The sequence below is a fragment of the Streptomyces sp. NPDC040405 genome (assembly GCF_055595765.1).
Genome location: NZ_JBVIVI010000003.1, coordinates 650,837 through 707,110 on the forward strand (window position 1 = coordinate 650,837; position 56,274 = coordinate 707,110).

At 72.4% G+C, this 56,274-nt stretch carries 51 protein-coding genes; 17 read left to right on the forward strand and 34 right to left on the reverse strand.

Annotation, left to right across the window (positions count from 1 at the left end; all coding sequences use genetic code 11):
* Positions 1–125 precede the first annotated feature (125 nt).
* Positions 126–791 (reverse strand): TetR/AcrR family transcriptional regulator, encoded by a 666-nt coding sequence (locus ACZ59A_RS16435; protein WP_470959008.1) that lies wholly within the window; start codon positions 789–791, stop codon positions 126–128.
* Between the two features lie 95 nt (positions 792–886).
* Between ACZ59A_RS16435 and ACZ59A_RS16440 the strand changes: the two genes are divergently transcribed.
* Positions 887–1,993, forward strand: coding sequence for a DUF3533 domain-containing protein (locus ACZ59A_RS16440; protein ID WP_470959010.1), 1,107 nt, complete (start codon positions 887–889; stop codon positions 1,991–1,993).
* Here ACZ59A_RS16440 and ACZ59A_RS16445 read toward each other — a convergent pair.
* Both ACZ59A_RS16445 and ACZ59A_RS16450 read right to left on the reverse strand, forming a co-directional pair.
* A complete protein-coding gene (locus tag ACZ59A_RS16445; RefSeq protein ID WP_470959012.1) occupies positions 1,953–3,542 on the reverse strand; it encodes a CATRA conflict system CASPASE/TPR repeat-associated protein in 1,590 nt (529 codons plus the stop codon). The genes ACZ59A_RS16440 and ACZ59A_RS16445 overlap by 41 nt on opposite strands.
* A complete protein-coding gene (locus ACZ59A_RS16450; RefSeq protein WP_470959014.1) occupies positions 3,493–3,855 on the reverse strand; it encodes a CATRA system-associated protein in 363 nt (120 codons plus the stop codon). Before ACZ59A_RS16450 ends, ACZ59A_RS16445 begins: the two co-directional genes overlap by 50 nt.
* Positions 3,856–4,022: 167 nt before the next feature.
* On the opposite strand from ACZ59A_RS16450, the gene ACZ59A_RS16455 reads away from it, so the two are divergent.
* Entirely contained in the window at positions 4,023–7,541 is a 3,519-nt protein-coding gene (locus tag ACZ59A_RS16455; RefSeq protein ID WP_470959015.1) for a CHAT domain-containing protein, read from the forward strand.
* 28 nt (positions 7,542–7,569) lie between these two features.
* Here the strand turns inward: ACZ59A_RS16455 and ACZ59A_RS16460 are convergent, their stop codons facing one another.
* On the reverse strand, positions 7,570–8,346 hold the full coding sequence (locus ACZ59A_RS16460) for a class I SAM-dependent methyltransferase (protein ID WP_470959018.1): 777 nt from the start codon (positions 8,344–8,346) through the stop codon (positions 7,570–7,572).
* Positions 8,347–8,671: 325 nt separating this feature from the next.
* Between ACZ59A_RS16460 and ACZ59A_RS16465 the strand changes: the two genes are divergently transcribed.
* The 6 genes from ACZ59A_RS16465 (at position 8,672) to ACZ59A_RS16490 (ending at position 15,476) form a co-directional block, all read left to right on the forward strand.
* The gene (locus ACZ59A_RS16465; protein ID WP_470959688.1) at positions 8,672–9,835 is read left to right on the forward strand and encodes a sensor histidine kinase; all 1,164 of its coding nucleotides are present in this window, start codon (positions 8,672–8,674) and stop codon (positions 9,833–9,835) included.
* 65 nt (positions 9,836–9,900) lie between these two features.
* Positions 9,901–10,563, forward strand: coding sequence for a response regulator (locus ACZ59A_RS16470; RefSeq protein WP_470959021.1), 663 nt, complete (start codon positions 9,901–9,903; stop codon positions 10,561–10,563).
* A 433-nt stretch (positions 10,564–10,996) separates the two neighbouring features.
* Positions 10,997–12,217: an ABC transporter substrate-binding protein gene (locus ACZ59A_RS16475; protein WP_470959023.1), complete on the forward strand. Its 1,221-nt coding sequence runs from the start codon at positions 10,997–10,999 to the stop codon at positions 12,215–12,217.
* Positions 12,218–12,263: 46 nt separating this feature from the next.
* Positions 12,264–13,307, forward strand: a complete 1,044-nt coding sequence (locus tag ACZ59A_RS16480) for a carbohydrate ABC transporter permease (protein ID WP_470959026.1) — start codon at positions 12,264–12,266, stop codon at positions 13,305–13,307.
* Positions 13,300–14,154 carry a carbohydrate ABC transporter permease gene (locus ACZ59A_RS16485; protein WP_468045397.1) on the forward strand — a complete coding sequence of 285 codons (855 nt, stop codon included), beginning with the start codon at positions 13,300–13,302 and terminating at the stop codon, positions 14,152–14,154. The genes ACZ59A_RS16480 and ACZ59A_RS16485 overlap by 8 nt, the downstream gene beginning before the upstream one ends.
* Positions 14,155–14,189: 35 nt before the next feature.
* The gene (locus ACZ59A_RS16490) at positions 14,190–15,476 is read left to right on the forward strand and encodes an alpha-L-fucosidase (RefSeq protein ID WP_470959029.1); all 1,287 of its coding nucleotides are present in this window, start codon (positions 14,190–14,192) and stop codon (positions 15,474–15,476) included.
* A gap of 49 nt (positions 15,477–15,525) precedes the next feature.
* Here the strand turns inward: ACZ59A_RS16490 and ACZ59A_RS16495 are convergent, their stop codons facing one another.
* The 3 genes from ACZ59A_RS16495 to ACZ59A_RS16505 form a co-directional block, all read right to left on the reverse strand.
* Entirely contained in the window at positions 15,526–16,437 is a 912-nt protein-coding gene (locus ACZ59A_RS16495) for an endonuclease/exonuclease/phosphatase family protein (RefSeq protein ID WP_470959032.1), read from the reverse strand.
* Between the two features lie 113 nt (positions 16,438–16,550).
* Positions 16,551–17,948, reverse strand: coding sequence for a M1 family metallopeptidase (locus ACZ59A_RS16500; RefSeq protein WP_470959035.1), 1,398 nt, complete (start codon positions 17,946–17,948; stop codon positions 16,551–16,553).
* A complete protein-coding gene (locus tag ACZ59A_RS16505) occupies positions 17,945–21,895 on the reverse strand; it encodes a Pls/PosA family non-ribosomal peptide synthetase (RefSeq protein ID WP_470959038.1) in 3,951 nt (1,316 codons plus the stop codon). The genes ACZ59A_RS16500 and ACZ59A_RS16505 overlap by 4 nt, the downstream gene beginning before the upstream one ends.
* Before the next feature lie 612 nt (positions 21,896–22,507).
* Here ACZ59A_RS16505 and ACZ59A_RS16510 point away from each other — a divergent pair.
* Positions 22,508–23,944: an amino acid permease gene (locus tag ACZ59A_RS16510; protein ID WP_468045407.1), complete on the forward strand. Its 1,437-nt coding sequence runs from the start codon at positions 22,508–22,510 to the stop codon at positions 23,942–23,944.
* Positions 23,941–25,020 carry a succinyl-diaminopimelate desuccinylase gene (dapE, locus tag ACZ59A_RS16515; protein WP_470959040.1) on the forward strand — a complete coding sequence of 360 codons (1,080 nt, stop codon included), beginning with the start codon at positions 23,941–23,943 and terminating at the stop codon, positions 25,018–25,020. The genes ACZ59A_RS16510 and dapE overlap by 4 nt, the downstream gene beginning before the upstream one ends.
* Here the strand turns inward: dapE and ACZ59A_RS16520 are convergent.
* Positions 25,017–26,582, reverse strand: coding sequence for a PucR family transcriptional regulator (locus ACZ59A_RS16520; protein ID WP_470959043.1), 1,566 nt, complete (start codon positions 26,580–26,582; stop codon positions 25,017–25,019). The two genes, dapE and ACZ59A_RS16520, sit on opposite strands and share 4 nt — an antisense overlap.
* Before the next feature lie 109 nt (positions 26,583–26,691).
* Here ACZ59A_RS16520 and ACZ59A_RS16525 point away from each other — a divergent pair, with 109 nt between their 5' ends.
* From ACZ59A_RS16525 to ACZ59A_RS16535, 3 genes are read left to right on the forward strand one after another with little or no spacing between them, the layout of a single operon-like run.
* Complete coding sequence (locus tag ACZ59A_RS16525; RefSeq protein ID WP_470959045.1) at positions 26,692–27,543, forward strand: chorismate synthase; 852 nt, start codon at positions 26,692–26,694, stop codon at positions 27,541–27,543.
* Positions 27,540–28,649 carry an o-succinylbenzoate synthase gene (menC, locus tag ACZ59A_RS16530; RefSeq protein WP_470959048.1) on the forward strand — a complete coding sequence of 370 codons (1,110 nt, stop codon included), beginning with the start codon at positions 27,540–27,542 and terminating at the stop codon, positions 28,647–28,649. The genes ACZ59A_RS16525 and menC overlap by 4 nt, the downstream gene beginning before the upstream one ends.
* 25 nt (positions 28,650–28,674) lie before the next feature.
* Positions 28,675–29,511, forward strand: coding sequence for a class I SAM-dependent methyltransferase (locus ACZ59A_RS16535; protein WP_470959051.1), 837 nt, complete (start codon positions 28,675–28,677; stop codon positions 29,509–29,511).
* A 15-nt stretch (positions 29,512–29,526) separates the two neighbouring features.
* On the opposite strand, the gene glpK is transcribed toward ACZ59A_RS16535, so the two are convergent.
* A complete protein-coding gene (gene glpK / locus ACZ59A_RS16540; protein ID WP_470959053.1) occupies positions 29,527–31,026 on the reverse strand; it encodes a glycerol kinase GlpK in 1,500 nt (499 codons plus the stop codon).
* A gap of 58 nt (positions 31,027–31,084) precedes the next feature.
* Positions 31,085–31,852, reverse strand: coding sequence for an IclR family transcriptional regulator (locus tag ACZ59A_RS16545; protein WP_470959055.1), 768 nt, complete (start codon positions 31,850–31,852; stop codon positions 31,085–31,087).
* A gap of 153 nt (positions 31,853–32,005) precedes the next feature.
* Between ACZ59A_RS16545 and ACZ59A_RS16550 the strand changes: the two genes are divergently transcribed.
* Entirely contained in the window at positions 32,006–32,440 is a 435-nt protein-coding gene (locus ACZ59A_RS16550; protein WP_470959058.1) for an ATP-binding protein, read from the forward strand.
* Positions 32,441–32,463: 23 nt separating this feature from the next.
* Here the strand turns inward: ACZ59A_RS16550 and ACZ59A_RS16555 are convergent, their stop codons facing one another.
* The 5 genes from ACZ59A_RS16555 to ACZ59A_RS16575 all read right to left on the reverse strand — a co-directional run bounded on the left by ACZ59A_RS16555 (position 32,464) and on the right by ACZ59A_RS16575 (position 37,730).
* Entirely contained in the window at positions 32,464–33,585 is a 1,122-nt protein-coding gene (locus ACZ59A_RS16555; protein ID WP_470959061.1) for a PP2C family protein-serine/threonine phosphatase, read from the reverse strand.
* On the reverse strand, positions 33,582–33,869 hold the full coding sequence (locus tag ACZ59A_RS16560; RefSeq protein ID WP_470959063.1) for a ferredoxin: 288 nt from the start codon (positions 33,867–33,869) through the stop codon (positions 33,582–33,584). The genes ACZ59A_RS16555 and ACZ59A_RS16560 overlap by 4 nt, the downstream gene beginning before the upstream one ends.
* Positions 33,866–35,095, reverse strand: coding sequence for a cytochrome P450 (locus tag ACZ59A_RS16565; RefSeq protein WP_470959066.1), 1,230 nt, complete (start codon positions 35,093–35,095; stop codon positions 33,866–33,868). The genes ACZ59A_RS16560 and ACZ59A_RS16565 overlap by 4 nt, the downstream gene beginning before the upstream one ends.
* 111 nt (positions 35,096–35,206) lie before the next feature.
* Complete coding sequence (locus ACZ59A_RS16570) at positions 35,207–36,328, reverse strand: PP2C family protein-serine/threonine phosphatase (RefSeq protein ID WP_470959068.1); 1,122 nt, start codon at positions 36,326–36,328, stop codon at positions 35,207–35,209.
* 64 nt (positions 36,329–36,392) lie between these two features.
* Positions 36,393–37,730 carry a gluconate:H+ symporter gene (locus ACZ59A_RS16575; RefSeq protein WP_470959071.1) on the reverse strand — a complete coding sequence of 446 codons (1,338 nt, stop codon included), beginning with the start codon at positions 37,728–37,730 and terminating at the stop codon, positions 36,393–36,395.
* 201 nt (positions 37,731–37,931) lie between these two features.
* On the opposite strand from ACZ59A_RS16575, the gene ACZ59A_RS16580 reads away from it, so the two are divergent.
* Positions 37,932–39,056 (forward strand): DUF5954 family protein, encoded by a 1,125-nt coding sequence (locus tag ACZ59A_RS16580; protein WP_470959074.1) that lies wholly within the window; start codon positions 37,932–37,934, stop codon positions 39,054–39,056.
* A 12-nt stretch (positions 39,057–39,068) separates the two neighbouring features.
* Here the strand turns inward: ACZ59A_RS16580 and ACZ59A_RS16585 are convergent, their stop codons facing one another.
* The 6 genes from ACZ59A_RS16585 to ACZ59A_RS16610 form a co-directional block, all read right to left on the reverse strand.
* Complete coding sequence (locus ACZ59A_RS16585) at positions 39,069–39,605, reverse strand: hypothetical protein (RefSeq protein ID WP_470959077.1); 537 nt, start codon at positions 39,603–39,605, stop codon at positions 39,069–39,071.
* A 112-nt stretch (positions 39,606–39,717) separates the two neighbouring features.
* The gene (locus ACZ59A_RS16590; RefSeq protein WP_358617178.1) at positions 39,718–40,092 is read right to left on the reverse strand and encodes a hypothetical protein; all 375 of its coding nucleotides are present in this window, start codon (positions 40,090–40,092) and stop codon (positions 39,718–39,720) included.
* A gap of 92 nt (positions 40,093–40,184) precedes the next feature.
* Positions 40,185–40,580 carry a roadblock/LC7 domain-containing protein gene (locus ACZ59A_RS16595; protein ID WP_468045917.1) on the reverse strand — a complete coding sequence of 132 codons (396 nt, stop codon included), beginning with the start codon at positions 40,578–40,580 and terminating at the stop codon, positions 40,185–40,187.
* Between the two features lie 130 nt (positions 40,581–40,710).
* Positions 40,711–41,481 carry a transcriptional regulator gene (locus ACZ59A_RS16600; protein ID WP_470959080.1) on the reverse strand — a complete coding sequence of 257 codons (771 nt, stop codon included), beginning with the start codon at positions 41,479–41,481 and terminating at the stop codon, positions 40,711–40,713.
* Positions 41,481–41,915, reverse strand: a complete 435-nt coding sequence (locus ACZ59A_RS16605; protein WP_470959083.1) for a hypothetical protein — start codon at positions 41,913–41,915, stop codon at positions 41,481–41,483. Before ACZ59A_RS16605 ends, ACZ59A_RS16600 begins: the two co-directional genes overlap by 1 nt.
* Positions 41,916–42,439: 524 nt before the next feature.
* The gene (locus tag ACZ59A_RS16610; RefSeq protein ID WP_470959086.1) at positions 42,440–43,510 is read right to left on the reverse strand and encodes an Lrp/AsnC family transcriptional regulator; all 1,071 of its coding nucleotides are present in this window, start codon (positions 43,508–43,510) and stop codon (positions 42,440–42,442) included.
* A 124-nt stretch (positions 43,511–43,634) separates the two neighbouring features.
* Between ACZ59A_RS16610 and ACZ59A_RS16615 the strand changes: the two genes are divergently transcribed.
* Positions 43,635–44,924: a metal-dependent hydrolase family protein gene (locus ACZ59A_RS16615; protein WP_470959089.1), complete on the forward strand. Its 1,290-nt coding sequence runs from the start codon at positions 43,635–43,637 to the stop codon at positions 44,922–44,924.
* A gap of 5 nt (positions 44,925–44,929) precedes the next feature.
* Entirely contained in the window at positions 44,930–46,504 is a 1,575-nt protein-coding gene (locus ACZ59A_RS16620) for an AbgT family transporter (protein WP_470959092.1), read from the forward strand.
* A gap of 57 nt (positions 46,505–46,561) precedes the next feature.
* Here the strand turns inward: ACZ59A_RS16620 and ACZ59A_RS16625 are convergent, their stop codons facing one another.
* The 13 genes from ACZ59A_RS16625 to ACZ59A_RS16685 all read right to left on the reverse strand — a co-directional run bounded on the left by ACZ59A_RS16625 (position 46,562) and on the right by ACZ59A_RS16685 (position 56,120).
* Positions 46,562–47,398, reverse strand: coding sequence for an undecaprenyl-diphosphate phosphatase (locus ACZ59A_RS16625; RefSeq protein WP_470959095.1), 837 nt, complete (start codon positions 47,396–47,398; stop codon positions 46,562–46,564).
* Positions 47,399–47,519: 121 nt separating this feature from the next.
* Entirely contained in the window at positions 47,520–48,572 is a 1,053-nt protein-coding gene (locus tag ACZ59A_RS16630; RefSeq protein WP_470959098.1) for an AEC family transporter, read from the reverse strand.
* A gap of 36 nt (positions 48,573–48,608) precedes the next feature.
* Positions 48,609–50,369 (reverse strand): NAD-dependent malic enzyme, encoded by a 1,761-nt coding sequence (locus tag ACZ59A_RS16635; protein ID WP_470959101.1) that lies wholly within the window; start codon positions 50,367–50,369, stop codon positions 48,609–48,611.
* Between the two features lie 83 nt (positions 50,370–50,452).
* Positions 50,453–51,457: a bile acid:sodium symporter family protein gene (locus ACZ59A_RS16640; protein WP_470959689.1), complete on the reverse strand. Its 1,005-nt coding sequence runs from the start codon at positions 51,455–51,457 to the stop codon at positions 50,453–50,455.
* Between the two features lie 96 nt (positions 51,458–51,553).
* Positions 51,554–51,916 (reverse strand): hypothetical protein, encoded by a 363-nt coding sequence (locus ACZ59A_RS16645; RefSeq protein WP_470959103.1) that lies wholly within the window; start codon positions 51,914–51,916, stop codon positions 51,554–51,556.
* A 17-nt stretch (positions 51,917–51,933) separates the two neighbouring features.
* Complete coding sequence (locus ACZ59A_RS16650; RefSeq protein WP_470959106.1) at positions 51,934–52,797, reverse strand: isocitrate lyase/PEP mutase family protein; 864 nt, start codon at positions 52,795–52,797, stop codon at positions 51,934–51,936.
* Positions 52,798–52,999: 202 nt separating this feature from the next.
* Positions 53,000–53,404 carry a gas vesicle protein K gene (locus ACZ59A_RS16655; RefSeq protein ID WP_470959691.1) on the reverse strand — a complete coding sequence of 135 codons (405 nt, stop codon included), beginning with the start codon at positions 53,402–53,404 and terminating at the stop codon, positions 53,000–53,002.
* Entirely contained in the window at positions 53,331–53,540 is a 210-nt protein-coding gene (locus tag ACZ59A_RS16660) for a gas vesicle protein (protein ID WP_470959109.1), read from the reverse strand. The genes ACZ59A_RS16655 and ACZ59A_RS16660 overlap by 74 nt, the downstream gene beginning before the upstream one ends.
* Positions 53,537–54,370 (reverse strand): GvpL/GvpF family gas vesicle protein, encoded by an 834-nt coding sequence (locus ACZ59A_RS16665; RefSeq protein WP_470959111.1) that lies wholly within the window; start codon positions 54,368–54,370, stop codon positions 53,537–53,539. The genes ACZ59A_RS16660 and ACZ59A_RS16665 overlap by 4 nt, the downstream gene beginning before the upstream one ends.
* Positions 54,367–54,753 carry a gas vesicle protein gene (locus ACZ59A_RS16670; RefSeq protein WP_470959114.1) on the reverse strand — a complete coding sequence of 129 codons (387 nt, stop codon included), beginning with the start codon at positions 54,751–54,753 and terminating at the stop codon, positions 54,367–54,369. The genes ACZ59A_RS16665 and ACZ59A_RS16670 overlap by 4 nt, the downstream gene beginning before the upstream one ends.
* A 2-nt stretch (positions 54,754–54,755) precedes the next feature.
* Positions 54,756–55,010: a gas vesicle protein GvpG gene (locus ACZ59A_RS16675; RefSeq protein ID WP_470959116.1), complete on the reverse strand. Its 255-nt coding sequence runs from the start codon at positions 55,008–55,010 to the stop codon at positions 54,756–54,758.
* Positions 55,011–55,023: 13 nt separating this feature from the next.
* A complete protein-coding gene (locus ACZ59A_RS16680) occupies positions 55,024–55,740 on the reverse strand; it encodes a GvpL/GvpF family gas vesicle protein (RefSeq protein ID WP_470959119.1) in 717 nt (238 codons plus the stop codon).
* Positions 55,740–56,120, reverse strand: a complete 381-nt coding sequence (locus ACZ59A_RS16685; protein WP_470959121.1) for a gas vesicle structural protein GvpA — start codon at positions 56,118–56,120, stop codon at positions 55,740–55,742. Before ACZ59A_RS16685 ends, ACZ59A_RS16680 begins: the two co-directional genes overlap by 1 nt.
* Between the last annotated feature and the right edge of the window lie 154 nt (positions 56,121–56,274).

Consider the following 56,274-nt stretch of genomic DNA (forward strand, 5'->3'; position numbering starts at 1 on the left):
TGCCCCTCACCCGCGCGCGCTGCCGTCGCGGGCGGGCGGTCTCCACACCACCCGGGGGTGCTCCGGGGGGCGGGGGAGAGGGGGGGGGGGGGGGGGCGCGCCCCCCACCCGCCACCTTCGTACGCTCAGCGCCGGGGGATGAGGAGCGCGGTGAGCATGTCGCGCAGCCACGTCCGCAGGGCGTCGAGGTCCGGGTCGAGCAGCAGCCGCCCGGCCGCCGCGTCGTGGATCGTCAGGACCGCCGCCGTCAGGGACTCGGGGTCGCGCAGCCCGGGCGGCATGGTGTCGGGGTCGACGTAGGCGGTCACGATCGGCTGGAGCGTTTCGCGCAACGCCTCGCGGTGCCGGATCAGGGCGGCCGCGGTCTCCGGGTTGCGCGCCGCGTACAGATGGAAGTCGGTGCGCACCAGGACCCAGGTGCGGTCGATGAGCAGCGCGCCCACCACCCGGTCCAGCAGGGCGGGCAGCCCCTCGTCGGGGGTGGCGCCGTCCAGCGCGTCCTGCACCTGGGCCGTCACGAGCGCGGCCTGCCGCTCGTAGAGGGCGAAGAACAGCTCGTCGAGGCTGTCGAAGTTGGAGTAGAAGGCGCCGCGCGTGTACCCGGCGGCCTCGCAGATCTCCTCGATTCCCACGCGGCCGAAGCCGCGCTCCGCGAAGACCGTGAGCGCCGCGGCCAGCAGACGTTCCCGGGTCTCGGCCCGCCGCCGGGTGACACGCGTGGGGGTGCCGTCCGCGCGCCGTCCGCTGCGCAGCGCCCGGCGGTCGAGCGCGCTGTTACTGGCTTCCGTCATGGGCCCCATCCTAGTTCGATACACTCGTGCATCCGATACAGTGATGTATCGAAGTGAGGCATCGAACCCGTCGGTGATTGAGGAAGTGCGGATCAGTGAGCCAGGTGGATACGGACCACGAGGAGGCCCCGGTGCGGCGCGCGGAGCCGGACGCGGACCAGCCGAAGGAGAAGGAAGGGGGCGCGGCGCCCCGGGGATTTCCGGCCCGGCTGCGCGGCGCGGTCCCGCCGCGCATCGCGGCGATGCTCGTCGGCGCGCTGCTGCTGCAACTGGGATTCGTCCTGTCGTACGTGGGAGCCTTCCACCACCCCCAGCCGCACCGCATCCCGATCGCGGTCGCGGCGCCGCAGCGGATGGCGCCGGACGCGGCCGAGAAGCTCAACGGGATACCCGGCCAGCCGCTGAAGGCCACCGCCACCGATGAGGCCACCGCCCGCGAGCGGCTGCGCACGGGGGAGATCAGCGGTGCGCTGATCGTGAAGCCCGAGTCCCGCACCGACACCCTCCTGGTCGCCGGTGCCGGTGGCGCCTCCACGGCGAGCGCGCTGGAGACGGTGATCGAGAAGGCCGAGAAGAGCCAGCACCGCACCGCGGACGTCGTCGACGCGTTCCCCGCGCAGGCGGGTGATGCCCGGGGCTTGAGCAGCTTCTACCTGGTGGTGGGCTGGACGGTGGGCGGCTATCTGTTCGCCGCGCTGCTGGGCGTGTCCCTCGGCGCCCGCCCCGCCACCGCGCGTGGCGCCGGGCGGCGACTGCTGGCGGCCGTCCCGTACGCGGTGCTGTCCGGTCTGGGCGGCGCGGCGATCGTGGGCCCGCTGCTCGGCGCGCTGAACGGACACTTCCTCGCCCTGTCGGCGATCGGAGCCCTGGTCGTCTTCGGCGCGGCCGCCATGACGATCGCCTTCCAGGTGCTCTTCGGCGTCCTGGGGATCGGCGTCACGGTGCTGCTGTTCGTGGTCCTCGGCAACCCCAGCGCCGGCGGCGCCTACGGCCCCGAGCTGCTGCCCCCGTTCTGGCGGGCGCTCAGCCCCGCCCTCCCCAACGGCGCCGCCACCCATGCCGTACGCCACGTCATGTACTTCTCCGGCCACGGCATCGCCGCCAACCTGGCGGTGCTGACCGCCTACGCCCTCGGCGGCGCGCTGGTCGGCGTCCTCGGCGTCAGCCTGATCCGCCGACGGCGCGCAGTCGCCGCCGCATGACCAGCCATCCGCAGCCGAACGCCGGAAGCGCCACCGCCCAGGTCAGCGCGGTCGGCGCGGCGCTGCCGGTGGCCGCGTGCACGGCCACCGTGCTGGCCAGCCAGCCGGCCGTGGCACCCACCAGCCCGGCGAGCAGCGAGCCGAGCCGGGCCGGTGCCCGGCTCTCCGGCGGGGTGGCCAGCCACAGCACCAGCGTGGCCAGCAGCAGGGCGAGCGCACCGAGCAGGGCGATGAGGGCGGGCACGGCGGGAGGCGGCAGGAACGGGACCTCGTACGCGAAGCTCTGGATCGCGGCGAGCACCATGAGGACCGCGCCGAGGAACGCGCTCTGCAGCAGGTTGACCCTGCTCTGCCGCTGCTGCGCGATCACCTCCTGGCGTTGCGTCAGCTCCCGGCGGCGCTGGAGGGCGTGTTCCGCCTCGACCGTCAGGGCCGTCAGCGCGTCCCGTGCGCGCTCCCGGTCCGCCTCCAGATAGACCAGGCCGTCGGACAGCCGCTGGACGAACCACGCGGCCAGCGCGAGGTCTTCGGCGAACGGGCCGTGGCCGCCCTCGGGGACGCCCGCGGCGTCCCGCTGGGCGCGCATGTTGGACTCGGCGATCCGCACGGTGGTGCGCATCTCCCGGACCCTGGTGATCCACTGGGTGAGGCCCTTGGAGCCCGCGGTGAGCGCCAGCAGCCTGGTGCGCCACCGCGCGAGTTCCTCGCCACGGTCCGGGCTCTCGTCGTCCAGGGATGCGCCATCCAGCGCCGCGAGCGCACCGTCCACCACCGGCCCCGCGGGGGAGTCGAGATCGCTGTCGTGCGCCGCGTGCACCCGCATCTCGTACCGCACCTTGGCCGCGTCCGCCAGATAGCGGGCGAACGGTGGCGGCGCGCCACCGCCCTGGCTCCACAGCCAGTGCTCGGTGTCCCGGGGCGCGCCGTCAGCGTCGTCCGCCACCGCGGCGAAGCGCCGCGACGGCCCGGTGGCGGAATCGCCGGTGGCCTCCCACAGGGTGACCGCGGGGCGGGCCACAGCGACGCCCGGCCCGAGCGGCAGGGGCAGTTCGGCCCGTATCGCCTCCGTCAGCTCCCGTGTGCTCACCGGCCCCGCGTCGGCGACCTCGCGGTAGGCGACGAACAGCCGTGCCTCGCCGACCACCCACTCCTGCTCCCGGCCCGTCCCGGCGACCCGCGTCCACTGCCGGTCCCAGGCGTCCCACGACCCCTGCTCACCGGAAGCGGGCGACAGCGCCACCGACAGACACAGCAGATCGTGGTGGCGCCGCAGGACCGCCTGCGCCAGCCCCGCACGGTCGCGCCGCGCCGCCACCGCCCCGGCCGCCGACAACTCGCCCGGCTCCTCGGGGAGCGTGTCGGGCAGCCCCGTCGCGGCGACGGAGTACGTCATGCCGAGATGCGGCCCGCACGCCGCCCACACCTCCCGCAGTCGCCGGTACGACGCGCTCCCGCGCGGTCCGGTCGTGGCCACGAAGAGGTGGACGACGAGCGACTGATCAGTGAGGGTCACCACCGGCCGGTGTGCCCTCCGCGCGATCGTCGTCATCGGCCCCGCTCCGCAGGGCGTGCACCAAGCGGTTGAGCCGGTCCAGGACATCGGGGGGCGCGGGCTCGCGCCCGTCGCCCTCCTCGCCCGCGCGCATCCGCACCCGCGACGGCCCCACCAGCTCCAACCGCCCCGCCATCGCGCACAGGGCCCGCGCGTCCCCGGCCCGCACGGCCGTCTCCATCGCCCCCAGCGCGCGCTCCACATGCGCCCAGTCCGCGCGCGGCAGTACGAACCCGGCGACCGCCGCGAGAGCCGCCACGGCGTCCTCGTGCACCTCCGCCGTGCCCCCGCCCCTCTCCGACACTCCCATGGCCCCAATCTACCGGCAGTGGGGCGAAAGGGGATGACGGTGAGTATTTTCCCTGCGCCCGGCAGCCGGGAGGCCGATCGTGCAACTGATCGATCCGCGGTCGTAGGTTGCGACCGCTCAACGCCCAGGCCACGGTGGGCGCATGCCGGGTCGGCCATCATCGAAGTGTGAGAGCCGAACTGCTGACGGCGCTGTGGGCCCGGCTGGACCGATTCGCCGCCACCGCGGACCCGCGGGACGTCTTGGACGCCGACGCCCCGCGCGAGGCCGCCGAACTGATCGCCGCGAGCGACGACTTCGAGCGCGATCTCGAAGTGCGGCGCGCCGTTGGCTGGTTGCACTGGCACCGATACGGCCTGCTGGGCGACGAGTCGGAGTTGCGGCTGGCGGAAACGGTGCTGCGCCCGGTGTACGAGGCGGACCCGCAGGGTGTGCCGGAGGCGCTGCGCTCCGCGTTCGCGCCGGATCCCGACGACTGGGTCGCGCTCAGCGAGACCGTACACCGCCACTTCCTGGCGAATCTGGAACCGGAGCGGATCGCACAGATGCTGAGCGACCGGCGCCGCGAGGTTTCCCGGACGCCTCCCCACCACCCCAGCGCCGCGGGCAAGGTGGTCCAGCTGTGCACGCTGTTGTGCGCCGCGTTCCACACCGCCGAGGATCCGCGTCCGCTGTGGGAATCGGTGGAGGTGGCCCGGCGCGCGGTGGACGCGCTGCCGCGCGGCCACGGCCGGTGGGCGGCCGTACAGTCCCAGCTCGGCGATGTGTTCCGCGACTGGTATCTGCGGACCGGGGAGCTGAGCGCCCTCCACGAGGCGATCGACAGGGGACGCCGGGCGGCCGCCGCCGACCCGCGCTCGCCCTTGACGCTGAGCAACCTCTCCATCGCGCTGCTGGACGCCTTCCGGCGCACCGGCGACCTCTTGTTCCTCGAAGAGGCCATCGCCACCGGACGTGGCGCGGTGGAGGTGACAGCGCAGGCCGATCCCCAGTTGGTGATGTATCTGTCCAACCTCGGTGCCTCGTTGCACGAATGGGCCAGCCGGACCGGGGATGAGGCGGCAGGGGCCGAAGCCTTGCGAACGGCCCGCCGGGCGGTCGCCCTGACCGGGGAGGACCACCCCGCTCATCCGCTGTATCTGTCGAATCTGACGTCCTCGCTCATGAAGTCGTTCGACCGCACCAAGGACAAGACCGTCCTCGAAGAGGCTGTCGCGACGGGTCGTCGCGCGGTGGGCGCCACCCGGGACGAGGACCCCAGGCGGCCCCACCGCCTCGGGATCCTCGGCGGCGTACTCCAGAGGTGGTTCGAGACCACGGACGAACTGACGGCGCTCGACGAGGCCGTGCGGGTCTTCCGTGAGGCCGTCCACCGGACACCCGAGGGGCATCCGGGCAGGGTGCACTATCTGCACATGCTCAGCTACGCGCTTCTGCTGAGCTACGACCGTTACGGCACCCGGGAGCTTCTGCACGAGGTCATCGCCGTGGGACGCCGGTCCATGACCGAGACCCCGGCCGATCACCCGGACCGGAGCCAACGGGTCGTGCACCAGGTTCAGGGACTGCGCGCCTGGTACGAGCACACGGGCGACCTGGAAACGCTGGACGAGGCGATCGCCCTCTGCCGCCACGGCCTGGGCCCCGTCGGTGAGCGGGACCCCGATCTGCTGCCCGGACTCGTCGCGGCGCTGCGCCTGAAGTACGAGCGGACGCGGGAGCGGAGCCTCCTCGAGGAGGCCGTCGCCCTCGGCAGGGAGGGCATGGCCATTGACCCGCACAAGCTGGGGCTCCTCGTCCCTCTCGCCGCCGCGCTGGCCGTGTTCGCCGAGCACGAGGACGACGACCCGGTGATCCTGGACGAGGCCATCGATGTCGCGCGCAGAGTCGCGGACCGCGACCCCGGGTTGCTGTCGAACCTCATCGCCCCGCTCCTGGTGCGCTACGAGCGCACCGACGACCGGGCGTCGGCCGAGGAGGCGGTGGAGGTGGCGCGGCGTGCGCTGGCGCTCACCTCACCGGAGCCCGCGCGGGCCAAGAAGCTGTTCATGATGGGGCATGCCCTGACCGCCCTGCACCGGGCATCCGAAGACCCCGGGACGCTCACCGAAGCCGTCGCCGCCTATCTGGCGGCGGCCACCGTGCCGAGCGCGGCCGCGACGGTACGCGTGGACGCGGGCTTCAACGCCGGGCGACTGGCGATGTCGGCGGGGCGTCATGACCAGGCGCTGAAGGGATACGCCACGGCGGTCGAGCTGCTGCCCCTGCTCGTCACCCAGTTCCTGGGGCGCCGTGACGCCGAGCACTGGCTCAGCCGCTACAGCGGGCTGGCCGCGAGTGCCGCCGCCTGCGCCCTGGAAGCAGGCGACCCGGAGCGTGCGGTGACCCTGCTGGAACAGGGGAGGGGCGTGCTGCTCGACCGTGCCCTCTCCGCCCGTACCGCGCTGACCGTCCTCCGGGAACGGGCCCCCGGGCTCGCCGACCGCTTTCAGTGGCTCAGCGCCGCGCTCGAAACCGAGGGCCAGGAGCCGAGCGAGCAGCGGCATGAGCACGCCCGCGAGCTGGAGGCGGTGATCGAGGAGATCCGGGCGCTGCCCGACCTCGACTCGTTCCTGCTGCCCTCGACGCTTGCGCAGCTCATGGCCGCCGTACGGGACGGTCCGGTCGTCCTCGTCAACGTCAGCCGGTGGCGGTGCGACGCGCTCGCACTCACCGAGGCGGGGGTGCGGCACATCCCGCTGCCGGACCTCATCTTCCAGGACGTCGTCGCGTGGGTGAACGCCTTCGTGGGCGCACTGTACGAGGGCCGGAGCGTCGCGAATGACATCCTCGAAGCGATCCTGGGCCGACTGTGGGACACGATCGCCGAACCGGTGCTGACCGCACTGGAATTCACCCGGTCACCCGGCCCCGACGACACCTGGCCACGGCTGTGGTGGGCGCCGGTCGGCCCGCTCGGCTACCTCCCGTTGCACGCCGCGGGCCACCACGACACCGAGGGCCGGTCCGTCCTCGACCGGGTCATCTCCTCGTACACCCCTACGATCCGCGCCCTCACCCACGTCCGAGGCCGCCGTCCCACCGGAGAGCGAAGCTCCGGACGCCACCGCCGGCTCGTCGTCTCGATGCCCCGCACCCCCGGCGCCGCCGACCTGCCCGGCGCCCGCGACGAGGCCGGTCTGCTCTCGGACGCCACCCTCCTGACCGGGTCCGAAGCCACCCGTGACCGGGTCGACGCCGCACTCCGGGAAGCCACCTGGGCCCATTTCGCCTGCCACGCCCAGAGCCGCTTCGACGACCCCTCCACCAGCCTCCTGCTCCTCCATGACCACCAGGACAACCCGTTCGACGTCCGCCACCTCTCCACGCTCCGTCTGCCCCACGCCGAACTCGCCTACCTCTCCGCCTGCAGCACCTCCCAGCCCGGACCCCAGCTGGTCGACGAGGCCGTGCACATCTCGGCCGCCTTCCAGCTCGCCGGATTCCCGCATGTCATCGGCACCCTCTGGACGATCAATGACCTGGCGGCCCCGAAGGCGGCCCGGACGATCTACGCCGATCTGCTGCGCCGCCCTCCGGAGGACCGCGACATCGCCGGGGTGGTCCACCGGGCCGCCCACCGCATGCGGCGGACGTATCCCCGGCTCCCCCTGATGTGGGCCGCCCACCTCCACGTCGGCCTGTGAACGTGTCTGCAGGTGACGGCCCGCGGGCTCAGTCGCCGTGGGTGACGCGGATCTTGGACTGGCCGTGCGGGAGCTCCTCCCAGTCCTCCATGAAGCGGGCCGCCAGACCGTGTTTCCGGGCGAGGTCTATGAGGGTTTCGGTGCGGTAGTAGAAGTCCTCCCTCAGCACCTGGTGTTCCTTGCCCTCGGTACGGTCGAAGGTGAAGTCGAACCAGCCGCCCGGCGCCAGGATCCGGCCCACGTTGGCCAGGCACTCGTCGATGACCGGCAGCGGGGAGTGGGAGAAGACGCTGTGGGCGTGAACGACGTCGAAGTGCGCCTCGGGCAGGAAGCGCAGGGTGAGGTCGCGGACCGGGGTGAGAGTGGGAAGCCGGTCCTGGAGCTCGGTGTGGACCAGGGTGTCCTGCGCGGCGACCAGGATGTCGGGGGAGATGTCGACGCCGTGGTAGTGGCCGGGTTCGAGGTGCCGGATGAAGCGCCATCCCGCGCGCAGGTTGCCGCAGCCGATCTCCAGCATGCGGTGCTCGGGGCGCAGCCCGTGCTTCAGCAGATAGTCGAACTGCATCGCGCCCAGCGCCAGCCACCGCTCCCGGGAGCGGCCGCCGACCGCCGCGTCCGGATCGGCACGGGTGTCGGAGCGCATCACGGCGCGGTAGTACGAGACGTGGTCCGGGTAGCGGTAGCGCAGCCAGGTGTCCCGGGTGACCCGCACCAGATGGCGCGGTACGCGCTCGGGGTGACGGAGCGCGTAGGAGACGCGGTGGCCGAGACTGGAGCGGTTGACGGTGACGTTCTTGGCAGGCATGAAAGGTCCTTTCCCTGGGATGCGGGGTGCGTGTCGCAGGCCCTGGAATGAAGCCTCCATGCGGGTGACGGCCGTCGCCGTCGGCGGACCGGCCACCGGCCGGAGACGGTTCGGGCGATGGCGGGGTCAACCGATCGGATGATGCGGAGCGCGGCGGCCCGTAATAGGACTGGCTGGGGACGGACACGGGGAAGGGCCGGGCGAGGCGGAGATGAGGGGTGCGGCGGCGATGGGGCGCGGTCCGGTGGGAGGGGCTTCCGTGGGGGAGGCTCCCGCAGGGGAGGGCGAGTGGGCCGATCCGGACGCCCGGTGGCTCCGGCTGGTCATGGACGGGGCGTTCCTCCTGCTGCTCGGCTCCTCACTCATCCGCTTCCTGACCCGTGATCGCGGCTCTACGCCCACCGGGTTCGCCGTCGCCCTGTTCGCCGCCTTCGGGCTGCTGTATGTGCTCGGGCGGCTGCTGGCCCCCGCGCCACGCCCCGGCGCACGGCCGAGCACCCGGCATCTGGCCTGGCTGGGGGCGGTGTCGGTGGTCTGGGCCGGGCTGCTCGTCCTCACCCCGAGCGCCACTTGGTGCGCCATGCCGCTGCTGTTCACCGGACTGCAGACGCTGCCCGCGCGCACCGCGGTGCCGCTGGCGGCCGTGCTCACCGTGCTGGTCGTCGCCACCGAGCTGCGGCTGTCCCACGAAGGGTTCAACCCGAATGTGGTGATCGCCCCGCTGGCCATCAGCGCGGTCGCCACCGCCGTGCTGGTCCATCTCCAGCGCCAGGCGGCCCGGCAGCGCGTCCTGATCGACGACCTGGTCCGCACCCGCCGCGACCTGGCCGCCACCGAGCGGCGGGCGGGCATCCTCGCGGAACGGCAGCGGCTGGCCGGGGAGATCCACGACACCCTCGCCCAGGGCCTGTCCAGCCAGCGGATGCTGCTCCAGGCCGCCGACCGCACCTGGGAGACGGACCCCGACGCGGCCCGCCGCCATACGCGGGACGCGGCCGGGATCGCCTCCCGCAGCCTCGCCGAGGCCCGCCGGTTCGTCCACGACCTGGCCCCCGCCGACCTCGCCGACCACACGCTCGCCGAGGCGCTGCGCGCGCTCGCCGACCGGGAGAGCGGCGAGGGGCTGACCGTCGGCTTCCGGCTGGACGGCGTGCCGGGCCCGGGTCCGGTGCCGGAGCGGGTCGAGGCCGCGCTGCTGCGCATCGCCCAGGGCGCCCTGGCCAACGTACGGGAACACGCCTGGGCGACCCGTGCCGCACTGACCCTGACCTGGCTGGACGACCAGATCTCGCTGGACGTCGCCGACAACGGCCGCGGCTTCGACCCCGAGCGGCCCAGGACCCCGGACAGCGCCCGGGAGCGCGGGCACGGGCTGCCCGCCATGCGGGTGCGGGCACGCCAGCTGGGCGGCACGCTCACCATCGAATCCACTCGGGGAGAGGGCACCGTCGTCTCGGCGGCCGTCCCCCTCGCCACCCCCGCCCCCTGACATCCGCACGGCCACCTGTCCACGCCACTCGCCCGCGCCACTCGCTCTCGGAGGACCGCCGCACCATGACCGCGACCGACGCCACCCCGCCCATCCGGCTGCTGCTGTGCGACGACCACGCCGTGGTGCGCGCCGGGCTGCTCGCGCTGCTGTCCAGCACCGCGGGCATCGAGGTGGTCGGCGAGGCGGGCAGTGGCGAGGAGGCGCTTGCCATGGCGGCGCGCGTACGGCCCGATGTGGTGCTCATGGATCTGCAGCTCGGGGACGGCATGGACGGTGTGGAGGCCACCCGCCGACTGGCCTCCGGCGCCGGGGCGGCGCCGGAGGAACCGGCCCCGCGGGTGCTGGTGCTCACCATGTTCGACACCGACGCGGACATCGCCCGGGCCATCGAGGCGGGCGCCACCGGCTATCTGCTCAAGGCCGAGCGGCCCGAGGAGCTGTTCGCGGCGATACGGAACGCGGCGGCCGGGCGCACCGCGCTGTCGGCGCCGGTCGCCGACCGGCTGATGGCGCAGCTGCGTACGCCCCGCCCCACCCTCTCCGAGCGTGAGCGGGACATCCTCCAGCAGCTCGCCCGGGGGCTGGGAAACCGGGAGATCGCCCGCGCCCTGTTCATCAGCGAGGCCACGGTGAAGACCCACCTGGGCCGGATCTACGGAAAGCTGGGCGTGGACACCCGGGCGGGCGCGGTCGCCGTCGCCACCGAACGGCGGCTGCTGGGCTGAGCCCCCCGACACATCGGATGTTCCCCACCGGCGCCCGGTGGTCCCCGCAGGGCGCGGCCCGGAGCGCTGAGGCGCCGGGCCCCTGCCCGCCCAGGACACTCGTGAGGGACCCGCGGAGACATCCAAACTATGCCTTCTCGCCCGGGGTCGATTGCCCTGAAAATAGGGCCGTACGACGCCTTGACACTCCAATACATCGGATGTTCTGATGCCGATGCGTCCTGGTAAATGGGACCGGCCGAAGGAGTCACAGTGGGTCGGATCAACGCCTTACCCGGTATCTGACTTTCCTCATCCCGCCACGCCACCATGGCCGCCTCGGTCGGCGGCTTCTCCCTCTCTCCTGCATTCGCACGCCCATTCCGTGCTGCCGGAGTACGTCCATGTGAGCACGCACAATGAAGTGGACACTGCTATGAAAAGACGACTCCTCGTGAGTGCCACCGCGGCGGCCGCCGCACTCGGTCTCACCTTGTCGGGATGCTCCTCCGGCGGCGGCACGTCGGGACAGTCGAAGGACAAGCTCACCTGGTCGATGTGGATCGCCGGTTCGGCGGACAAGGCGGCCTGGCAGAAGGTCGCGGACTCGGTCAAGAAGGCCGGTGGCGCGAAGGTCACCATCCAGGGTGCTCCGTTCGAGGACTACTTCACCAAGCTCCGCACCCAGCTGAGCACGGGCAGCGCACCGTGCATCGTCAGCATGCAGAGCCTCCGCGCGGCGAACTACACGGACGTCCTCCTGCCGCTCGACTCCCTCGCGAAGAAGCAGGGCGTCGACCTGAAGCAGTTCGACACCACCGCGCTCGACGCCCTGAAGGTCGACGGGAAGATCTACGCTCTGCCCTATGACACCGGCCCCATGCTGCTGTTCTACAACAAGGACCTGTTCAAGCAGGTGGGTGCGAAGGCACCCGTGCCGGGCTGGACGGTGAAGGACTTCGAGACCGCCGCGGCGAAGTTCAAGGCCGCGGGGAAGACGATGTACGGCTCGGCGATCGGGGACATGAACCTCGAGTCGATGATCCTCGGCTACAACGGGGGCCGCGTCATCAAGGACGACGGCACGCTCGACGCGTCGGACCCGAAGTTCGCCAAGGGGCTGGACTGGCTCGGATCGCTGGAGAAGAAGGGCTGGGCCACCCAGGCGAGTTCGGACACCTCGGTCGCGGGCAACGACTTCGTGGCCAAGAAGGTCGCCATGTACCCCGACGGCCCCTGGTCGCTGCTCGACCGCAAGGGGAAGGCCAACTTCAACATCGGGATCACGACCATCCCCGTCGGCACGGAAGGCACCACCCCGTCCAGCTACTCGGCGGGCTCCGGCTTCGGCATCTCCAAGCAGTGCAAGTACCCCGACCAGGCTTTCCAGGCGGTCAAGACGATGACGAGCCAGAAGGTGCTGACGGCGCTCGCCCAGCAGGGTCGTGCCTTCCCCGGCCGTACGGCGGCGCAGCAGGCGTGGTACGACAACGCCAACATCGGTGGCGTCGAGACCGTCCTCAAGGCGGCGCAGAAGGCGTCGACCCCGCTGCCCGGGAACAAGCAGAGCGACCAGCTCCAGCAGCTGTTCTTCCAGTACGGGATCCAGGCCGTCAACGGCCAGCAGTCGGGTCAGCAGACGATGAAGTCCATCGCGGGGCAGCTCCAGAAGTGAGGCGGCCCGAGGGCACAGGGGCGACCGGGGCAAGAGAGGTCAGGAAATGACGGAATCGGTGTCCCAGCCGGTGCTCGCGTCGACGTCCGCCGTTCCTCCCGGGGCGGCGGCGTCGGTGCCGGCGGCTGGCACGGGCGCGGCCGCCGTGGCGGGCGTGCCACGGGAGGGGCCGAAACACAGGAAGGCGGGACGGGAGTCCGGGGAGCGGCCGGGGCGGCGGGAGATCGGGCGCCGCTCGTGGTGGGGCGCGGTGTTCGCCACTCCCCACTCGTTCGGGCTGGCGCTCTTCACGGTCGTCCCGATCGTCGCGTCCCTCGTCGTGAGCTTCATGAACTGGCCGATGCTCGGCGAGCACTCGTGGATCGGTCTCGGCAACTATCGTCAGCTGTTCGACGACCCGGTCTTCTGGACCGTGGCACGGAACACCGTCGAGTACGTGGCCCTCTACGTGCCGCTGAATCTCGTGGTCTCGCTCGGGCTCGCGGCCTGGCTGACGCCGCGCATCCGGCACCGGCACGTCTTCCGGGTGCTGTTCTTCATTCCGACGATCACGCCGCTCGTGGCGAACGTCGTCGTATGGCGGATGCTCTACCAGCCCGGCGGCTTGATCGATTCGAGCTTGCAGTCGACGGTCGGGGCGCAGGCGCCCAATTTCCTCGCGGACAGCACCTGGGCCATGTTCGCGGTGGTCGCGATGAGCGTCTGGGCGGGTTTCGGCTACAACATGCTGATCTTCTCCTCCGCCCTCGACGCGGTGCCCGAAAACCTGCTCGAGGCGGCGCAGATAGACGGCGCGAGTGCGTGGCAGGTTTTCTGGCGCATCAAATTCCCGGCCATTTCCCCGTCGATCTTCTTCGCGACGATGATGACGCTCATCACCTCGTTCCAGGTGTTCACCCAGCCGTTCCTGCTGACGAAAGGCGGACCGGGGACGGCGACCGAGACGCTCGTGCAGTACATCTACAACACCGGCTTCCAGACCCAGCAGCTCGGGCTCGCCTCGGCGGGCGCCTGGGTGCTCTTCGTGATCATTCTCGGCATCACGGCGGTCCAGTTCCTCGGCCAGAAGCGTTGGGTGCACTATGAGTAGCGATACGCAGGCGGCGAAGGCCGGTTCACGGACCCGGCAGGCCATCGGCTACCTGATTCTGTGCCTGATCGCGCTGGCGTTCATGGCGCCGCTCATCTACATGGTCGCCACCAGCCTCAAGCCCGAGGCCGACACCTTCACCACGCCGCCGACCCTCTGGGGCTCGGAGATCCGCTGGCAGAATTACGCGGACGTGTTCAGCTATCTGCCGTTCCAGCGGTTCATCCTGAACGGTGTGTTCGTCGCCGCCGTCGGCACCGCCATCAACGTCGCGGTCGCCGCGTTCAGCGGTTACGCCTTCTCCCGCCTTCGCTGGCGCGGCAGGAACGTCGTCTTCATCCTGTTCCTGGCGACGCTGATGATCCCGCAGGACGTTCTCATCATCCCGATGTACGTGATGATGCAGAACTTCGGATGGGTGGACACCTTCCAGGCGCTCATCATCCCGTGGGCGTTCACCGCGCTGGGCGCGTTCCTGCTCCGGCAGTTCTTCCTGACCGTGCCGCAGGAGCTGGACGACGCCGCCCGCGCCGACGGCGCGGGGACACTGCGGACCTTTATCGCCGTGATGCTGCCACTGGCCCGCCCGACCCTCGCCGTGCTGGCCGTCTTCACCTTCATCAGCTACTGGAACTCCTTCCTGTGGCCCCTGGTCGTCGTCAACGACGTGAACGCCCGCGCGACCATCCCCCTCGGTCTCCAGGCGTTCTTCGGCCAGCAGGGGACCCAGTGGAGCCTCGTCATGGCGGCGTCGGTGATCTCGATGCTGCCGACCGTGCTCCTCCTCGTCCTGCTCCAGAAGCACCTCGTCCGGGGCATCGTCACCAGCGGCCTCGGCGGCCGCTGAACCTTCACAGCCTCATCCGAAAGGAATCCGCCTTCATGGCCATCCCCGCCTGGTTCACCGAGGACCGCTTCGGCATGTTCGTCCACTGGGGCCTCTACGCTCTGCCGGCCCGCCACGAGTGGGTGAAGAACCGCGAGCGGATCACGGACGAGGACTACGACCGCTACTTCCGCCACTTCGAACCGGACCTGTACGACCCCCGCGCCTGGGCCCGGGCCGCCAAGCGGGCCGGAATGAAGTACGTGGTGCTCACCACCAAGCACCACGACGGCTTCTGCCTGTGGGACTCGAAGCTGACGGACTACACGTCGATGAACACCCCGATCGGCAAGGACCTCGTCGCCGAGTTCGTCGAGGCCGTGCGCGCCGAGGGGCTTCGCGTCGGCTTCTACCACTCGCTCATCGACTGGCACCACCCCGACTTCGTCATCGACGGCCTCCACCCGCGCCGCGACGACCCGCCGGAGGAGATCGCGCGGCTCAACGAGGGCCGCGACATCGCCCGGTACCGCGCCTATCTGCACGGGCAGGTGGAGGAGCTGCTGACCCACTACGGCCGCATCGACTACCTGTTCTACGACTTCTCGTACAAGCGGGGCAGGCACAGCGAGGTGTTCAACGCCAAGGGTGCCGACGAGTGGGGCTCGGAGGAGCTGCTCAAGCTCACCCGCCGCCTCCAGCCCGAGATCATCGTGAACGACCGGCTCGAAATCCCCGGTGACCTCGTCACGCCGGAGCAGTACCAGCCCGACAGGGCCATGGAGGTCGACGGCGAGCCGGTGGTCTGGGAGGCGTGCCAGACCCTCAACGGCAGCTGGGGCTACGACCGCGACAACCTCAACGTCAAGAGCGTCGAACTCCTGCTCCGGATGCTCATCGACGGCGTCTCGAAGAACGGCAACATGCTGCTGAACGTCGGGCCCACCGGGCGCGGCGATCTGGACCCGACCGCCGTCGCCACGCTGGAGGGCATCGGCGAGTGGATGTCCCACCACGAGCGGTCGATCCGCGGCGCGGGCCCGTCCTCGTACGAGGCACCCGTCGACACCCGCTACACACAGCGCGGCAACCGCCTCTACCTCCACCTCTTCGCCTGGCCCTTCACCCATGTGCACCTCCCGGACCTGGGCGGCAAGGTCGAGTACGCGCAGTTCCTGCACGACGCGTCCGAGATCCACTACCGCGAGATCGACCCGTCGGCCACGGCCCAGAACACCACGATCGGCGGCCAGCCCCCGGGCACCCTGACCCTCTCGCTGCCGGTGGTCCGGCCCGATGTCGCGGTGCCGGTCGTGGAACTCTTCCTGCGGGAGGACGGCTGACGGACGTGAAGCGCCCCCGCCGCCCGGCGAGGCGGCGGGGGCGCGTACCTCACAGCTCCAGCACGGCGTGCACCGGCAGATGGTCGCTGGGGAACTGGCCGCCGCTGGAGAAGGTGTCGATCGCGGCGTAGCGGCTCCGTACGCCCGGCGAGGTGAGGATCCAGTCGATCCGGTCGCCGTCGGGGACCAGCGGTTTGTAGCCGTGGAAGGTCGCGTACAGCTTGCTGCGCCGGTCGGCGGCGTCCCACGCGTCGGTCAGGGAGCCGCCCTTCAGCAGCGTGTCGTAGACCGGGTTGCCGTGGGCGGCCACGTTGAAGTCCCCGGTGATGATGCGGGGGAGGGCCGGGTCCAGCCCGGCGAGCCTCGCGTTGATCAGTCCGGCGGAGCGCTCCCGGGCGTACTGGCTGATGTGGTCGAGATGGGTGTTGAGGGCGTAGAACTGCCGGTCGGTGGTCCGGTCGTGGAAGCGCACCCAGGTGACCATGCGCACCACGGCGCCGCCCCAGGTGTTGGAGCCGACCACATACGGGGTGTCGGACAGCCAGAAGTGGTCGTACTCCAGCGGCTCCAGCCGTCTGGTGTCGTAGAAGACGGCCATGAACTCGTCGCGGCTGCCGCCCGCCCGCCCCGTGCCGAGCCAGTCGTAGCGCGGCCCGAGATCGGCGGCGATGTCGCGCAGCTGCCCGTACAGCCCCTCCTGGGTGCCCAGCAGATGGGGCTCGGCGCGCTGCAGCAGCTCCCGCATGACGGGGCGCCGCTGCGCCCAGGAGTTGGGCGCGGTGTCGCTGGCGTAGCGCAGGTTGAAGGTCATGGTGTGCAGCCGCGAGCCGCCCACGGGGAAGGCCGGGCCGTCCCCGGCGGTATCGGCCCGGGCCTCCGGCTGGGTGGCGAGCGGCAGGGCGAGGGCCGCGGCGGCCGCGGCGCGCATTCCGTGGCGACGGCTGAACCGAGGTGCGGGCATGGCTCCTCCAGGGGTCCGGCGATGACCCCAGTATCAGGCCGTCCGGTGGGAATGAAGTGGCCTGCGGAAGCCGCGAGTTGGAACGTACGGAGTCCGGATACGAAACGGGCGGCTCACACCGGGGCGCGGCCGCCGGGGAGTTCCGGCAGCCGGGGGGTGTAGAGCCAGGCGGTGAACAGCGCGTCCAGGGGCTGCGCCGTGTGCCGCCGCGCCAGGGCCGTGAACTCCATGGTGGTGACGGTGGCATGGCGGTGGGTGGCCGTCCACTCCCGCAGCACCGCGAAGAAGGCGTCGTCGCCGACGACCGTACGCAGCGCGTGCAGCGTCAGCGCGCCCCGCTGGTAGACCCGGTCGTCGAACATCCGCGGCATGCCCGGGTCCGCGACCAGCAGATCCTGCGGCAGCTCCGCCATCCAGGCGTGCGCGCGGGCGGCGTGGACGGCGGCCGGGAGGCCGCCGGAGAACTCCGACCACAGCCACTCGGCGTACTTGGCGAAGCCCTCGTTCAGCCAGATGTGGCGCCAGTCGGCGACGCTCAGGCTGTTGCCGAACCACTGATGGGCCAGCTCATGGGCGACCAGCCGCTCACAGCCGCGCTCCCCGTCGACATGGTTGGCGCCGAAGACGGAGAGCGTCTGCGCCTCGACCGGCACCTCCAGCTCGTCGTCCGTCACCACCACCGCGTACTCGTCGAACGGATACGGGCCGAAGAGGTCCTCGAAGGCGGCCACCATCCGGGGCTGGCGGGCGAAGTCGTGGTCGAAGCGGTCCCGCAGCCGCGGCGGCACGGCCGCCCGCTGGGGCACCGGGCTCACCGCCGCGTCGGTCAGCTCGACCAGGTCGTACAGGCCGATCTGGACCGTGGCGAGATACGTGGCCATCGGCGCGGGATGGTCGTACACCCAGGTCGTGGTGGAGGCACCGACCGTGCACGAGTCCAGCGTTCCGGCCGCGACCACCGCGTACGGCGACGGCGCGGTCACCGCGACCCGGTACGACGCCTTGTCCGCCGGGTGGTCGTTGCACGGGAACCAGGACGGCGCGCCGATCGGCTGGCCCGCCACCAGCGCCCCGTCCTCCAGCTGTTCCCAGCCCAGGTCGCCCCAGTGCCGGGTCTTCACCGGCCGGGGCACGCCGACATACCGCACCTCGACCGTGAACGGCGTCCCGGCGGGCAGCGGGCGCGCCGGGCGGATGCGCAGCTTGTCCGCCCGGTGGGTGTAGCGGGCCGCGCGGACACCGTCGACCAGCACCCCGTCGACCCGGAACGCACCGAGGTCCAGGCTGAACCCGGACAGCGGCTCGCCCGCCGCGCCCGGCTCGGCGACCGCCGAGATCCGGGCCCGGCCCGAGATCCGGCCGGTGCTCGGACGGCAGGTCAGCTCCAGGTCGTAATGGGTCACCCGGTAGCCGCCGTTGCCGTGCCCGGGCAGATACGAGTCCCCGGACCGGTCCGCCCCCGCCACGCCGCCGGGCGCGGCCTGCGCCCGGCCGCCCTTGCCCTTGCTCACTTCGCCGTACCCTCCGTCTTCCGCATCTCCGGTGCCTTCTCCTGCTGCCACGCCGCGATCGGGTTGCCCAGCCACCGGGTGCCCGCGGGCAGCGCCTCGCCGCGCATCACCAGCGACGCCGGACCCACCGTGGCACACTCGCCGACCGTGGCGCCCGGCAGCACGATGCCGTGCGGGCCCAGGGTGGAGCCCTGCTCCAGCACCACCTCGTCCATGCGCATGATCCGGTCGTGGAAGAGATGCGTCTGCACCACACATCCCCGGTTCACGCTCGCCCCGGCGCCGATCCGGACCAGATCGGCCTCCGGCAGCCAGTACGTCTCGCACCAGGCCCCGCGCCCGATGCGCGCGCCGAGCCCCCGCAGCCACCAGTTCATCAGCGGCGTACCGGACAGTGCCCCGGCCAGCCACGGTACGGCCAGCACCTCCACAAAGGTGTCCGCCAGCTCGGTGCGCCACACGAACGAGCTCCACAGCGGGCGTTCGGTCGCCTTGAACCGGCCCACCAGCAGCCACTTGGCCAGCACCGCCACGGCGCACGCGACCAGACCGCCCGCCAGCAGCAGCACCCCGCCGCCCGCCACGGCGGCCGGGAACCCCCACCGTCCGGCGACCGCGCCGAAGGCGGCCAGCACCAGCACCGCGAGCGCCGCGCCGCCCATGACGGGCACGATCCGGCAGAGTTCGACGGCGCCGCGCGCCCACTTCAGCCGCCGCGCCGGGCGGTACGTACGGCTCTGGTCGCCCTCCTCGGCCGCCCGCGGCAGCCTCATCGGCGGCATCCCGAGCCACGAGCTGCCCGCCTTGGCGCCCTTGGGCGCGGCGGACAGCACGCCCACCAGACCGCGCTTGGGGACTGAGCTGCCGCCCGCGGCCATACCGGAGTTGCCGAGGAACGCCATCTTGCCGACCCGCGACTCGGCGATCCGCAGCCGGCCGCCGCCCAGTTCGTACGAGGCGACCATGGTGTCGTCGGCGAGGAACGCGCCGTCGCCGACGGTGGTCATCGACGGCAGAGCCAGCACGGTGGACGCCTCGACCCCGCGGCCGACCTTCATCCCGAGCGTCCGCAGCCACACCGGGGTGAACAGGCTGGCGTACAGCGGGAACAGGTGCACCCGCGCCATGTCCATCAGCCGCTCGGTGACCCACGCCTGCCAGGCGATCCGCCCATGGACCGGGTGATCGCCCGCGCGCAGCCCGATGCCGAGCGTCCGCACCCCGGCCAGGATGAGCAGCGCGTAGCAGACCATCCCGGCCACGGTCGCCAGCGGCACGGCGGCCAGCGCGTGGAGCAGCGCCGTGCCCCCGTCGCGGGTGCCCCGTACGAACAGCGCGAGAACGGCGAGCGCGGGCAGCAGCGCCAGCGCGGGCAGCAGGGTCAGCCCCAGCGAGGTGACCCCGTACACCAGCGCCCAGCGGCGGGTGCGCGGCGGCCGGTCCTCGGGCCGGTGCTGCGCCGCCTTGCCGGACTTGGCGGCCGGTACGCCCGCCCAGCGGCGCCCCGCGGGCACCGCGCCGGTCACCCCGGACCCCGGGGCGATCTCGGCGCGCTTGCCGATCCGGGCGCCGGGGAAGAGGGTGCTGCGCGCGCCGACCGTGGCGCCCGCACCGATCCGGATCCGGCCGATCCGCAGCCGGTCGCCGTCCAGCCAGTGGCCGGACAGATCGACCTCGGGCTCGACCGCGCTGCCCCTGCCGAGCTTGAGCATCCCGGTCACCGGCGGCAGCGCGTGCAGATCGACGTCCGAGCCGATCCGCACGCCCAGCGCCCTGGCGTAGTGGGTGAGCCAGCTGCCGGACAGGCCGGTGGCACCGCTCAGTTCGGCCAGCCGCTCGGCCGTCCACAGCCGCAGATGGACACCGCCGCCGCGCGGGTACGTGCCCGGCTTCAGGCCCCGCAGCAGCAGCCGTGCCCCGCCCGCGGCGATCGCGACCCGGCCGGGCGGCGATACGAAGAGCAGCCAGCCGGCCGCGATCCACCACCAGGAGACGCTGGGCGCCCAGGGGGCGGAACCGAGGAGGTGCAGCACATTGAGGACGGCGGCCCCGGCCACGCCCCAGCGCAGCCCGGCGACCGTCAGCAGCGGCAGCATCAGCAGCGTCTGCGCGACCCCGGTGCGCCGGGGCACCGGCCGTACGGTGCGCGCGGCCGTCGCCTCGCCGCTCATCGCGTCCAGCGTCCGGGCGAGCGCGCCCAGCCGCGGGTTCTGGTAGATGTCGCTGACCGACCCGCTGGGGTAGCGGTCGCGGATCCGCGAGACGAGCTGGGCGGCGGCGAGGCTGCCGCCGCCCGCCGCGAAGAAGTCGGCATCCGGCCCGCTCGCCGGGGTGCCCAGCACCTCGCCCCACAGCTCGGCGAGCCAGCTCTCGGTCCCGGTCAGCTCGTCCGCCGGACCGGCCGTGCCGACCCCCGGCAGCGGCCAGGGCAGCGCGGCCCGGTCCACCTTGCCGGAGGTACGGGTGGGCAGCGTGCCGACCACCGCGAGCAGCGGCACCAGCGCCGCGGGCAGCACCTCCCGCAGCCGGTGCAGCGCGTCCGCCTGGTCGAAGCCGCCCTCCGCTGCGTTCTCCTCGGGCACGACGTACCCCACCAGCAGCTGGTGGCCCGCCTTGGTCGTCCGTACCGCGGCCGCGGCGCCCGCCACGCCCGGCAGCGCCTGCAGCGCGGAGTCCACCTCGCCCAGCTCGATGCGGCGGCCGCCCAGCTTGACCTGTTCGTCGGCCCGGCCGACGAACAGCAGCCCCTCCTCCTCGGCGCGCACCAGGTCGCCGCTGCGGTACGCCCGCGACCAGCCGAGCGACGGCAGCGGGGCGTACTTCTCGGCGTCCTTCGCCGGGTCGAGATAGCGGGCCAGACCGACCCCGCCGATCACCAGCTCGCCGACCTCGCCCATGGGTACGACCTCGCCCCGGGAGTCCACGACGGCCAGCTCCCAGCCGTCCAGCGGCAGCCCGATGCGCACCGGGCCCTCGCCGGTCAGCTGCGCGGCGCACGCCACGACGGTGGCCTCGGTCGGGCCGTAGGTGTTCCACACCTCACGGTCCTCGACGGCCATCCGCTCGGCCAGCTCCGGCGGGCACGCCTCGCCGCCGAAGATCAGCAGCCGTACGTCGTCCAGCGCCTCCACCGGCCACAGCGCCGCCAGCGTGGGCACCGTGGAGACCACGGTGATCTCCTGCTCCACCAGCCACGGCCCGAGGTCCACACCGGTGCGCACCAGCGACCGGGGCGCGGGCACCAGACAGGCGCCGCTGCGCCACGCGAGCCACATCTCCTCACAGGACGCGTCGAAGGCCACCGAGAGCCCGGCCAGCACCCGGTCGCCCGGGCCCATCGGCTCGTCGGCCAGGAACAGCCCGGCCTCGGCGTCCACGAACGCGGCCGCGCTGCGGTGGCTGACGGCGACGCCCTTGGGCTTCCCCGTCGATCCGGAGGTGAAGATGATCCACGCGTCGTCGTCGGGCCCCGGGCGGCCGGGGGCGCCGTGCGGCTCGGCTCGTACGGTCATCTCCAGCCCGGCGCCGAGTATCACGCTCACCGCGGCCTCGGAGAAGACCAGCTCGGCCCGCTCGTCCGGGTCCTCCGCGTCCACCGGCACATAGGCCGCTCCTGCGGCCAGCACGGCGAGGATCCCGACGTAGAGGTCGGCGGTCCCGGAGGGGACGCGGATGCCGACCCGGTCGCCGACGCCGATGCCCGCCCCGGTCAGGCGCCGCCGCATCCGCTCCACCTCGGCGAGCAGCGCCCGGTAGTTCAGGGCGTGGCTGCCGTCGTCGACGGCGGGGGCGTTCGGATGGCGGCGGGCCGTCTCGCCGAGCACGTCCATGAGGGTGCGCTCGGGGTGGCTGCCGCGCCCCGGGAACAGGGCGCGCGGCGCCGCCGGCTCCGCGGTGGGTGCGGGCAGCGGGTCGATCAGCGTCTGGGACTCGTCTACTACAGTCATCCGGCCTCTCCGGCATCGGTGGACCGAGAGTTCGGCGACACCGTCCGCATCACCGGACCAACGGCCTCTGCCACTCCGGCTCCACACTGAGCCGGGTCCCGAACACCCGCTCGCGGCCCATTGCCGCCGCGAGGGCGAGCACTCGGGGCGGCCTTCAGCGGCCGCCCCGAATTCGCGGCCACCGATGGCCGGAAGGGCTTGTTCCGCCCCCCAACCGAACCGGCGCCGCACACGCCGAACAGGCAGTTTACCCAGTGTTAACAGGAGCCGCTCGCGTTACGGGACGCCCGCGGCAGCGGGCGATGGCCAGGTGGCCCGGCGGCCCGCCATCCGCGCACACTCCCGTCACTCGCACATCGTGCCTGGTGGGAGCCGGTTTCCCGGGTGGCATTCGCGGCTCGAAGGACACGTCCGGAGCGGCTGATCATCCTGTGTCCGGACTCACAGCGGCCCCGGACAGGGGGGGGACCACATCCGGTCACGGAGTACCACCCGGCGGTGCTTGGCCGATCGTTCAAACCGGACCCGGGCATCTTGGCCGATGCGCGCATCCCCGCGCCCACCCCGCGGGCGCATCATCAGGGGCCATGCGGCAGCGGAAGGAGCGGGTCGGTGCAGGGTGAGAACAAGCTGACAAGGCGCCGGAGCGTGGCGGGCCTGGTCGCCGATGCGAGCGGTGGTCCGCTGCGGCGCACCATGGGGCTGAGCCAGCTCACGCTGCTCAGCGTGGGCGCCACCCTCGGCACCGGGATCTTCGTGGTGCTGGGCGAGGCGGTGCCCGAGGCCGGTCCGGCGGTGGTGGTCTCCTTCGTGCTCGCCGGGGTCACCGCGCTGTTCTCGGCGCTCTCGTACGCCGAGCTGGCGGGCATGATCCCGGGCGCCGGGTCCTCGTACAGCTACGCGTACGCCACCCTCGGCGAGCTGGTGGCCTGGGTCTGCGGCTGGTGCCTGATCCTGGAGTACGGGGTGTCGGTGGCCGCGGTCGCGGTCGGCTGGGGCCAGTACGTCAACGAACTGCTCCAGCTCACCGTCGGCTGGACGCTGCCCGACTCCCTCGCCGCCCCGCCGGGCGCGGGCGGGGTGCTGAACGTGCCCGCCGCCGTGATCGTCATCCTCGCCATGGTGGTCCTGCTGCGCGGGGCGCGGCAGAGCGCGGTCGCCAACGCCGTCATGGTGACGGTGAAGGTCGTCGTGCTGCTGATGTTCTGCGCGGTCGCCTTCACCGCCTTCCACGCCGGGAACTTCCGCCCGCTCTTCCCGCTCGGCACCGCCGGGATGACCGCGGGCGCCGCCTCCCTGTTCTTCTCGTACATCGGCTTCGACGCCGCGTCCACGGCCGGGGAGGAGGCGAAGAACCCGCAGCGTGATCTGCCGCGCGCCATCATCCTCTCGCTCGCCCTGGTCACCGCCCTGTACTGCGCGGTCGCGCTGGCGGCGGTCGGGGCGATGCCCTGGCAGCGGTTCGCGGGCACCGAGGCCACGCTGAGCCAGGTGCTGGTGCGCTCGGTCGGCGGCGGCAACCTGTGGCCCGTCCTGCTGTCCATCGGCGCGGTGATCGCCACCACGAGCGTCGTGCTCACCGTGCAGTACGGCCAGATCCGCATCCTCTTCGCCATGTCCCGTGACGGGCTCATGCCCCCGCTCTTCTCCAGGGTCCACGCGCGGACCGGGGTGCCGCGCGCGGGCACCGTCATCGTCACCGCCTTCGTCACGGTCCTCGCCGCGCTCATTCCGCTCGGCGCCCTCGCCGACGCCACCAGCATCGGCACCCTCTTCGCGTTCGGCCTGGTCAACCTGGCCGTGCTGATCCTGCGGCGGCGCAGCCCGGACGCACCCCGCGGCTTCCGGGTGCCCTTCGCGCCGGTGACCCCGCTGCTCGGCGTGGCCTGCTGCGTCTACGTGATGTACGGGCTCGGCGCCGACACCTGGATCGCGTTCGGCGCCTGGATGGCGGCGGGGCTCGCGGTGTACGGGCTCTACGGCATCCGCCACTCCGCGCTGGGCCGCGCCGCCACCCCCGAGAAGACCGTCGAGGAGACCACCTCATGAGCACCCCCGCGACCGCCCTCGACCCCGCGGCCACCGATGTCGTCGCGCTCACCCGCGCCCTGGTCGACATCCCGTCCGAGAGCGGCGAGGAGGCGGCGCTCGCCGACGCCGTCGAGACCGCGCTGCGCGCCCTGCCGCATCTGACGGTCGAGCGGCTCGGCGACTCCGTGGTGGCCCGCACCGGTCTTGGCCGCGACCGGCGGGTGATCGTCGCGGGCCATCTGGACACCGTCCCGGCCGCCGGAAACCTGCCCGCCCGCCTCGACCCGGAACGGCTCCACGGGCTCGGCGCCTGCGACATGAAGGGCGGTGTCGCGGTCGCCCTGCGGCTCGCGGCCACGCTCACCGCCCCGGTCCACGACGTGACATACGTCTTCTACGCCTGCGAAGAGGTCTCCGGCGACCGCAACGGCCTCGCCCACATCGCCGCCGCCCGGCCCGAACTGCTCCACGCCGACCTCGCGATCCTCATGGAACCCTCCGACGCCGGGGTCGAGGCGGGCTGCCAGGGCATGCTGATGGCCGACATCACCGTCCGCGGCGCCCGCGCGCACACCGCCCGCGCCTGGCAGGGCGTCAACGCCGCCCACCGCGCCGCCGCCGTGCTGAAGCGGCTGGACGACCACACCGCCGAACGCGTCGTCATCGACGGCCTGGAGTACCGCGAGGGGCTGAGCGCCGTCGCCGTGCGCGCGGGGGTGGCCGAGAACGTGGTCCCCGACAGCTGCGTGATCACGGTCAATCTGCGCTTCGCGCCCAGCCGCGGCCCCGAGCGCGCTGAAGCGTACGTACGGGACCTCTTCCCCGAGTACGAGGTGGAGATCACCGAGGTCACCCCCGGCGCCCTCCCCGGACTCGACCGGCCCGCCGCCGCCTCGTTCGTCGCCGCGGTGGGCGCGGAGCCCCGCCCCAAACTGGGCTGGACCGACGTCGCCCGCTTCACCGCGCTCGGCACCCCGGCCCTCAACTACGGCCCGGGCGACCCGTCCCTGGCGCACACTCCGGGGGAGTACGTGCCCCTCGCCCAGCTGCGCGCGTGCGAGACGCGGCTCGCGGACTGGCTCCGGCGCGCCTAGGGGCGCGCCAGCGTACGCAGCTGAAGCCACAGCACCAGCCGCTCGTCCGGGTCGTCCAGATCGACGCCGAGCTGGGAGCGCACCTGACGGAGCCGGTAGCGGCAGGTGTTGGGGTGCACCGCGAGCAGCTTCGCCGCCCGGCCCATGTCGCAGCCCGCGTCCAGCCAGCACACCAGGGTGCGGGCGTAGTCCGTGCCGTGGTCGGCGTCGTACGCGAGCACCTCCCGCCACGCGCCCGCCGACAGCTCCCGCCGCTCGCCGAGGAGCCCGGTGAGCCGGAACAGGACGGCCCGGGCCCGCACCTCGTGCACGGCCGCGACCGCCTCGTCCGGCCGCAGCACCCGCAGCACCAGATCGGCGTCCTCCCGCGAACCGGGTATCTCCGCCGGGTCCGGCACCACCTCGCCGAGACCGGCCCGCACCGGCACCCGCAGCGCCTGCCCGGCGCGCCGCACGATGTCCTCCGCGAGCCGCCGCTGCCGCTCCCCGGCGGCCCCGCCGCGCTCCCCGGCCACCGGCAGCAGCGCGTACACCACCCCGTCGACCAGGACGCACGCCTGCCGCCCGTAGCGGGCCTCGCACTGCAGCCGTACGAGGTCCAGCAGCCGCAACGCGGCCTGCTCGCCGTCCGGCGCGGACGCCGCCGCGTCCAGGGCGAACGCGGCCACCCGCAGCGGGACGCCCGGGGTGAGGCCCAGGCGCTGGGCGGCGGTGGCGGGGTCGGTGGTGCCGTCCAGCAGCCGGCGCAGCAGATCGCCGGTCAGATGACGCGACAGCTCGGCCGACGCCCGCGCCCGCAGCAGCAGGAGGGCGGCCGCGGAGGCGCCCTGGGCGAGCTGTGTCTCCGCGTCGGGGGCGAGCGTCCCGTCGTCCACGACCCACAGGGAGCCCAGGGTTTCGCCGCCCGCCCGGACGGCGACGGCCAGCCGCGGCAGTTCGCCCGCGCCGAGGGCGGCGAGCCGGACCGGGCCCCGGGCGGCGAACAGCGTCCGGTACTGCTCGGTGTTCTCGGGGCTGTCCGGCACCTGACGGCCGAGGATGCCCTGCCGCCTGGCCTCGTCGACCGGCTGCCCGGGCACGGTGGAGTACGCGAGGACGCTCTGCCGCGGATCCTCGATGACGGTGGCGCCGCCCACCGCCGCCGCCACCGCGCCCGCCAGCGAGAACAGATCCCCGAGCGCGGCCCCGTCGCCCGCCGGGGACGGCCGCGCCCCGAGGCTTTGCGCGAGCAGCAGATGGACGTGGTGCCAGGCGGCGTCCTCGTCCACGGAGAGCAGGGCCGTACCGCACTCCTCCGCCTCGGCCACCGGCCCGGCCGCGCCGCGCACCACGACCCCGGCCATACCGGCGGCGGCCGCCTCCCGCACCAGCGGCCCGGCGGCCTCCGCCCGCACCCCGACGGCCAGCAGCAGGGCGCCGTGCGCCCGGGCGGGCAGCGGCGCGTGGGCGTCGTACAGCAGCACCTCGGTGACGGGCGCGGTGAGACCGGCCGGGGGAGTCAGCGGGCGCAGGGTGGGTTCGCCGAGAACGGCGAGGATGTCCCCGAGGGTGCGGGCGTCCATGGGTGCAGTGCCCCGATCATCGTGATTGGCCGATCGTCACAGGACCCTAGGACGTCTTTGTGCGGCTGGACAAGGGGCGCCTCGGGTGCGGCCGGGGAGACTCGTTGCCATGACACCAGCAGTGACGAGGGACGCCGGTGCGCTCGCGTCCGCCGCCGCCCACATCGCCGGGGTCGGCGTCCGCACCGTGGACGATGTGGCCGGTATCGGGGCGGTGGCCGACTTTCTCGCCGACGTATGGCAGCTGCCGCACACCAATCCGCCCTACCCCAGCGAGGTGCTGCACAGCCTCGTCCACGCGGGCGGCGCGGTGCACGCCGCGTACGGCACCGGCGAGCGGCTGGTGGGGGCGGCGGTCGCGGTGTTCGGGCCGCCCGCCGACCGATGCGCGTACTCGTTCGTGGCGGCGGCCACCGCCTCCGACCGCGGGGTCGGCTACGCGGTCAAACAGGTCCAGCGGGTCTGGGCGCTGGAGCGCGGCGCCCGCACCATGCGCTGGACCTTCGACCCGCTGGTGCGCCGCAACGCCCGGTTCAACCTGGTCAAGCTGGGCGCCGTCGGGGCCGAGTACCTGGTCGACCTGTACGGGCCGATGAACGACGGGGTGAACGACGGCGACGAGAGCGACCGGCTCACCGCCGCCTGGGACCTCGCCGACCTCGACGCCGGAACGACGCGCAGCCCTGATCCGGCCGAGGTGGCCCGGGAGCGTGCCACGGTGGTGCGCCCGGCCCCGGACGACGGCCCGCTCGCCGTACGGGACGACCGGCGGCTGTGGTGCCGGATCCCCGAGGACATCGTCGCGCTGCGCGCCGCCGACCCCGCCCAGGCGCTGCGCTGGCGGCACGCCGTGCGGGAGGTGTTCACCGACGCGTACGCCGAGGGGCTGCGCGCCACGTCGATGTCCCGCGACGGCTGGTATCTGCTCACCCCCGACACCGCAGAGGAGCCGCGGCCATGAGGCTCGAACGCGTCGAACTGCTCCATGTCGCCCTTCCGCTCGTCACCCCCTTCCGCACCTCCTTCGGGACGATGACAGCCAAGGACACCTTCCTGCTGCATGCCGTCACGGACGAGGCCGAGGGCTGGTCCGAGTTCGCCGCCGACCCGGAGCCGCTGTACTGCTCCGAATTCGTCGCCGGTGCCGAGACCGTGATCCGCGACTTCCTGCTGCCCCGCGTCGCCGCCCTCCCGGAGCCGACGACGGCGGCCGTCGCCCCCGCGATGGCCGCCGTCAAGGGGCACGAACTCGCCAAGGCCACCGTGGAGACGGCCCTGCTGGACGCCGAACTCCGCGCCTACGGCATGCCGATCGCCACCTTCCTCGGCTCGGTCCGCGACCGGGTGCCCGCGGGCGTCTCCGTCGGCATCAAGAACTCCCTCCCCGAGCTGATCGACGACGTCGAGCAGTATCTGGACGAGGGGTACGTCCGCATCAAGCTCAAGATCGAGCCGGGCTGGGACGTGGAGCCGGTGCGCGCGGTGCGCGAGCGATTCGGCGACGCGCTGCCCCTGCAGGTCGACGCCAACACCGCGTACACCCTCGCCGACGCCCCCCACCTGCGGAAACTGGATGCCTTCGACCTGCTGCTCATCGAGGAGCCGCTGGCGGAGAACAACCTGCACGCCCACGCCCAGCTGCAGCGGCGGCTCACCACCCCGGTCTGTCTGGACGAGTCCATCCACACCGCGGCCGATGCCGCCTCCGCGATCGCCATGGACGCCTGCCGGGTCATCAACGTCAAACCGGCCCGGGTCGGCGGCTATACGGAGGCCCGCCGCATCCATGACCTCGCCACCGCCCACGGCGTCCCGGTGTGGTGCGGCGGCATGCTGGAGACCGGTATCGGCCGGGCCCCCAATCTGGCCCTCGCCGCCCTCCCCGGATTCACCCTGCCCGGTGACACCTCGGCCTCCAAGCGGTACTTCGCCGAGGACCTCACCGAGCCGTTCGTCCTGGCGGACGGCCATCTGCCGGTGCCCACCACGCCCGGCATCGGCATCGCCCCGCTGCCGGACACCCTCGCCCGCTTCACTACGGCCACCCGGGTGCTGTACCGCGGGTGAACAGAGCTCTGCCATGATCGACGGCATGGACGGCACACAGGGCGGGGCGGACCGGGACCAAGGCCGGGAAGAGGGCTATCTGCTGGACAACCGGCAGACCGAGGCGGGCGTCCGGTTCGGCGCCCTGGCCGAGCTGTTCGACCCGAGCACCTTCCGCCACGTCGACCGGCTCGGCATCGGCCCGGGCATGCGCTGCTGGGAGGTCGGCGCGGGCGGCCCCTCCGTCCCCGAGGGGCTGGCGGAACGCGTCGGGCGCACCGGACAGGTGATCGCCACCGACATCGACGTGTCCTGGACCCGCACCACGGCCACCGGTCCCGACCGGGTGATCGAGGTGCTGCGCCATGACGTGGCCGTGGACGCGCCGCCGCCCGGCCCGTTCGACCTGGTGCACGCCCGCCTCGTCCTGGTCCACGTCCCCGACCGGGCCGAGGCCCTGCGCCGGATGATCCAGGCGCTGCGGCCCGGCGGATGGCTGCTGCTGGAGGACGCCGATCCGGGGCTCCAGCCGCTGCTGTGCCCGGACGAGTCCGGCCCCGAACAGCGCCTCGCCAACCGGCTGCGGTCCGGTTTCCGCGAGCTGATGGCGGCGCGCGGCGCGGACCTGGGTTACGGGCGCACCCTGCCCCGGCTGCTGCGCGAGGCGGGGCTCACGGACGTGTGCGCCGACGCCTACTTCCCCGTGGCCTCACCGGCCTGCAATGTGCTGGAGGCCGCCACCGTGCGGCAGATCCGCGCCCGGCTGGTGGCCGCGGGCCTGGCCACCGACGAGGAGATCGACCGGCACCTCGGACACGTCGCCACCGGGCGCCTCGACCTGGCCACCGCCCCGATGATCTCCGCCTGGGCGCGCCGCCCCTGAGCACCCGGGGAGCCCCTACCTCAGCCAGCCGAACGACAGCTCCACCGCCCGCTGCCAGTTCGCGTACTCCGCCTGCCGCCGCTGCGGATCCATCGTGGGCAGCCACTGCCCGGCCCGGTGCCAGTTGCGGCGCAGCCCCTCCAGGTCCGGCCAGTAGCCGACGGCGAGCCCCGCGGCGTACGCGGCGCCGAGCGAGACGGTCTCCGACACCATGGGCCGTACCACCGGTACGTCGAGCACATCGGCCAGGAACTGCATCAGCAGATTGTTGGCCGTCATGCCGCCGTCGACCTTCAGCGCCTTCAGCGGCTCGGGCGAGTCGGCGTTCATGGCGTCGACGACCTCGCGGGTCTGCCAGCCGGTGGCCTCCAGCACCGCGCGGGCGAGATGGCCCTTGGTGATGTACGAGGTGAGGCCGACGATCACGCCGCGCGCGTCGCTGCGCCAGTGCGGGGCGAACAGACCCGAGAAGGCGGGCACGATGTAGCAGCCGCCGTTGTCCTCGACGCTGCGGGCCAGGGTCTCGATCTCCGGTGCGCTGTGGATCAGGCCCAGCCGGTCGCGGAACCACTGCACCAGCGAGCCGGTGACGGCGATCGGCCCCTCCAGGGCGTAGACGGGCGGCTCGTCGCCGACCTTGTAGCCCACGGTGGTGAGCAGCCCGTGCCGGGAGCGGACGAGGCTGGTGCCGGTGTTCAGCAGCAGGAAGCTGCCGGTGCCGTACGTGCACTTGGCCTCGCCGGGTGCGAAGCACGTCTGCCCGAACAGCGCCGCCTGCTGGTCGCCGAGCGCGGCGCCGATCCGCACGCCCGGCAGCACCTCCCGCGCCACTCCGTAGCCCTCGGCCGAGGGGCGGATGTCGGGCAGCATCGCCCGCGGCACGCCGAAGTACGACAGCAGCTCGTCGTCCCAGGCCAGGGTTCGGATGTTCATCAGCATGGTGCGGCTGGCGTTGGTGGCGTCGGTGATGTGCAGCCCCCCGGCAGGACCGCCGGTGAGATTCCAGATCAGCCAGCTCTCCATCGTGCCGAAGCACACCTCGCCGCGCTCCGCGCGCTCCCGCAGCCCCCGGACATGGTCGAAGAGCCAGCGGATGCGGGGCGCGGAGAAGTAGGTGGCGGGGGAGAGGCCGCAGCGGTCGAGGAAGAAGTCGTCCCCGGTGTCGCGCCGCAGCTCCTGGACGAGCGCGTCGGTGCGGGTGTCCTGCCAGATGATCGCGTTGCCCACGGGATCGCCCGTACGGCGGTCCCACACCACCGTGGTCTCGCGCTGATTGGCGATGCCGATGGCCGCGATCTGCTCGGGGCCCGCACCCGCGTCGCGCAGCGCCCGGGGCACCACGCGCCGCAGATTGGACCAGATCTCGGCCGGGTCGTGCTCCACCCAGCCGGGCTTGGCGTAGTGCTGCCGGTGTTCCCGCTGGGCGACGGACGCCAGCCGCCCCTGGTGGTCGAAGAGGATGCACCGGGTGGACATGGTGCCCTGGTCGATGGACATCACATAGCGTTCAACCATGGCGTTGCCTGCCTTCGGGCGGATACGCGCGGGGCATCGGGTGAGCGGGACATGGGGGTCACCAGCGGGACGCGCCGAGGTCGCGGGAGATGGCCCGTGCGGCGTCCCGGGTCAGGCCGACCAGCGACGGCTGGGGCACGCCCTTGCTGTCGCAGACGCGCTCCACGGTGCCGGACACCCCGACCGCGCCCACGACCAGGCCGCCCTGGCCGCGTATCGGTGCCGCGATGTCCGCCTCGCCCATGACGGTTTCCTGGACCGCGGACGCCCATCCGGCCTCCCGGATCGCGCCCAGCGCCTGGTTCAGCGCCTGCGGGGAGACCAGCGTGTGCCGCGTGTAGGTCTCCGGCTCCGCCTCCAGCAGCGGTTCCACCGGCGTCGCCCCGAACGCCAGCAGGACCTTGCCCAGGGCGCTGGCGTGCAGCGGCAGCAGCGAGCCCACGTCGAGGGTCTGGAAGGTGTCGTCGGGCCGGAAGACATGGTGGACGATGAGCACCTTGCCCTCCAGCGGCACCCCGATGCGGACCGCCTCCCCGCTGCGGGCGGCGAGGGCGTCGGCCCAGTTGAGGGAGCGGGACCGCAGCTCGTTGATGTCGAGGTAGCTGGTCCCCAGGTGCAGCAGCGCCGCGCCGAGCTGGTACTTGCCGGTGGCCCGGTCCTGTTCGACGAAGTCGACGCTCTGCAGGGTGCGCAGAATGCCGTGCGTGGTGCCCTTCGCGAGACCCAGTGAGGCGGCCACCTCGCCGAGTCCGAGCCGACCGGAACCCTGGGCGAGCAGCCGCAGGATCGCCGCCGCCCGCTCGATGGACTGCACCGGGCCGGCCATGACGTGATCGTAGCTCTTCGGGCATGCGTTCACCCCCGCACGGGAACGTTCGGTAATGCCGACCAGGATTCGTTGACCCCGCCGGTCGTCGTCCATAGCGTCCGTATCAGGACATGAGGAACACGACCGGCGGACCATCTGGAAGGAGGAGATATGACGGATCAGCTGACCGTCCCGTGGACCGGCGGAGCGTACGTCGATCATCACTTTCCGGTGCCGCATCTCCACGAAGCCGTGGCCACCGTGCGGCGGCGGGCGCATGCGCTGCTCGCCGACTGGGGGCTGGCCGCGGACAGCCTGGAGGACGCGCTGCTGGTGGTCTCGGAACTGATCACCAACGCGGTTCTGCACGCCCTGCCCCCGGCCGTCCTGCGGCTGCGCTGGAGCGAGGCCAAGGGGTGCGGCACCCTGCACATCGCGGTCACCGACGGCGGACCGGCGCCTCGGCACCCGGACTCCCCGGAGGAGGCCGAGCCCGATGAACACGGGCGCGGGCTCGGCATCGTGACCGCGCTCTCGGCCCGCCACGGCACCCACCCGGGCCATGGGGGAATCGTCACCCGGTGGGCGGAGATGCCCATCGGCTGACCGGTGCGCGGCGAGGGCCCGGTTCACTGGCGCTCGTGCGGGGAGATGGCGAGAACGGCGACGTCGTCGTGGAGCGCACGGGCGTGGGCCGGGAGATCCATGTTGAGGAACTCGATGACGTCGAGGGGCTCCGGGGGCGGCGCCCCGGCGAACCGGTCGCGCAGCCGGTCGAGGAGGGGATAGAAGGCCCCCGAAGCGTCGCGGGCCTCGATCAGCCCGTCCGTGCACAGCAGCAGCACATCGCCGCGCAGAAAGCGGTGGTACACCGGCACCGGGCTCTCCTCGGCCAGCGCGCCCAGACCCAGCGGCAGGGACGGCGGCCCGCTCAGCGTCATCACCTCGCCCCGGGAGATCAGGACGGGCTCGATGTGCCCGTGGTTGATCACCGTCAGCCGGTGCGCGAGCGGGTCGTACTCGATCAGCGCGGCGGTGACGAACAGCTCGTCGTCCGGAATCTCCATGGCCTCCCGCGCGATCCGGCTCTCCAGCCGGGCACAGACCTGCCCCAGATCCCCCGGTTCGTAGACGGCCTGGCGGAAGCCGCCGAGCACATCGGCGACGGTACGGACCGCCTGCAGCCCCTTCCCCCGGACATCGCCGATGATGGCCCGCTCCCCGGTCCGGGTGGCGCGGATGTCGAAGAGATCACCGCCGATCATGGTCCCGGCCTCGGCGGGGCGGTAGAGCCCGGCCGTCAGCACATGGCCGACCTCGTGCGGCAGCGGCCGCAGCAGGGTGCGCATCAGGGCCTCGGTCACCGAGGTCGCCCGCACCAGCTGCTTCTCCTGGCGCTTGCGGTGGGCGGCCAGCGCGGTGCCGAGGGCGCCGACCAGGGCGGTGGAGAGGTACGAGGCGACGTAGTGGCGGTCCCAGAGATAGCCGACGCTGCGGCCCGCGCAGCACGGAGTCCCGGCCAGCACCCCCTCGAAGACCACGGTGAACAGCGTGACCCCGGCGACCCCGGCCGGGCCGAGCGTGAACGCGGCCACCACCGGCAGGGCGATGAGCAGGAAGCTCACCGGCCACTCCACGGGTGTCACGGGCTCGATCGCGAGGATCGCCGCCACATAGAGGACCGGCAGCCAGCGCAGCCAGGCCGGGGGAGCGGGCACGCCCGGCAGCGTGTCCCGGATCTGCGCCGTCACGCTCCTGGATGCCTGGGAGCGCACGGTGCGCCAGCCTCGTCCGGCCCAGCCTCGTCGGACCCCGCCAGGTCCTCCGGTACGTCGTCCACGACGCGGATGACGCTGTTCGGGCAGAGCCGCGCGGCCAGCCGGGCCTTCCCGCGCAGTGCGGCCGCGGGGCGGTCTTCAAGGACGACGACCATGCCGTCGTCCTCGGACTGGTCGAACAGCTCCGGCGCGTACAGGGCGCACTGACCGGCCCCCCGGCACCGGTCGCGGTCCACCTCGACGCGCATCGCGCTCATCCTTCCCAGGTGACGGGGAGCCGGTGGACCCCGTAGACGAGCATGTCGTCGCGCAGCGGCACCTCCTCGGGCGGCACCGCCAGCCGCAGGGTGGGAAACCGCCTGAGCAGCGCCGGGTAGCCGGTCCGCATCTCCATCCGGGCCAGATGCTGGCCCAGGCACTGATGGACGCCGTGGCCGAAGGCGATGTGCTCGGTGGCATCGCGGGTGAGGTCCAGGTCGTCGGGGGCCGGGAACCGGGCGGGGTCCCGGTTGGCGGCGGCGATCGAGGCGACCACGGTCTCCCCGGCCCGCACCCGCACCCCGGCGATCTCCACGTCCTCCCGGGCGACCCGGACCGTGCCGAACTGGACGATGGTCAGATAGCGCAGCAGCTCCTCGACCGCGGCATCGGCGGCTTCCGGCCGCTCGCGCATCAGCCGGGCCTGCCCGGGGTGGCGCAGCAGGGCGAAGGTGCCCAGGGCCAGCATGTTCGCCGTCGTTTCATGGCCCGCGATGAGCAGCAGCAGCCCCACCCCGGTCAGCTCCGCGTCGGAGAACTCCGCCGCCGGGGCCGCCCCGTCCGCGTCCCGGACCAGCTGCGACAGCAGCGCCCCGTCCGGCCGCCGCCGCTTGGCCGCCACCAGGTCCCGCATGTAGTCCCACAACGCGTCCCGGGCCGCGAAGATCTTCTCCTCGTCCTCGTCGATCCGGAACAGGGTGGCCGACCACGCCTGGAAGGCGGTCCGGTCGGCGTACGGCACCCCCAGCAGCTCGCAGATCACCAGAGACGGGATGGGCTGGGCGAACGCCCGCACCAGATCGGCGGGCGGCCCGGTGCGCTCCATCGCGTCCAGATGGTCCGTGACGATCCCCTCGATGCGCGGCAGCAGCCCCCGCATCCGCCGCACCGTGAAGGACCGGGAGAGCAGCCGCCGGTACCTGGTGTGCTCGGGAGGGTCCATGTTGATGAACGAGCCCACCCGGCGCGGATCGTTCTCCCGGACCGGAAACGCCCGGACCGGCGAGGAGGCCCGCATGCGGTCCGAGCTGAAACGGTCGTCCGCGAGCAGCTCGCGGACGTCCTCGTAGCCGGTGAGCAGCCAGCCCTCCTTTCCGTCCGGAAAGGCCAGCCGGGCGGCCTTCCGCCGGTCGCGGAGCGCTCCGTACGCACCGGGCGGGTCGAACGGGCAGCCGCGATGTCTGGGCAAGGAGACCGGGGACGGCCCGGATGAGGTGACGGACACGGATGTGCTCCCTTCCACCAGCCCTTCACATTCGAGCGTAATGGGTACAAAGCGGGCCTACTCGGCGTGGCCCCGGCGCGGGGCGCGCCCGGCGCGGGCGTGGCGTCGCGGTCAGGGCCCGGCGGCGAGGGGGCAGCGGGCGACGACGACGAGGGCCGCGTCGTCGTTGACCTGCCCGCCCGCGTGCTGGAGCAGGCTGTCGCGGAGATGGCCCGCCAGGGACTCCGGGCTGTCGCCGCGCCAGGCCGCGATGCGGTCGGCCAGCGGGAAGAAGGCGCCGTGCGCGTCGCGCGCCTCGATGACCCCGTCGGTGTACAGGACCAGGAGATCGTCGTCCTCGAAGCCGAACGTCTCGACCGTGCACTCGTCCCACGGCACCAGGTCCAGCCCCAGCGGCAGCTCGGGTTCGCCCAGCTCCAGCGCCCGTACCGTGTCCCGGCGCACCAGCAGGGCCGGTGGATGGCCGCAGTTCACCATTCCGGCGACCGGGCGGTCGTCGTACACGTCCACCATCAGCGCGGTGACGAACGACTCCTGGGCCGCACCCTCGTCCACCGCGCCGTGCCGCCAGTTCCAGCGCACCGCGTTGCCCAGATGGGCGGCGATGCCCGGCAGCGTGAGATTGCGGTACGCGGACCCGCGGAACGCGCCGATCAGCACCGCCGCGTCCCCGATGGCGGCCAGCCCCTTGCCGCGCACGTCGCCGATGAGCAGCCGGGTCGCGCCCTCGGTACGGACCGCCGCGTACAGATCGCCGCCGATCTGGGCCTCCTTCTCGGCGGACAGATAGACGGCGGCGATCCGCAGCTGCCCGACCCGGTCGGGAAGCGGCCGCAAGAGCACCTCCTGCGCCGCCACGGCCACCGACCGCACCTGCGACAGCCGTCGCTCCCGCCGGTCGGTCACATACCGGAACCCGGTCACCAGCACGGAGATCACCACCAGGGTCCCGATATGGGCCTCGTAGTCGTCGGCCATCAGGCCCTCGTGCAACTGCCCGATCGCCAGCTGCGCCGCGACGGCCAGCGCCCCGATCGTCCCCGTGGCCAGGGGCCCCGCGAACGAGGCGGTGATGGCGGGCGCCACCGCCAGGAACGGCCCGAGATGGATGGCCTGCGGCGCCTGGATGTCGATCAGAGTGATCGCCAGGATGACGGCGAGCGGAAGGAGGAGCAGCGCCGGGCTCGACCGCGATGACCTGCTGGGCGGAGCGGGGGCGTGCCGAAGGCGCATATCTCCTGCTTACACCCGTTGCCCCCGTGGTGCCCGGCCTCCGCCCCGCCCGCCCGCGGGGCCGTCACAGGCCGAGGGCGTCCAGGCTCGCTTCGACCGCCAGGACACCGCCGAGGCCGAGCACCGCGAGCACCGTGGTGTATGTGGTGCGCGCCTTGATGGCATCGATGACGGAGAGGTTGAAGTACTCCTTGAACATCCAGAAGCCCGGGTCGTTGACGTGCGAGAAGGCGATGGATCCGCAGGACACCGCGAGCACCATGAGTTCGGGGTGGACCCCGCTGCCGTCGAGCAGCGGCTGCACCACCCCGGCGGCCGTGACGACGGCGACCGTGGCCGAGCCGAGCGCCACCCGCAGGATGACCGCGATGAGCCACGCCAGGAAGATCGGGGACACCGGCCAGTCGTCCGTGAGGTTCTTGATGTAGTCGGATATCCCGCCCTCCACGAGGACGCCCTTGAAGGCGCCGCCCGCCCCGATCACCAGCAGGATCATCGCCATCGCCTGGGCCGCCGCGTTGCACGACTTGCTGACCTCCGCGAGCCCCCGTCCGATCCGCGGGCCGAACGCCCACAGGGCCAGCAGCAGGGTGAGCAGCAGCGCGATCGGCGCCGAGCCGAGGAAGGTGATGAGCGGCAGGGCCGGGTCGGAGTCGGGCACGGCCATGTCGTACACCGCCGCCCCGGCGATCAGGACCACCGGGAAGAGCGCCACCGACAGCGACCAGCCCATGCCGGGCATCTCCTCGTCGCTGAACGTGCGCTCGGTGACCAGGCCCTGGGGGATCTCGGGGTTCATCCGCCGGATGAACGGAAGCCGCGGCCACACCAGGGCGATCAGCGCGCCGAACGGCACGGCGAAGAAGAGGCCGTAGAACAGGGTCAGCCCGACCGACGCGTCGAACGACGCGGCCACCGCGGTGGGTCCCGGATGCGGCGGCAGGAAGCTGTGCATGGTCGACAGGGCGATGGACATGGGCAGCCCGACCCACAGCAGGTTCGCCCGGGTGACGCGGACGATGGTGAACGCGATGGGCACGATGATGACGAAGGCGACCTCGTAGAACATCGTCACGCCGATCAGCATCGCGGTCACCACCATGGCCACCTGCACCCAGCGCAGCCCGAAGGTGTCGACCAGCTTGCCCGCGATCCGCTGCGCGGCGCCGCAGTCGCCCATGACCCGGCCGACCATGGCGCCGAGACCGATGACGATCATCGTGTCGCCGATCTGGTCCCCGATGCCTCCCGCGAGGACATCCGGGATCTTCTCCAGCGACACCCCCTGCACCAGCGCGACGCCGACCGCCACCAGGAGCAGCGCGATGAAGCCGTTGAGCTTCAGCTTGGTCATGAGGAACAGCAGGGCCAGGACGCTGATCCCGACGATGACAAGAGGCATGTGACCCCGCTCCACGTGAGTGATTCCACGTATATGTACCTGGTCTACGTATGGAGATGGAGGCTAGGTCGGCGCCGGACGGCGGGTCAATAAGCGTGCGTGACCTTGTTGTTGAGGGTGCCGCAAGGGCTCATCCCACGGACGGATGGTCTTTCAGACGATCTGTCGCGCAAGGGGCTTGTATGTGCTCATGCTGGCCCCATGACGGAAGCGGGCGAGAACGTCCCCGCCTATCGGACGGTCCGGGTGGCCGCGCCGGAGGCGCCGGTGGCGGCGGTGGCGGATGTGGAGGCATGGCGGTCGCGGGAGGTGTATCCGGAGATCCTCTCGGCCGGCGGACCGGTGTTCGGGGTGGTGCGGGAGTGTGAACAGGGCGGCTGGGAGCTGGTCTCGCCGTTCTCGGGGCTGGCGCCGCAGGACGCCCGCGAGGGCATGGGCTGTCAGTTCCGCAAGATGGCGCAGGAGGCGGAGGCCGCGGGTGACCGGGCGGCCCAGGAGGAGTGCGCGGCGGCCGCGGAGCGGATGGACTGGGAGGTCATCGACGAGATGACGGTCCAGGGCAGCCGGTTCCGGGTGGTCCGGGCCGAGCGCTTCCTCCGCTCCGGCCCGGAGGGTCCCGAGCCGCCGCGGATCACCGACCTGGATCCGGCGCCGCCGGGGGAGGCGCACCGGGCGCCGGACCCCACCTCGGGGTTCGTGATCGACCCGGTGACCGCCACCGGTGTGTCCGACGGGATCCTGAAGCTCGAACTGCTGTCGATGCTGCCCAAGCGGGGCAGCGTCCCGCAGGAGGTGCGCGACGACTGCCTGCGCGCGGCCGACACCCACCCGGGCGGCGTGCTGCTGCCGCCGACGTTCATGACGGTCGAGAAGGCCGCCGGGGAGTGGCGCTCCGACTGTACGGGGACGTCCACCACACCCCAGGGCGCCCGGGACACCCTGGCGCTGGAGATGCGTGTCCTCATCCCGTGGAAGCTCGGCCTCGAACCCGCCGAGCGTGCACCGTACATGGCCGCGGCGGACCGGCTGGACGCCGAGCGGGGCGATGAACTGCGGGTGCTGGAGCGGCTGTTCAGGATCGTGCGCGTCGAGCGTCTGGTGCGGATCGGGCCGGACGGCCCCGAGGGGCCCCGGCCCTCCGACTGGGATCCGCAGCCGCCGGTGAAGCTGCACGACCAGCGGCTCCGCGAACGGGGCCTGCTCATCGACGACGACGGGGACGACGACGAGGACGGCGAGATCCAACTCGACGCGCACACCCGGAAGCTGGCCGATCTGTTCAACGAGGAGGAGGCCCGGCGCAAGGCGCGCCAGGAGGGGCGCTGAGCACCGCCGTGCTCAGGTGACGACGGCCTCGGTCACCGCGGAGACGGCGCCGACGGCCACCCCGTAACCGGGAATGGCGAGCAGCGGCCAGGGGACGGGCGCGGGCGCGAGCACCCGCCAGTGGAAGGCGTAATCCCGGTACTCGGACATGCCGTCCGTCCCCGGCAGCACCATGAAGCGCGGCTGGACCGTGCAGAACAGCCACCAGTCCAGGACCAGGAGATCGGCAAGGACGAGGCCGAGGAAGGCCACGCCGCCGAGCACGAACGCGGGCCAGAAGCCGAGGGCGCCGTCGGCCCGGCGGTGCAGGTCCGTCACACCCACGACCGGGACGGCGACGAACAGCAGCGCGTTCAGCAGCCCCATCACCGAGGCGGTGCGCTTCCCGCGGGGGCTCTGCGGGCCGTGGCGCTCCCGGATCGCGGGCGGATAGCCGTCGAGCAGCGCGTCCCGTGCCACCAGCAGTCCGCCGACGATCACCGCCGAGAACAGTGCCGCCAGGGCGAGCGCGTACCCGAGGCTCACCGCCATCAATTCCGACCAGCTCATGGCGGCTCAGCATAGAAGGGGTGGTGAGGATTGCCTAGCCTTATCTGAACCTCTCGGTGCGGGGCGACGGGCAGCCGCCGCCTGCCTGTCGCCCCGCGACCGCTCCGGAGGGTCAGACCTCCAGGTCGGCCTCTATCCGGCGCAACTGGTGGCGGGCCATCGCCAGGTTGGCGCGGTTCTTGTCCAGCGCCAGGTAGAGGAAGAGCCCCTGGCTGTTCCGGCCCTTCAGCAGCCGGATCAGGTGGTACTGGCTGCCGAGGGTGATCAGGATGTCCTCGATGCCGTCCTTGAGGCCGAGCTGTTCCATGGTGCGGACCTTGGCGCGGACCACATCGGTGTTGCCCGCGGCCGCCACCGTCAGGTCGAGTTCCTTGCCCCCGCCCAAGGTGCCCAGGGCCATGCCGCTGGAGTAGTCGACCAGCGCGACGCCGAGGGTGCCCTCGATGGACGTCATCGCCTCTTTGAGCGCGGTCTGGGTGTTCGCCATGATCTGGCAGTTCCTTTCGATGGATGTGTATCCGGGGGTGTGCCCGGACGGGGTGTCCGGGTGGTGTGTCCGGTGGTGTGTGGTGGCTGAGTTCAGCCCTGCTCGGCCTTGCCGAGCGCGTCGCCCACCAGCTCGGCGACGCGGGCGCCCGACCTGCGGGCTTCCATATGGAGACGGCCCACGTTGGTGCGCCCCCCGGCCAGCACGGTCAGGACGGCCGCGGGGCCCGCGGCGTACGTGGCGACGTAGCCCTCCTCGCCGCGGACCAGCAGCTCACGGAAGGCGCCCCGGCCGGTGGCATCGGCCAGCGACTGCGTGACGCCGAGGGCCGCGGCGGTCAGCGCGGCGACGCCCTCGGGCTCGATGGCGGCCGTGTCGTGCGCCAGCACGAGACCGTCGCTGGTGGCGACCAGGGCGCCGGTCACATGGACGACGCGGGCCCGCAATCGGCGCAACTCGTCCAGGACTTCGGGTTCGGCGGCCAACAGCTCTCTCCTTTCCGCACGCTGTCGCGGGTCGGTCCGCCGACGCGGATCCGTGCGCTGCCGCGGGTCCGTGCGCTGCCGCAGGGCGCGTCTCACCACGGGATGCCCGAGGCGGCGGGGGCGGTCGGGGGAATCACAGGTGTGCCTCCAAGGCGTCACGGAGCCGACGCAGCAGGGGGGCGTCGGGTTCGGCGAAGTCGACCGCGGCCAGGCCGGGTTCCGGGTCCCGCGGCATGGGGGCGCGGGGTGATCGGGGCGTCTCGACGTAACCCGCGGCCGCCAGCCGCCGTACGTCGAGCACGGTGTGGAAGGCGGGGCGGCCCAGCGCCCGGGCGATCCCGGCGGGGGTGCGCAGCCCGTCCGCGAGCGCCAGCACCGCGCGCTGGCGGCGGGTGACCGGCGGCAGGTGACCGTCCGGGCGGCGCAGCACCACCGGCTCGGTGTCCACCCGCGGATACGGCCACAGGCTGTCGAGCAGCTTGCCGCGCCGTACGATCTCCCGCTCGACGGCGACCGCGCCGACCGGGCGCACCGGGCCGAACCAGTGCGCCGCGCCCCGCTGGAAGCCGCGCGGTCCGCTGCCCGGCCCGAGCGCGAACCAGGCCGCGTCGAACAGTGCGCCCAGATGGCAGATCTCCAGCTCCGCGTCGGTCAGCCGCCCGCTGTCCACGAGGAACCGGCCGACCCGCCCGGCGGCGGCCGGGTGGCCGACCGCCTCCCGCCAGCCGTCGGCGGTCAGCCGCCCGCCGGTGGTGAGCAGCACATCCAGGCCCGGGGCCTTCGGGCTCTCCGCGTGCACGACCTGACCGTCCGTGAGATAGACGGTGCCCGCGTCGCACAGCAGCGCGCCGCTGGCCCCCTCGGCGGCCAGCTCGGTGAGGCGGGGCGCTTGGCCGGGTCTCATCAGAGCGCCAGCCGCTGCGACAGATCGCGCAGCCGCATCCGGGCGAGCGCCAGGTTCCCCTCGCGCCGGTCGAGCCACAGATAGAAGAAGACCCCGCTGTCGAAGGCGGTGTCGACGAAGCGCAGCAGGTGGTAGCAGGTGCGAGTGGTGACGATGAGGTCCTCCACGGGAGCGTCCCCGGGCACCCCGCCGTCGTCGCCGGCACTCCCGCCGTCGCCGTGGCCCGCGCCGCGCGATTCGAGCGCCGCGAACGCGGACTGCTCGGCGGCCATGCGCGCCAATTCGGCCGTCTCCGCCGCGGTGGCCTCGGGGTCGCCGTCGCGCGTCTCGCCGACCATGCCGAGCGCGAGCCCGCTGGTCCACTCGATCACGGCGGCACCGCGCGCGCCGTTCACCGTCATGGCGTCGAGCAGGCATTCGTCGATTCCGGGCATGCGGTCTCCCCTCCTGCGTTGCCCGTGGCGCACCCGGGGGCTACGCCAGTGACGGAGAGGTTACGCACGGTTCAGCGGATGGGGGTGAAATCTGTCGATGGGCCGAAACCGCGTACGCCGTGTAGTAGGGTCCGCGGCCCTTTCGTGCCTCCGTGGCCCCGGGGCCACGGCGGCACCGTGGCGGGGGAGCGGCCGGTGGGCCGGTCGCCGCCGGGCGCACCCGCCCGGACCAGGCCATTCGCGCCGTGCCATGGTCGTCCGTACGCAAGGGCCCGCGGCTGGTGCCGTCGCCGTACCGCCCGTGCCGCGGCCGCGTCCGGTTCATCGCCGCGCCGGGCCGGACGTAGCGGGAACAGGCTCTTCTGGGTTACCGGGAGGGAGACGCATCATGCGATCGTCCTACGCAGGCATATGACAGATGGATAGGCGCGAGGCGCTTCCCGCTCGCTGAGGTGACCGAATCCCGACGTCCGGTTCTCGTCTCCCGACGCCGGGTTCTCCCGAACGCCCGGTTCTCCCGACGCTCAGTCCTCGTCGCGCGCCACGTGGAGCGTCGCCTGCGGCTGGCGCAGCGGGACGACGCCCACGCAGCGCCCGTCCCGGTCCAGCAGCCGTCCCATGTGCTTCACCGTGCGCAGCACCACCGAGCGGTCGTCGATGGTCAGATGCGGCGCTTTCCCCGCCACATGCGCCTCGAAGCCGTGCACATCGCTCATCGCGCGCAGCCAGACATCGATCACCACGTTGTGCGGACCGGCCGTGATCGAGCACGACCGCACCTCCCGCATCCCGGCCAGCAGCCGGGTGGTCTCCCGCAGGTGCTGCGCCGGTACGGACGCGAAGTACACCGCGGACAGCGGCCAGCCGGACAGCGGCCGGGCCAGATCGCAGCGCAGGCTCACCCGGGAGGCCAGCAGGACTCCGAGGCGGCGCCGCACCGTGGTGGGACCCGCGTCGGCGCCCGCCGCCAGGTCCCGTAGGGACATCCGGCCGTCGGTGCTCAGCAGCTCCAGCAGCCGCGCGTCCAGCGCGTCCGGGCCCGCGGCGTCCCTGGCCGGTTCGGGCGCGGGGCAGGCCGCCGCCTCCAGCCGGGCGCACTGCATCGCGTCCAGGCTGCGCAGCCGCCACCGGCTGCCTTCGGTCGGCACGGCCGTCGCCACATGGGTACGGGTCGCCCGCACCCCCGGCTGCCCCCGGAACAGCACCGTGCCGAGATGCGCCAGCTCAGCGAGGTCCGTGGTCTGCACGGCGGCCACCAGGTCCCGGCTGCCCGCTGTGAGCTTGACGTTCGCCACCGCCGGGTCGGCGGCCAGCGCCTCGGCCACCTCCTCGCCGACCCCGGGCTCGGTGTCGATCTCCACCACGGCGGTCACCACGATGCGCGCGTCGGACAGCCGCGGATAGGCGGTCACCCAGGCCAGGCCCGCCTCCTCCAGCCGGTGCCAGCGCCGTGCGGCCGTCACCGGGTTCACGCCGAGGACATCGCCGACCAGCGTCCACGGGGCCCTGGGGTGGATCTGCAGGGTGTGCACCACACCCCGGTCCAGTTCGTCCAGCTCGTCCGGAGGGGGTCCGGCGGAAAACTGCGTGTCCATGGGCGGCTGATTCCTGCGTCGGGTGGCCGATTCTCGATGGAATGCTGCACCGTAGCACGCGACAAACGCGTCGGCCCAACACTGCTCCTACTTGTTTCCGCATGCGAGGAGTGAACCCGATCCCATGAAGGATCAGCTGGCCCCCGAGAGCGTCCGGACCGCGTTGCGCATCGAGAACGCCACCCTCATCGACGGCACCGGAGCGGCCCCCGTGACCGACGCCGTCGTGATCACCGACGCCGAGGGCACCCTCAGCTACGCCGGACCCGCCGCGACCGCGCCCCCCGCGCCCGTCGGCGACACCGGCCGGCCCCGCGTCATCGACGCCGGAGGCCGCACCGTCCTCCCCGGCTTCTTCGACTGCCACACCCATCTCGCCTACGCACACGCCTCCCCGCCCGGCCGCCGCGGTGAACTCGACCCGGTACTGGTCACGTTCGACACCGCCACGCGCATGCGGCAGACCCTGGAGGCGGGCATCACCAGCGCCCGTGACCTGGGCGGACTCTCCGCGGGCTACCGCACCGCGGTGGAGAGCGGACGGATCACCGGCCCCCGGATGCACACCGCCGTACGGATCATCAGCCACACCGGCGGCCACGCCGACGTCCGCCTGCCCGACGGCACCGACCTCAGCGGCGGCGAGATGTCCGAGATCGCCGACACCGTGGACGAATCCCGCCTCGCCGTCCGCAAGGTGCTGCGCGCGGGCGCCGACCTGGTCAAGATCTGCGCCACCGGCGGCATGGGCAGCCCCTACGACCAGCCGGAGGACGAAGGGCTGCTGGAGGAGGAGATCCGGGCCGTCGTCGACGAGTGCCGACGCCACGGCGGCAAGCCGGTCGCCGCGCACGCCCAGGGCACCGCGGGCATCCTCAACGCCCTGCGCGGCGGCGTCACCAGCATCGAGCACGGCTACGGCCTGAACGACCAGGCCCTGGAGATGGCGGGGGAGCGCGGCGCCTTCGTCGTACCGACCCTGTCCACCGTCTACGCGGGCATCAACAAGGACACCATGGCGCCCTTCCACTACCAGAAGAAGGTCCGCTGGTCCGGCATCACCAAGGAGAACATCGCCCGCGCCATCGAGCAGGGCGCCCGCATCGCGCTCGGCACCGACGCCGCCGTCTGCCCGCACGGCCAGAACCTGAAGGAACTGACCTACCTGGTGGACCTGGGCATGGACCCCATGGCCGCCATCGTCGCCGGTACCCGCACCGCCGCCGAACTCCTCGGCGTGGCCGACCGGCTCGGCACCCTGACCGAAGGCCGCACCGCCGACCTGATCCTGTGCGACGGCGACCCGCTCACCGACATCGGAGTCCTCGGCGACCCCGACAACATCCTGTGTGTCGTTCAGGACGGCATCGTCCGCAAGGACCAGCTGCTCCCAGCGGCTCCAACCGGAAGGTAGCCCCCATGCGCTCACTCACCGGTCTCCCGGCACCGGACAGCGCCACCCCCGGCTCCCCGCCCCCAGGCCCCCTCGACCGCGTGCTCTCCTTCATCGAGCGCGCCGGTAACGCCCTCCCCAACCCCATCGTCCTGTTCAGCGGGCTCTTTGCGATCCTGGCCGTCGTCTCCACCGGCCTCGCCCTCGGCGGCGTCTCCGTCACCGTCCCCGGCACCGACACCACCAAGGACATTGGCGGGCTGTTCACCGGCGAGGGACTGCGCTGGCTGCTGGAGAACCTGATCCCCAACTTCGCGACCTTCCCGCCGATCGGCGCCGTGCTGGTGCTGATCATGGTGGTCGGGCTCGCGGAGAAGACCGGCCTGCTGGAGACGGTCATGCGGGCCACCCTGGCCCGGGTTCCGCGCGCGGCCCTCCCGTACGCGGTGGCCCTCGTCGCCAGCCAGGCCCACATGATGAGCGATGTCGGCGCCATCGTGCTCCCGCCGCTGGCGGCCGTGGTGTTCAGAAGCGCCGGACGCCATCCCGTCGCGGGCCTCATCGGCGGCTTCGCCTGTGTCACCGCGGGCTACGCGGCCGGATTCACCATCGGCTCGCTCGACGCCCTCTACGTCGGCATCACCCAGCAGGCGGCCGCGGTGCTGCCCGCCGCCGAGGGCCTCCACATCCACCTGCTCATCAACTACTTCTTCACCGCCTCCAGCAGCATCGTGCTCGCGCTGCTCGGCGGATTCCTCATCTCCCGCGTCCTCGAACCGCGCCTGGCCCCGTACCAGCCCGCCGACGGCGCGACCGAGGAGGACGCCGGTCTGACCCTCACCCCGGTACAGCGCAAGGGCCTGCTGGTCACCGCGCTCGTGGTGGGCGTCTACCTGGCGGCGGTCCTCGCCCTGTGGCTGCCGCCCGGGGCCCCGCTGCGCGGGGAGGGCGGGGCGTTCGTCCCCTCGCCCGTCCTCACCGGCATCGTCCCCGTGCTGTTCGGTGCCTTCCTGCTGGCCGGGCTGAGCTACGGCTTCACGGTCAAGACGCTCACCGGCACCGAGGACGCGGTCACCGCGATGACCGACTCGGTGAAGAACATGTCCGGCTACATCGTCATGATGTTCGTGGCCGCCCAGGTCATCGCGCTCTTCAACTGGTCCAATGTCGGGATACTGCTGGCGGTGAAGGCGGCCGCGCTGCTCAACGCCACGGGGGTGACGGGCTTCTGGGCGATCCTCGCGTTCGTCCTGATGGCCTCCTGCCTCAACCTCGTCGTGGTCTCCGGCTCCGCGCTGTGGTCCCTGGTCGGGCCCGTCTTCATCCCGGCGTTCATGCTGATGGGCATGAGCCCGGCGCTCAGCCAGGCCGCCTTCCGCATCGGCGACTCGGCCACCGGCGCGATCACCCCGATGAACCCGTACCTCTTCCTCATCCTGGCGATGGTCCGCCAGTACGAACCCGAGGCCCGGCTCGGCACTCTCATCTCCCGGCTGGCGATCTTCGTCGTGCCGTTCCTGGTGGTGTGGCTGGCGATCCTGGGGATCTTCTACGGATTCGACCTGCCGCTGGGGCCCGGCGCCGCCATCGGCCTGAAGTGATCCTTCCTTGCGAACGGCCCCGGGCGACCGCCCGGGGCCTCGCGCACGCCCGCGCCGTCAGGCGCTCAGCACGTGCGTACCCAGCAGGCCGAACAGCAGGACGCCCACGGCGACGCGGTAGATCACGAAGGCGTTGAACGAATGCTTGGCGACGAACTTGAGCAGCCAGGCGATCGAGCCGTACGCCACGACGAACGACACGACCGTGCCCACGACCAGCGGCGCCGCGGCGACCCCGCCGCCGAGCGCGTCCTTCAGCTCGTACAGCCCCGCACCCGTGAGGGCGGGCAGGCCGAGGAAGAACGACAGCCGGGTGGCGGCCAGCCGGTCCATGCCCAGGATCAGGCCGGTGGACATCGTCGCCCCGGAGCGGGAGAAGCCGGGGAAGAGCAGCGCGAGGATCTGCGAGCCGCCGACCAGCATGGCGTCCTTGAGGGAGGTGTCGTCCTCGCCGCGCTTGTGGCGGCCCAGCCGGTCGGCAGCCCACATCAGCCCGCTGCCCACGATCAGCGACCCGGCCACCACCCACAGGGACGCCAGCGGCCCCTCGATCAGCGGCTTGGCGGCGAGGCCGACGGCCACCACGGGGAGGGTGGCGTAGATGACCCACCAGGTGAACTTGTAGTCGTGCCGCTCGCGCAGCTCCCGGTGGACGATGCCCCGGCCCCAGGCGCGGACGAAGCGGACGATGTCCTTGAAGAAGTAGAGCAGCACCGCCGCGATGGCACCGACCTGGATGACCGCGGTGAAGGCGACGACGGACTTGTCGTCCACCGGGATGTGCATCAGCCCCTCGGTGATCTTGAGGTGGCCGGTGGAGGAGACGGGCAGGAACTCGGTCACCCCCTCGACGACGCCGAGGACCGCGGCCTGGCCGATACTGATCGCGCTCAATGGAGCCATCCCTGCGCCGGAGACATGTCTTTCTCCCCAGCTTTCTAGCACGCGGCCGCCGCGCCGAGCGGCGCGGCGGCCGGAGGGTGCGGCGGCCAGGGGGTGTGGCCGCCCCCCCCCGCTAGCTGGTGAGGTTGATCAGCAGCGGCAGGGTGGCGAACGCCAGCACGATGCTGATGATCACCGAGGAGGCGATCCGGTGCTCCTCGCTCTCGACGTGCTGTGACGCGAGCATCATCGGCACCGGGGAGACGGGGAACGCCAGGATCAGGGCCGTCTGCGCGGCGACCTCCTGGCCGGTCAGCAGCAGGCCGATGCCGTACGTGCTGAGCGGCAGCACGACCACGCTGGTCAGCGCGATCGCGATGGCCCCCGGGCTCAGCTGCGGCCTGCCGACGCGGGCGAGGGTGACGCCCACCGACAGCAGCGCCACACCCGAGGCGGCCTGGCCCACCAGCGACAGCGAATTCTCGAGCATCCCGGGCGGGCGCACCCCGGCCAGCGAGATGACCAGCCCGAGCAGCGGGGCCCAGGCGAACGGCTTGCGCAGCGGCTGGAGGACCTTCACCCAGGTGGGCACGGGCTTGGCCGCCGCGGATGCCGCGGCCCCGCCGCCGTCCCGCTCCTCCTCGTCCGTCGCCGGTCCGCCGCCCGCGGACACCAGGACGCGGGCGGGCGCGGACGCCGACGCGGTGGCTTCCGCGCCGTCCGTGCGGCCGAGGTTGAGCAGGATCAGCACGAGGGGGTCGAGGAGGACGTTGACGAGGATGCCCGCGATGGCGATCGGAATCGCGGCCTTGGCCTCGCCGAACAGATTGCCCAGGATCGTGACGCCCATGAAGGCGTACTGCGGCTGGACGGAGGCGAGTGCCAGGATCGACGCCCGCTCCAGCGGCAGCCGCCCCATCGTGCGCAGCCCCAGCAGGATCAGCCCGAACAGGCCGAGCAGCCCGAGGGCCAGCATCGCCACCAGGGGACCCTGGCTCAGCAGGATGTGGCGCGGGGTGTTCGCGATGCCCAGGAAGAGGGACGCCGGAAGGGCGAACTCCATCGTGAGTACCCGGAGCGCGTCCGCGCGCTGACCGGCGAACGCCGTGCCCCGCCCGGCCCCGTAGCCCAGGGCGATGACGAGGAAGACGGGCACGACGATGGTGAAGATGTGCGAAAAACTCATGGTCTTGTCCCTAATTCAGCCGGATGGTGCGGGTCGTCAGACCGGCTGGATAGGGCGGTAGACCGGGCTCCACATGGCCTCGTGGACCGTGCGGTCGAGTGAATCGCCGGCGATGGGCGTACGGGCCACCCCGTCGTGCGCGGCGGCGCGGGCGACGGCCGCGGCGACCGCGGCGGAGGTCTCGCGCAGCTGGTCGACCAGCGGGAGGATCGGGGCGCCGGGGGTGCCGGGGTCGATCATCTCGGCGATCTGCTCGGCGGCGGCCAGCAGCATGCCGTCGGTGATCCGGGTGGCGCGGGCCACGATCGCGCCGAGGCCGAGGCCCGGGAAGACCAGGGCGTTGTTGGCCTGCCCGATGACGTGGGTGACCCCGTCATGGGGCACGGGTGGGAAGGGGCTCCCGGTGGCGATCAGGGCCCGTCCGCCGGTCCACCGGACCAGGTCCTCGGGCTTGGCCTCGGCCAGCGGGGTCGGGTTGGACATCGGGAGGATGACGGGCCGCTCGGTGTGGGCGGCCATCTCCCGCACGATCTCCTCGGTGAAGGCGCCGCCCTGGCCCGAGGTGCCGATGAGGATGGTCGGCCGGGCGCGGCGGATCACCTCGGCGAGCGCGATGCCGCCGACCTGCTCGTCCCGGTGCCAGTCGGTGACGTCGGCCGCCCGGCGGGCGTACCGCCGCCGGTGGTGGTCGAGACCCGCGGTGTCATCGGTGATCAGGCCGTACCGGTCGATGCACCAGAACCGGTCGGAGGCCTCCTGCGGGGCGAGCCCGTCGGCGATCAGGGCGTCGCGCAGCTGGTCGGCGATGCCGAGACCGGCCGAGCCCGCGCCGAAGATGACGATGCGGTGGTCGCGCAGCGGCGTACCGGTGACCCGGGCGCCGGACAGGACGGCGGCCAGGTTGACGGCGCCGGTGCCCTGGATGTCGTCGTTGAAGGTGAGCGCCTTGTCGCCGTACTGGTCGATGATGCGCCGGGCGTTGCCGGACCCGAAGTCCTCCCAGTGCAGCAGCGCGTCGGGGAAGACGCGGCCGACGGCGGCGATGTACTCGGCGATGAAGGCGTCGTACTTCTCGCGGTCCACGCGCGGATGACGGTTGCCCAGGTACAGCGGGTCGTCCAGGAGTTCCTGGCGGTTGGTGCCCGCGTCCAGGACGACCGGGAGCGCACGCGCGGGGTCGATTCCGGCGGCGGCGGTGTACACGGCGAGCTTGCCGACGCAGATGTCCATGCCGCCCACGCCCCAGTCCCCGATGCCGAGGATGGCCTCGCCGTCGGTGGCGACGAGCAGGTCCACGTCGTCGGGGCCCAGGCCGCTGGCGCGCAGCGAGCGCTCGATGTCCTGAGGGGCGTCCACCGAGAGGTAGACGCCGCGGGAGCGGCGGTACTCATGGCTGTAGCGCTGGATCGCGGTGCCGACGGTGGGGGTGTACACGATCGGCAGCATCTCGCTGAGATGCTCGCCGAGCAGGTGGTAGAACAGCACCTCGTTGCGGTCCTGCAGGGACCGCAGATACACGTTCTTGTCGAGGTCGGTGGCCTTGGCCCGGTACTGGGCGTAGGCGCGGGTGGCCTGCTGCTCCAGGGGTATGACCTGAGCCGGGATCAGGCCGGTCAGCCCGAGCTCGTCGCGCTCGGACTCGGTGAAAGCGGTGCCCCTGTTGAGCCGCGGGTCGCTGAGAATGGCGCGCCCTCGCGAGGTGGTTTCCCAGGTGTGGCCGGTCGGGTTCCACCGGGTGGCCGCGCCTGCGGAAGAGGCAGGGTCGGATGCCTCCGCTTCGGTGAGATCGCTCTTCATGGGTACTGCTTCCTCACTGGTTGTGCTTCGCGGTGGGTGACACCGCTAAAAATCACGGTACCAAGAGGTTGAAACGCGGACCTTTAGGGGGTCGCGGTATGTGCCCTGGTCAGGGGCTTGGGCTCGGCGGAGCGGCGGGCCCATCGGCTCGCGATGACCGCACACACCATCAGCTGGAGCTGATGGAAGAGCATGAGCGGCAGGATCACCGGCCCCGCCGAATCCCCGAACAGCACCGCCGCCATGGGCAGCCCGGTGGCCAGGCTCTTGTTCGAGCCGCAGAAGACGATGGCGACGCGGTCCTCCCGGCCGAAGCCGAGGCGGCGCGCGGCCCAGGACGTGGTGGTGAGCGCCACTGCCAGCAGGGTCGCGGCCAGGCTCAGCAGGGCCAGCAGCCGCACCGGGGTGATCTGCTGCCAGATGCCCTCCGTCATCCCCCGGCTGAACGCGGTGTAGACGACCAGCAGGATCGAGCCGCGGTCCAGCAGCCCGAGGGCCCGCCGGTGCCGCCCGATGAACGCCCCGATCCAGCGGCGCAGACACTGCCCGGCGACGAAGGGCAGCAATAGCTGGGTGGCGATGGTCACCAGGCCGTCGGCCGAGAATCCGGCGTCGGAGCCGATCAGCCAGGCCGCCAGCAGGGGGGTGGCGGCCATGCCGACCAGGCTGGAGTACGTACCGGCGCAGATGGCGGCCGGGACGTTCCCCCGGGCCGTGGAGGTGAGGGCGATCGAGGACTGGACGGTCGAGGGGACGACGCACAGGAAGAGAAGGCCGGTGTAGAGCCGGTCGGTGAGCAGGAAGGGGGCCAGGGCGCCCGCGGCCAGCCCCAGCAGCGGGAACAGGACGAAGGTGCTCGACCCCACCAGGAGGTGGAGCTTCCACTGCCGCAGGCCGTGGACCGCCTCACGGGTGGACAGCCGGGCGCCGTAGAGGAAGAAGAGCAGACCGATGGCTATGTCCGCGGCGTCCTCGACCGCCACCGCCGCCCGCCCGGAGGCGGGCAGCAGCGCGGCGAGCGCGACCGTGCCGAGAAGGGCGGCGACGTAAGGGTCGACCGCCCTCCCCAACCGGCCCGGCCAGGACATCGGCCAGGGCAAGGACTTCAGATCAATCACCGCTTTCGCTGTGCCGGGAGGGAAGGGCCGGGCCGCCCGCCCGCGGCGGGGCCGGGACCGGGGCCGTCATGGGGTGCGCACCTCGACCGAGCCTCCGCCGCCGCCGTCGTGGTCGCTGCCCGCCGTGCCCGTGCTGGCGAGCAGGGTGTTGAGGGCGCGGTCGATCTCCAGCCAGGAGTCCGCGAAGGAGTTGTCGATGACCACCAGGCCGATGTTCGTCCGGGTGACCGGCGTGGCCTCGGCCGGCTCCTCCTCCGGGGCGCCCAGGGGCGGACGCGCCGCCACGGCGGAGGCGGCCCCGCCGTCGCCGCACCACACGCCCGCGGTGGCCGCGAGAAGGATTCCCGTGGTGGACGCCCGGGTAAAGCCGGTGTCTTTCCTCGCTTTTCGGTGACGGCCGGTGCCGGACCGGAAGAGCGTCAATGGCACGGAACGGATTCCGTCCATCACACGGAGGCCGGCTGGTGATTGTCGTGGTGCCTGCTGATGTTCTCCTCCAGCAGCTCCGTGGCACCCTTGACGCCGATGGAGCCGGTCTCCCGGGTGTCCGGCAGCCGGCCGTCCGACATCTTCAGATCGACCAGCGCGCCGTCGATCGCGCCATGCGCCGCGAAAAGGCACGGGGTGCTGTAGATCGCGATGTCCACTCCGAGATCCGTCAGCTCGGAAAGGGAGAGCCGCGGCGACTTCCCGCCCGCGATCTGGTTGAACAGCAGCGGCTTGTCGCCGATGACGCCGCGGATCCGGCGGATCCAGTCCACGCTCCGCACGCCGTCGACCAGGACCACATCCGCGTCGGTCTCGGCCAGCGCGGCCGCCCGCCGCAGGATGTCCTTCTCCTCGGTGGCGTCCGTGCGCGCCACCACCAGCAGGTCCTTCCTGCTGCTCAGCACCAGGTCGAGCTTCTCCAGGTATTCGTCGAGCGGCAGTACCAGCTTGCCGTCGGCGTGTCCGCAGCGGCGCGGCCGCTTCTGGTCCTCCAGGATCACCCCGGACGCTCCGGCCCGCTCCAGCCGCTGCACCACATGGCAGGCGACCTCGGGGTCCACATAGCCGTCGTCGATGTCCACCAGCAGATGGTGCCCGGGGAACGCCAGCCGCAGCCGCTCCGCGAAGTTCACCATGTCGGGCCAGGCGATGAAGCCGATGTCGGGCAGTCCGTAATGCGAGGCGGCGAATCCGAAGCCGGAGACGAAGAAGCCGTTGTAGTGGCGGGCGGCGATCGATGCCGAGTACATGTCGTAGATGCCGATGAGGGGGGTGGTGCGAGGAGATTCCATCTCTTCGCGCAAGGCGTGGCCGTACCGCATGCTTTTCCCTTTCGATTCGGGGCCCCGTCGCCGATCCTGGTCCCGTTATGCGGAGTCATGCGCACGTTTAGGGAAAACCAAGAAAAAGTAAAGCGATATATCGGGGCGGTGCGGTGGTGAATCCAGGGATGAAGATGACGGACCGGCCTTGTGGGGCGGTTGAGCGTGCCTTGACGTGAAGGTGGGGCGTATGGGGAACCGGCTACGGCTGAGCCGGACCCGCCGGGGACAGCAGGGTCCCCAGCGGGCCGAGGTCGAGGTTGAGGTCGTCCATGCGCAGACCGTGCCGGTCGCACATCTCCTCCATGCGCTGCTGGAGGAGCATCAGCGTCATCCCGATCCGCTCCTCCTGCTCCTCCGTCAGGTCCCCCTTGTCGACACGGTGCAGCGCCTGGCGCTCCATCAGCTGACGCAGCAGCTCGACCACGGTCAGCACGAGCTTGGCGAGATCGCGTTCGACCGAATCCGGGTCGGTGCGCAGGCGCTGGGCGGGGCGGTCGGGAGTGGCTGACATGCGGTCGGGGTCCTTCCGGTCAGAGCAGTGGCGGGGCCGGGTGCGCGGCGTCGACGGGGGCGATGACCGCGCGCAGGTCGATCCGTATGAGATCGACGTCCGCGATGGACAGCACGAGGTCCCCGGCCAGCACGACCCCGCCCTGGAGCAGCCGGTCGAGGATGTCGATCAGAGCGACCTCGCGGCCCGCGAGCGCCCGGGCGTCCTCCTCGTCCAGCGCGGTGCTCACGCGCTCTCCCGATGGGCGGCGGGCGCGGGCGGGAGGGCGAACGAGTACGGCGCCCAGGGGCCCGTCACCTCGACCCGCACCCCCTCCTGGCCCTCGGCGGCGGCCAGGACGCGGGCGCGGAAGTCCTCGGCGAGGTCGGCGGGCACCAGATACGCGTCGTTGGCGATGTTCTCTCCGTGCTCTCCGTGGTCCCCGCCGCCCGCCCTGGCCAGCTCGCCGCGCTGCGGCCGGTGGGCGACCCGCTCCACGGCGATCTCCCCGGCCTCGTCCGCGATGCGCGCGGCCGTCCGCACCGCGGCCTGCCAGGCGTCCTCGGCGCCGCGCCGCCGTCTGCGGCGCGCGGCGAGATAGGCCCGGCCCGGGCTGAGCCCGGCGTCCCCCGCGTCGTCCTCCGGCGCGTCCGCCGTCCCGCCACCGGCGTCCGTATAGACCTTGACGCCCCATTCGACGCGCCCGGTGAGCCGGTCCAGCAGCGGCAGGAACTCGTCCCGGCGCTCCTGCAGCACCTGCCGCACCCGGTCCTCGTCCCGGTACACGGTGGCCAGCCGCAGCGGCAGTACGGCGCCCAGCGGGGCCAGGGCCGCCACCACCCCGTGATGCCCCCGGGCCAGCGATTCGAGCCGGGGCAGCTCCTCCAGGCGCGCCTTGAGCGGCGCTTCCCCGAACTCCCCGGCCGGAACCGGGCCGACGGCCGCGGCGAGGTCCCCGGTCTCCACGAGCCCCACCTGCTCCTCGGCCACCCCGCGCAGCGCGGCCACCGCCCGCGCGGCCTCGGGGGTGGGGCGCAGCACCGCGTAGGCGTACACCATGTGCTGTGCGATTTCGGTCACCCATCGCTCCTGTTCCCGGTGGCTGCCCGCAGCGCCGCGATCTCGGCGCGCAGCCGTGCGTTCTCCTCGCCGAGCGACCGTTCCGCCCCGTCGCTCCCGCCGCTGTCCACCGCCGGGGGCCGGGCGCGCGAGGACAGCGACGGATCGTGCTCCCACCAGTCGATGCCCATCTCCTTCGCCTTGTCGACGGAGGCGACGAGCAGCCGGAGTTTGATGGTGAGCAGTTCGATGTCGAGCAGGTTGATCCGGATGTCGCCCGCGATCACCACGCCCTTGTCCAGCACCCGTTCCAGGATGTCGGCGAGGGACGGGGCGGCGTCCCGCTGGTCGTACGCCGCGGGCAGGCGCGGCGGGCCCAGCCTGCCCGCTACCGGTTCTGTCATCGTCAGGTGGCTCGTCTCTGCTCGTCATGCCGTTCCAGCTCGTCCAGCCGGTCCAGCAACTCGTCCTCGCGGCGGTCGTATTCGTCCTCGTCGACCCGCCCGGCCAGCAGATCCTGTTCCAGTGCGGTGAGGGCGCGCCGGACCGGCGCCGGGTCGTAGTACTCGCGCTCGGCGGCCTCCAGCACCTGCTCGGCCACCCAGACGGTCGCGCGCACCGGCGCGAGCGGAAAGGTGAGGAGCCCGGTCAGCAGTCCCACGGCGCCCCGCCCCTCAGGCCACGAAGCTGTACGGGGGCAGCGGGCCGCGCAGCCGGAAGTCGTAGCCGTCCCCGTAGCCGTGCGCCAACTGCCGCGCGGCCTGCGAGAATTCCTCGGCACGCCCCCGCTCCACCAGGAACGAGGCGTTGAGGAAGTCGTCCCCGGCCGGGGACGACACCACCTTGCCGCGGGCCATCCCCGCCAGTCGGCCGACGACCTGCTCGGCGAGTCTCTGCTGCCGTGCCCCCAGCTGGCGGGCGATCAGTTCGCCGAGCGCCATCCGGTCCTCGTACGAACCCCCGCCGTCACGGGTGCGCTCGTTGAGGCGCCGCGCGTCGTCGGACTCGGTCAGCACCTCCCGCAGCAGGTCGTCCTGGGAGCGCGCCGCCTTCAGGTTGAACTCGGCGGTGGCGCTCAGCTCATCGAGGCCGCGGACGTACTCGTCGCGCTTGGCATCCAGCGCCGACCTGACCGCCGCCTCGTCGGGGGCGAGCAGCCCGAACCGCATCGGCAGCACCGCCCCGTCCGCCATCAGCCGCTCCTGGACCGTCTGATGGGCCGCGAGGTCGCGGCGCTTGGGGCGCAGGGCCTCCGGCGCCGGGCTCACCACGCCCGCCAGCGGGCCACTGGTCACCGCGCGCGGCGCGCCGGACACCCCGCCCACCGCGCGCAGCCCGTCCAGCCGCAGCGGATGGTCGGAGCGGGTGATCGCGTAGAGGTAGAGATGCATCACTTGTCCTTGTCGTCGTCGCCGCCGAACACATCGCCGATGGCATCGATGGCGCCGCTCAGCGCGCCCTGGGTCTTGCCCCGGGCACCGCCCTCGACGATGGTGCCGACGATGTCGCTGAGCTTGTCCGGGGCCTTGCGGCCGGACTCCAGGTCGAGGCGGTTGCACGCCTCGGCGAACCGCAGATAGGTGTCCACGCTGGCGATCACGATCCGAATGTCGATCTTCAGGATCTCGATTCCCACGAGGGAGACCCGGATGAAGACATCGATGACGAGGCCGCGGTCCAGAATGAGTTCAAGGATGTCGAAGAGGCTGCCGGTCCCTGAACCGGTCGAGGGTGTGGCTGGTACTCCGCCGCTCTGCGTCATGACGGTCACGTGTGGTCGTCCTCTCGCTCGCTCGGTCTGCCCGTGTGCTTGTACGGGCGGGACGGCACCCGTGTTCACCCCTGATCCGGGCGAAACATGTGCGGCGTACAACGAGGCGCGACGACGGACGCCCCGCGCCACCGGGAGGCGGTGGCGCGGGGCG

Excerpts from the sequence above, each read along its gene's own strand:
- ACZ59A_RS16435 (WP_470959008.1), bottom strand. The coding sequence starts at position 791 with ATGACGGAAGCCAGTAACAGCGCGCTCGACCGCCGGGCGCTGCGCAGC.
- ACZ59A_RS16445 (WP_470959012.1), bottom strand. The coding sequence starts at position 3,542 with ATGACGACGATCGCGCGGAGGGCACACCGGCCGGTGGTGACCCTCACT.
- ACZ59A_RS16450 (WP_470959014.1), bottom strand. The coding sequence starts at position 3,855 with ATGGGAGTGTCGGAGAGGGGCGGGGGCACGGCGGAGGTGCACGAGGAC.
- ACZ59A_RS16460 (WP_470959018.1), bottom strand. The coding sequence starts at position 8,346 with ATGCCTGCCAAGAACGTCACCGTCAACCGCTCCAGTCTCGGCCACCGC.
- ACZ59A_RS16465 (WP_470959688.1), top strand. The coding sequence starts at position 8,672 with ATGGACGGGGCGTTCCTCCTGCTGCTCGGCTCCTCACTCATCCGCTTC.
- ACZ59A_RS16470 (WP_470959021.1), top strand. The coding sequence starts at position 9,901 with ATGACCGCGACCGACGCCACCCCGCCCATCCGGCTGCTGCTGTGCGAC.
- ACZ59A_RS16480 (WP_470959026.1), top strand. The coding sequence starts at position 12,264 with ATGACGGAATCGGTGTCCCAGCCGGTGCTCGCGTCGACGTCCGCCGTT.
- ACZ59A_RS16485 (WP_468045397.1), top strand. The coding sequence starts at position 13,300 with ATGAGTAGCGATACGCAGGCGGCGAAGGCCGGTTCACGGACCCGGCAG.
- ACZ59A_RS16490 (WP_470959029.1), top strand. The coding sequence starts at position 14,190 with ATGGCCATCCCCGCCTGGTTCACCGAGGACCGCTTCGGCATGTTCGTC.
- ACZ59A_RS16495 (WP_470959032.1), bottom strand. The coding sequence starts at position 16,437 with ATGCCCGCACCTCGGTTCAGCCGTCGCCACGGAATGCGCGCCGCGGCC.
- ACZ59A_RS16505 (WP_470959038.1), bottom strand. The coding sequence starts at position 21,895 with ATGACTGTAGTAGACGAGTCCCAGACGCTGATCGACCCGCTGCCCGCA.
- dapE (WP_470959040.1), top strand. The coding sequence starts at position 23,941 with ATGAGCACCCCCGCGACCGCCCTCGACCCCGCGGCCACCGATGTCGTC.
- ACZ59A_RS16520 (WP_470959043.1), bottom strand. The coding sequence starts at position 26,582 with ATGGACGCCCGCACCCTCGGGGACATCCTCGCCGTTCTCGGCGAACCC.
- ACZ59A_RS16525 (WP_470959045.1), top strand. The coding sequence starts at position 26,692 with ATGACACCAGCAGTGACGAGGGACGCCGGTGCGCTCGCGTCCGCCGCC.
- menC (WP_470959048.1), top strand. The coding sequence starts at position 27,540 with ATGAGGCTCGAACGCGTCGAACTGCTCCATGTCGCCCTTCCGCTCGTC.
- ACZ59A_RS16535 (WP_470959051.1), top strand. The coding sequence starts at position 28,675 with ATGGACGGCACACAGGGCGGGGCGGACCGGGACCAAGGCCGGGAAGAG.
- glpK (WP_470959053.1), bottom strand. The coding sequence starts at position 31,026 with ATGGTTGAACGCTATGTGATGTCCATCGACCAGGGCACCATGTCCACC.
- ACZ59A_RS16545 (WP_470959055.1), bottom strand. The coding sequence starts at position 31,852 with ATGGCCGGCCCGGTGCAGTCCATCGAGCGGGCGGCGGCGATCCTGCGG.
- ACZ59A_RS16550 (WP_470959058.1), top strand. The coding sequence starts at position 32,006 with ATGACGGATCAGCTGACCGTCCCGTGGACCGGCGGAGCGTACGTCGAT.
- ACZ59A_RS16560 (WP_470959063.1), bottom strand. The coding sequence starts at position 33,869 with ATGAGCGCGATGCGCGTCGAGGTGGACCGCGACCGGTGCCGGGGGGCC.
- ACZ59A_RS16570 (WP_470959068.1), bottom strand. The coding sequence starts at position 36,328 with ATGCGCCTTCGGCACGCCCCCGCTCCGCCCAGCAGGTCATCGCGGTCG.
- ACZ59A_RS16575 (WP_470959071.1), bottom strand. The coding sequence starts at position 37,730 with ATGCCTCTTGTCATCGTCGGGATCAGCGTCCTGGCCCTGCTGTTCCTC.
- ACZ59A_RS16580 (WP_470959074.1), top strand. The coding sequence starts at position 37,932 with ATGACGGAAGCGGGCGAGAACGTCCCCGCCTATCGGACGGTCCGGGTG.
- ACZ59A_RS16585 (WP_470959077.1), bottom strand. The coding sequence starts at position 39,605 with ATGAGCTGGTCGGAATTGATGGCGGTGAGCCTCGGGTACGCGCTCGCC.
- ACZ59A_RS16590 (WP_358617178.1), bottom strand. The coding sequence starts at position 40,092 with ATGGCGAACACCCAGACCGCGCTCAAAGAGGCGATGACGTCCATCGAG.
- ACZ59A_RS16600 (WP_470959080.1), bottom strand. The coding sequence starts at position 41,481 with ATGAGACCCGGCCAAGCGCCCCGCCTCACCGAGCTGGCCGCCGAGGGG.
- ACZ59A_RS16605 (WP_470959083.1), bottom strand. The coding sequence starts at position 41,915 with ATGCCCGGAATCGACGAATGCCTGCTCGACGCCATGACGGTGAACGGC.
- ACZ59A_RS16610 (WP_470959086.1), bottom strand. The coding sequence starts at position 43,510 with ATGGACACGCAGTTTTCCGCCGGACCCCCTCCGGACGAGCTGGACGAA.
- ACZ59A_RS16615 (WP_470959089.1), top strand. The coding sequence starts at position 43,635 with ATGAAGGATCAGCTGGCCCCCGAGAGCGTCCGGACCGCGTTGCGCATC.
- ACZ59A_RS16620 (WP_470959092.1), top strand. The coding sequence starts at position 44,930 with ATGCGCTCACTCACCGGTCTCCCGGCACCGGACAGCGCCACCCCCGGC.
- ACZ59A_RS16630 (WP_470959098.1), bottom strand. The coding sequence starts at position 48,572 with ATGAGTTTTTCGCACATCTTCACCATCGTCGTGCCCGTCTTCCTCGTC.
- ACZ59A_RS16635 (WP_470959101.1), bottom strand. The coding sequence starts at position 50,369 with ATGAAGAGCGATCTCACCGAAGCGGAGGCATCCGACCCTGCCTCTTCC.
- ACZ59A_RS16640 (WP_470959689.1), bottom strand. The coding sequence starts at position 51,457 with ATGTCCTGGCCGGGCCGGTTGGGGAGGGCGGTCGACCCTTACGTCGCC.
- ACZ59A_RS16650 (WP_470959106.1), bottom strand. The coding sequence starts at position 52,797 with ATGCGGTACGGCCACGCCTTGCGCGAAGAGATGGAATCTCCTCGCACC.
- ACZ59A_RS16670 (WP_470959114.1), bottom strand. The coding sequence starts at position 54,753 with ATGACAGAACCGGTAGCGGGCAGGCTGGGCCCGCCGCGCCTGCCCGCG.
- ACZ59A_RS16680 (WP_470959119.1), bottom strand. The coding sequence starts at position 55,740 with ATGCATCTCTACCTCTACGCGATCACCCGCTCCGACCATCCGCTGCGG.